At 67.9% G+C, this 48,966-nt stretch carries 40 protein-coding genes (2 of these 40 only partly in view); 20 read left to right on the top strand and 20 right to left on the bottom strand.

Features of this window, described 5'->3' with window-relative positions; all coding sequences use genetic code 11:
• Positions 1–206 precede the first annotated feature (206 nt).
• From AB0O15_RS13860 to AB0O15_RS13830, 7 genes are all read right to left on the bottom strand, one after another.
• Positions 207–659 (bottom strand): SRPBCC family protein, encoded by a 453-nt coding sequence (locus AB0O15_RS13860; RefSeq protein WP_364318106.1) that lies wholly within the window; start codon positions 657–659, stop codon positions 207–209.
• 1 nt (position 660) lies between these two features.
• Positions 661–1,140, bottom strand: a complete 480-nt coding sequence (locus AB0O15_RS13855; RefSeq protein ID WP_364318104.1) for an SRPBCC family protein — start codon at positions 1,138–1,140, stop codon at positions 661–663.
• Positions 1,137–1,460: a metalloregulator ArsR/SmtB family transcription factor gene (locus AB0O15_RS13850; protein ID WP_364318102.1), complete on the bottom strand. Its 324-nt coding sequence runs from the start codon at positions 1,458–1,460 to the stop codon at positions 1,137–1,139. The genes AB0O15_RS13855 and AB0O15_RS13850 overlap by 4 nt, the downstream gene beginning before the upstream one ends.
• 164 nt (positions 1,461–1,624) lie before the next feature.
• On the bottom strand, positions 1,625–2,650 hold the full coding sequence (locus AB0O15_RS13845; protein ID WP_364318101.1) for a zinc-dependent alcohol dehydrogenase family protein: 1,026 nt from the start codon (positions 2,648–2,650) through the stop codon (positions 1,625–1,627).
• A complete protein-coding gene (locus AB0O15_RS13840; protein WP_364318099.1) occupies positions 2,647–3,072 on the bottom strand; it encodes a transaldolase family protein in 426 nt (141 codons plus the stop codon). The genes AB0O15_RS13845 and AB0O15_RS13840 overlap by 4 nt, the downstream gene beginning before the upstream one ends.
• 137 nt (positions 3,073–3,209) lie before the next feature.
• Complete coding sequence (locus AB0O15_RS13835; protein ID WP_364318097.1) at positions 3,210–4,235, bottom strand: zinc-dependent alcohol dehydrogenase family protein; 1,026 nt, start codon at positions 4,233–4,235, stop codon at positions 3,210–3,212.
• Complete coding sequence (locus AB0O15_RS13830; protein WP_364318095.1) at positions 4,232–4,885, bottom strand: ribulose-phosphate 3-epimerase; 654 nt, start codon at positions 4,883–4,885, stop codon at positions 4,232–4,234. The genes AB0O15_RS13835 and AB0O15_RS13830 overlap by 4 nt, the downstream gene beginning before the upstream one ends.
• A 154-nt stretch (positions 4,886–5,039) precedes the next feature.
• Between AB0O15_RS13830 and AB0O15_RS13825 the strand changes: the two genes are divergently transcribed.
• The 8 genes from AB0O15_RS13825 (at position 5,040) to AB0O15_RS13790 (ending at position 13,577) form a co-directional block, all read left to right on the top strand.
• Positions 5,040–5,963 (top strand): ROK family protein, encoded by a 924-nt coding sequence (locus AB0O15_RS13825; protein WP_364318093.1) that lies wholly within the window; start codon positions 5,040–5,042, stop codon positions 5,961–5,963.
• A gap of 14 nt (positions 5,964–5,977) precedes the next feature.
• Positions 5,978–7,018 (top strand): Gfo/Idh/MocA family oxidoreductase, encoded by a 1,041-nt coding sequence (locus AB0O15_RS13820; RefSeq protein ID WP_364318092.1) that lies wholly within the window; start codon positions 5,978–5,980, stop codon positions 7,016–7,018.
• A complete protein-coding gene (locus tag AB0O15_RS13815) occupies positions 7,015–7,845 on the top strand; it encodes a sugar phosphate isomerase/epimerase (RefSeq protein WP_364318090.1) in 831 nt (276 codons plus the stop codon). Before AB0O15_RS13820 ends, AB0O15_RS13815 begins: the two co-directional genes overlap by 4 nt.
• On the top strand, positions 7,842–8,636 hold the full coding sequence (locus AB0O15_RS13810; RefSeq protein WP_364318088.1) for an alpha/beta hydrolase: 795 nt from the start codon (positions 7,842–7,844) through the stop codon (positions 8,634–8,636). The genes AB0O15_RS13815 and AB0O15_RS13810 overlap by 4 nt, the downstream gene beginning before the upstream one ends.
• Before the next feature lie 32 nt (positions 8,637–8,668).
• Positions 8,669–9,499, top strand: a complete 831-nt coding sequence (locus tag AB0O15_RS13805) for a DeoR/GlpR family DNA-binding transcription regulator (protein WP_364318086.1) — start codon at positions 8,669–8,671, stop codon at positions 9,497–9,499.
• Between the two features lie 1,922 nt (positions 9,500–11,421).
• The gene (locus AB0O15_RS13800) at positions 11,422–11,913 is read left to right on the top strand and encodes a hypothetical protein (RefSeq protein ID WP_364318084.1); all 492 of its coding nucleotides are present in this window, start codon (positions 11,422–11,424) and stop codon (positions 11,911–11,913) included.
• Between the two features lie 135 nt (positions 11,914–12,048).
• Complete coding sequence (locus AB0O15_RS13795) at positions 12,049–12,987, top strand: site-specific integrase (protein WP_364318082.1); 939 nt, start codon at positions 12,049–12,051, stop codon at positions 12,985–12,987.
• A 248-nt stretch (positions 12,988–13,235) separates the two neighbouring features.
• Positions 13,236–13,577, top strand: a complete 342-nt coding sequence (locus tag AB0O15_RS13790; RefSeq protein ID WP_364318080.1) for an Lsr2 family protein — start codon at positions 13,236–13,238, stop codon at positions 13,575–13,577.
• Here the strand turns inward: AB0O15_RS13790 and AB0O15_RS13785 are convergent.
• From AB0O15_RS13785 to AB0O15_RS13775, 3 genes are all read right to left on the bottom strand, one after another.
• Positions 13,559–14,524, bottom strand: a complete 966-nt coding sequence (locus tag AB0O15_RS13785) for a DUF6082 family protein (RefSeq protein ID WP_364318079.1) — start codon at positions 14,522–14,524, stop codon at positions 13,559–13,561. The two genes, AB0O15_RS13790 and AB0O15_RS13785, sit on opposite strands and share 19 nt — an antisense overlap.
• A 312-nt stretch (positions 14,525–14,836) precedes the next feature.
• On the bottom strand, positions 14,837–15,871 hold the full coding sequence (locus AB0O15_RS13780) for a tyrosine-type recombinase/integrase (protein ID WP_364318077.1): 1,035 nt from the start codon (positions 15,869–15,871) through the stop codon (positions 14,837–14,839).
• Positions 15,868–16,254: a hypothetical protein gene (locus AB0O15_RS13775; protein ID WP_364318075.1), complete on the bottom strand. Its 387-nt coding sequence runs from the start codon at positions 16,252–16,254 to the stop codon at positions 15,868–15,870. The genes AB0O15_RS13780 and AB0O15_RS13775 overlap by 4 nt, the downstream gene beginning before the upstream one ends.
• A 465-nt stretch (positions 16,255–16,719) precedes the next feature.
• On the opposite strand from AB0O15_RS13775, the gene AB0O15_RS13770 reads away from it, so the two are divergent.
• On the top strand, positions 16,720–18,792 hold the full coding sequence (locus tag AB0O15_RS13770; protein WP_364318073.1) for a hypothetical protein: 2,073 nt from the start codon (positions 16,720–16,722) through the stop codon (positions 18,790–18,792).
• A gap of 147 nt (positions 18,793–18,939) precedes the next feature.
• On the top strand, positions 18,940–19,188 hold the full coding sequence (locus AB0O15_RS13765) for a hypothetical protein (RefSeq protein ID WP_364318071.1): 249 nt from the start codon (positions 18,940–18,942) through the stop codon (positions 19,186–19,188).
• A 234-nt stretch (positions 19,189–19,422) separates the two neighbouring features.
• On the opposite strand, the gene AB0O15_RS13760 is transcribed toward AB0O15_RS13765, so the two are convergent.
• Together AB0O15_RS13760 and AB0O15_RS13755 are read right to left on the bottom strand one after the other, a co-directional pair.
• The gene (locus AB0O15_RS13760) at positions 19,423–21,276 is read right to left on the bottom strand and encodes a DUF1524 domain-containing protein (RefSeq protein ID WP_364318069.1); all 1,854 of its coding nucleotides are present in this window, start codon (positions 21,274–21,276) and stop codon (positions 19,423–19,425) included.
• Positions 21,277–21,290: 14 nt separating this feature from the next.
• Positions 21,291–21,635 (bottom strand): DUF262 domain-containing protein, encoded by a 345-nt coding sequence (locus tag AB0O15_RS13755; protein ID WP_364318067.1) that lies wholly within the window; start codon positions 21,633–21,635, stop codon positions 21,291–21,293.
• A gap of 685 nt (positions 21,636–22,320) precedes the next feature.
• Between AB0O15_RS13755 and AB0O15_RS13750 the strand changes: the two genes are divergently transcribed.
• From AB0O15_RS13750 to AB0O15_RS13740, 3 genes are all read left to right on the top strand, one after another.
• Positions 22,321–22,869, top strand: a complete 549-nt coding sequence (locus AB0O15_RS13750; protein WP_364318066.1) for a hypothetical protein — start codon at positions 22,321–22,323, stop codon at positions 22,867–22,869.
• On the top strand, positions 22,866–26,300 hold the full coding sequence (locus AB0O15_RS13745) for a tetratricopeptide repeat protein (RefSeq protein ID WP_364318064.1): 3,435 nt from the start codon (positions 22,866–22,868) through the stop codon (positions 26,298–26,300). Before AB0O15_RS13750 ends, AB0O15_RS13745 begins: the two co-directional genes overlap by 4 nt.
• Positions 26,301–26,659: 359 nt before the next feature.
• Positions 26,660–27,298 carry a hypothetical protein gene (locus tag AB0O15_RS13740; protein WP_364318062.1) on the top strand — a complete coding sequence of 213 codons (639 nt, stop codon included), beginning with the start codon at positions 26,660–26,662 and terminating at the stop codon, positions 27,296–27,298.
• Between the two features lie 635 nt (positions 27,299–27,933).
• On the opposite strand, the gene AB0O15_RS13735 is transcribed toward AB0O15_RS13740, so the two are convergent.
• From AB0O15_RS13735 to AB0O15_RS13715, 5 genes are all read right to left on the bottom strand, one after another.
• Positions 27,934–30,279, bottom strand: a complete 2,346-nt coding sequence (locus AB0O15_RS13735; RefSeq protein ID WP_364318060.1) for a hypothetical protein — start codon at positions 30,277–30,279, stop codon at positions 27,934–27,936.
• On the bottom strand, positions 30,279–31,097 hold the full coding sequence (locus AB0O15_RS13730) for a hypothetical protein (RefSeq protein WP_364318058.1): 819 nt from the start codon (positions 31,095–31,097) through the stop codon (positions 30,279–30,281). The genes AB0O15_RS13735 and AB0O15_RS13730 overlap by 1 nt, the downstream gene beginning before the upstream one ends.
• A gap of 231 nt (positions 31,098–31,328) precedes the next feature.
• Complete coding sequence (locus AB0O15_RS13725) at positions 31,329–32,606, bottom strand: hypothetical protein (RefSeq protein WP_364318056.1); 1,278 nt, start codon at positions 32,604–32,606, stop codon at positions 31,329–31,331.
• A gap of 34 nt (positions 32,607–32,640) precedes the next feature.
• A complete protein-coding gene (locus tag AB0O15_RS13720; protein ID WP_364318055.1) occupies positions 32,641–33,177 on the bottom strand; it encodes a hypothetical protein in 537 nt (178 codons plus the stop codon).
• 84 nt (positions 33,178–33,261) lie between these two features.
• Positions 33,262–35,763, bottom strand: coding sequence for a CHAT domain-containing protein (locus AB0O15_RS13715; protein ID WP_364318053.1), 2,502 nt, complete (start codon positions 35,761–35,763; stop codon positions 33,262–33,264).
• Positions 35,764–35,941: 178 nt separating this feature from the next.
• On the opposite strand from AB0O15_RS13715, the gene AB0O15_RS13710 reads away from it, so the two are divergent.
• On the top strand, positions 35,942–37,297 hold the full coding sequence (locus AB0O15_RS13710) for an NB-ARC domain-containing protein (RefSeq protein ID WP_364318051.1): 1,356 nt from the start codon (positions 35,942–35,944) through the stop codon (positions 37,295–37,297).
• Between the two features lie 3 nt (positions 37,298–37,300).
• A complete protein-coding gene (locus AB0O15_RS13705; RefSeq protein WP_364318049.1) occupies positions 37,301–39,775 on the top strand; it encodes a hypothetical protein in 2,475 nt (824 codons plus the stop codon).
• 226 nt (positions 39,776–40,001) lie between these two features.
• Here the strand turns inward: AB0O15_RS13705 and AB0O15_RS13700 are convergent, their stop codons facing one another.
• From AB0O15_RS13700 to AB0O15_RS13690, 3 genes are all read right to left on the bottom strand, one after another.
• Entirely contained in the window at positions 40,002–41,483 is a 1,482-nt protein-coding gene (locus AB0O15_RS13700; RefSeq protein WP_364318048.1) for a hypothetical protein, read from the bottom strand.
• Positions 41,484–42,040: 557 nt separating this feature from the next.
• Positions 42,041–43,495 (bottom strand): IS1380 family transposase, encoded by a 1,455-nt coding sequence (locus AB0O15_RS13695; RefSeq protein ID WP_364318153.1) that lies wholly within the window; start codon positions 43,493–43,495, stop codon positions 42,041–42,043.
• Positions 43,496–43,900: 405 nt separating this feature from the next.
• Entirely contained in the window at positions 43,901–44,275 is a 375-nt protein-coding gene (locus tag AB0O15_RS13690; RefSeq protein WP_364318154.1) for a hypothetical protein, read from the bottom strand.
• 69 nt (positions 44,276–44,344) lie between these two features.
• Between AB0O15_RS13690 and AB0O15_RS13685 the strand changes: the two genes are divergently transcribed.
• Positions 44,345–44,974, top strand: a complete 630-nt coding sequence (locus tag AB0O15_RS13685; RefSeq protein WP_364318046.1) for a hypothetical protein — start codon at positions 44,345–44,347, stop codon at positions 44,972–44,974.
• 43 nt (positions 44,975–45,017) lie between these two features.
• Positions 45,018–45,560 carry a hypothetical protein gene (locus tag AB0O15_RS13680; RefSeq protein WP_364318044.1) on the top strand — a complete coding sequence of 181 codons (543 nt, stop codon included), beginning with the start codon at positions 45,018–45,020 and terminating at the stop codon, positions 45,558–45,560.
• Between the two features lies 1 nt (position 45,561).
• Complete coding sequence (locus AB0O15_RS13675; RefSeq protein WP_364318042.1) at positions 45,562–46,044, top strand: hypothetical protein; 483 nt, start codon at positions 45,562–45,564, stop codon at positions 46,042–46,044.
• Positions 46,045–46,096: 52 nt separating this feature from the next.
• A protein-coding gene (locus AB0O15_RS13670) for an AAA family ATPase (protein WP_364318040.1) crosses the window boundary here: on the top strand, positions 46,097–48,966 show its 5' portion. Its footprint extends 4 nt past the window's final position; only the first 2,870 of its 2,874 coding nucleotides appear in the window; the start codon lies at positions 46,097–46,099; its stop codon lies beyond the right edge, outside the window.
• On the top strand, positions 48,897–48,966 hold the start of the coding sequence (locus AB0O15_RS13665; protein ID WP_364318038.1) for a hypothetical protein. It continues 515 nt past the right edge of the window; the window shows 70 of its 585 coding nt (coding positions 1–70); its start codon is at positions 48,897–48,899; its stop codon lies off the right edge, out of view. Before AB0O15_RS13670 ends, AB0O15_RS13665 begins: the two co-directional genes overlap by 74 nt.

Genomic DNA, 48,966 nt, shown 5'->3' with positions numbered 1-48,966 from the left:
CGACAGGATCATGGCGTCAGCATGACCATGGGAGCGGGCCAGGGTGCCGGACAAACCGCACGTCAGACCCCGCGGCCGGGTTTCCGAACGGCACAGGGAGGGCACGCCGCCGGCCGGCTTCTGCCTGCTCGGCGTCGCCGTGATCATGTATGCGCCGCGCGGCGCCGCCGGTCCCTGACCCGTGGACGTCTGAGCCTTTTCGATAGCTACCGGGTTTCCATCTGCCGTTTGAGGGTGGCGAGGTTGGCGGGCATCTCGGCGCGGGCCTGCCGGCGTACGACCAGTGGTACCAGGAGTTTGCCGATGCCGTGGCCGGTGAAGTCGACCGAGATGGTCAGCCGGGACCGGCCCGCGGTCAGCGGTTCCACGGTGACGTCCACGGTGGCCCGGATCGGGCCGTCGATTCCTTCGACTCCCCAGGTGTGTGGTGGTTCAACGTGGGTGACGGTCGAGGTGCTTGCCCGGTCGGCACCGCCGATGCGCCGGGTGGTCAGACAGCGGGCGCCGACCTGTGGTGGCCCGGTGTGTTCCATGCGGCCGTCGACGACGCCTTGCTGCCATTGGTGGAAGCGGGTCGGGTCGGTGGCGTGGGCGAAGACGTCCGCGGCCGGCCGATTGATGTCGACGCTGGTAACGGTGGCGGTGCTGGCGGCCGGCATGTCAGCTCGTCTCGGTGAACAGGGCGGTGTAGCGGGCCAGGTACAACGGCCAGCCCTGGTCTTGGCCGATGCCGTCGCGGACCGATTCCCAGCCGGGGCCGTGCCGGTCGAGGTTGCGGTGTTCGAGCTCGACCCGGGTCCGCTCCGGTGTCTCAGCGATGAACCGGACCTCGACCTCGCTGGTGTTGTCCGGATCCTGCTCCACCTGCCAGGTCGGCCCGATGTCCCAGGAGAACACGACCCGGTCTGGTGGGTCGAAGGCGAGGATCCGCGCCCACCGGCACTCGGTGCCGTCCTCGCCGCGGTCGTAGATGTGCCCGCCGACCTTCGGCTCGAACACCGTCTCGACGATCGGCGTACCCATGATGTTGTGCTCACGCGGTTTGAAGTCACCGAACCGCTGCGTGAACACGTCGAAGGCCCGTTCGATCGGGGCGTCGACGACGACCTGTCGGCGCACCACCAACTCGGTCTCGGTCATGACCTCTCCTCGTCCGGACGTTCTGTCACGTCCTGAAAACCGTCCAGCGCGCGGGCCCAGTAGGTGTCGAGCTGGTCGCGCAGCGCGGCCACCCCGGCCGGGTTGAGCCGGTAGACCCGGCGGGTGCCCGCCGCCCGGTCGGTCACCAGCCCGGCCTCCTTCAACACCTTCAAGTGCTGCGACACCGCGGGACGGCTGATCGGCAACGCGTCCGCCAGCTCGCCGACCGCCTGGGGCCGCTCGGCGAGGCACGCGACGATGGCACGCCGGGTCGGATCGCCCAGCGCGTCCCACCCGTCACCCGCTCGGTAAGTAGCCACGAACGGTAAGTTACGACTAACGTACCGGTCCGTCAACCCACCTCGCGGTGTCCCACGGCTCTGTACGGCTGCCACGGGCCGAGGAGGTGAGCCTTGATCACAAGAACCGGCTGTCCGGTGACAGGCGTTCTTCCACGCTCGGCTTTCTCCACGAGCTTGCTATGTCATCGGACGTCGATCACGACTTTGTGGGCCGTCGGGTCGTTGGTGAGTGCGGCGAGGACCTGGCCGTAGTAGTCGAGTGGGAACCGGTGGGTGATGATTTCGTTCGTTCGTGCCCGGCCGGTGCGCAGTGCTGCGACGGCCGCGCCGAACGTGGTCATTTCGGCGTAGGAGCCTTTGATGGTGATCCCGCGTCGGAGGATGTCGTAGGGGCTGGCGGACAGTGTTTCGTCGGCGCGGGTGACGCCGTAGATCAGGACGGTCCCGCCGTTGCGGGTGAGCGGGACGCAGATGTCGCCGATGGCGGTGAGGCCGGTTGCCTCGACGACGATGTCATAGCCGTCTCCGGACGGTGCCGCCTCGAGCAGGGTCTCGGCGCTCTTTGCGGTGTCCCGGGTCAGGGCGATCGTGAGATCGGCTCCGAGGCGGGAGGCCGTCTGCAGTTTGGCGGGCGCGATGTCGGCGACGGTGACGGATGCCGCGCCGCCTGACCCGATCAGTTGGGACAGCAGGATGCCGGTCGGGCCGGCGCCGATGACCAGGGCGTGTGAGCCGGGGCGTACGCCGAGGGTTTCGACGCCGTGCATCGCGCAGGCGGTGGGTTCGGTGAACACGGCGACGTCCGGGTCCAGGCCCTCGACGGAAAAGACCTGTCGCTGATCGACGGTGACGGACTCGGCGAAGAACCCGGGCAGGCTGCTGCCCATCCCGCGGGAGTTGCCGCACAGGCCGAGTCGGCCGGCCAGGCAGTAGTCGCAGCTGCCGCAGTAGATGTTCGGGTTGACGGTGACGAGTTCGCCGGGATGTACGCCGGCGACGTTGCTACCGATCTCCTCGACCTGGCCGACCATCTCGTGGCCGGGAATGAACGGGAAGACGGCGTTGAAGTGGCCGTGGTGCAGGTGGAGGTCCGTGCCGCAGACACCGACGGTCTGAACCGCGATCCTGACATCGCCCGGGCCGACTGGCGGCGTCGGTACGTCCGTGACGGTGAAGCTGCGCGGACCGTCGTATCGGACCGCCCTCATGAGGGTGTGACCGTGATGACGAGAGTGGCCCGGCTGCGGGTGGCGACGACGGCCGCGTTGTCCTGATCCGTGGTGCCGGCCGAGCGTGCGGCCCGCTCGAGACTCCGGACCGCTTCGGCGGCGAGTTCGGCGCATGCCTGGGTGCCGGCCCGGGACGCTGCGAGCTTGACGACGACCTCGGTGCCGCGGCTACGCAGTTCGCGCCCACGTCTGACAAGTGTGGCCGGGTCTTCACCCCACGCCTGGGAGAAGACCTCTTTGGATCCGGCTCGGGTGGCCCAGCGGTAGATGTCGGGAATGGCGGAGCCGCCGAGCTCCGCGCGTTGAGGAATCGTCGGGTTGGTGGCGACGCCGGTGAAGAGCGCGGTCGCGAGGAGGTTCTCGGCGGCCGTGCGGTCCGCGGTGTCCAGGTACAGGCGCACGAGGTTCCTCTCTGGCCGGGGCCGCGGGAGCGGAGTTCTCGTCCGGGCGCGGCATCTTGTTCGGTTGATTCGCAAGGGGGCCGGCTGCTCGACGGTCAGCGATGGAGGGCCGGCCGTCGGGGTTGTGGCGCGTCCGCTCAGGGAGCGATGACGACCTTGTGGACGGCGGGGTCGGACGCCAGCGCCTCAAGACCTTCGGCGTAGTCGTCGAGGGAGTATCGGTGGGTGATGATGCCGTCGGTCCTGGCACGGCCGGAGCGCAGCGCCGCGATGGCGGCGCCGAACGAGGTCATCTCGGCGAAGGACCCTTTGATGGTGATCTCGCGGCGGAAGACGTCGAACGGGTGGAAGCGGACGGTCTCGTCGGCGCGGGTGACGCCGTAAACGAGGACCGTGCCGCCGTTGCGCGTGACCGGGACACAGAGCTCCCCGATCGCGGTGGATCCGGTTGCTTCGACGACGAGGTCGTATCCGTCCCCCTGTGGCGAGGCGGCCTGTACCTTGGAGATCGTGTCGCCGGCATCGCCACGGTTGATCTGCACGGTGTGGTCGACGCCGAGGGCGGCGGCGGTGTCGAGTTTGAATCGGGTCGGCGCCGCGACGGTCACGGACGAGGCGCCGCCGGTGGCGAGCAGTTGGGCCAGCAGCAGTCCGGTGGGTCCTGCGCCGAAGACCAGGGCGCTGGAGCCCGGGCGTACGGCGGCGGTCTCGAGGCCGTGCATGGCGCAGGCGGCCGGTTCGGTGAACACGGCGACGTCCCGGGGCAGGCCTTCCACGGAGAACACGAGGCTTTGCGGGGCGGTCGCGAACTCGGAGAAGAAACCGGTGACGTTGGCGCCGAAGCCCTTGGCGTTCGTACAGGAGATCAGCCGGCCGGCGCGGCAGTAGTCGCAGTAACCGCAGTGCAGGTTGGGGTTGACAGTCACCTGTTCGCCGACGCTGAACCGGGTGACGCCCTCGCCCAACTGGTCGACTACGCCGACGACCTCGTGTCCGGGGGTGAGGGGGAAGACCGCGTCGAAGCCGCCTTCGTGGAGGTGTAGATCGGTTCCGCAGAGGCCGACCTGGTCGACCCGGATCCGTACCTCGCCCGGACCCGCGGAGGGCTTCGCGATCTCTTTGACGGTGAAGCTGCGGGCGGCGTCGTAGACCACGGCCTTCATTTCGGCCCTCCGAGGACGTGCAAGGCCCGGATCGCGGCGGCCGGGTCCGGTGCCCCGTAGACCAGAGATCCCGGGATGACGCCGTCGGCGCCGGCGTCTGCGATCGGGCCGACCGTCTCGGCGCGGATACCGCCGTCGACGAAGACCGGCTGACCCGACCCGAGTGTGCTGATGCCGGTCTTGAGCCGTCGTACCCGGTCCGGTGCGTCCGGGACCTGACCCGCGCCCTTGACGCCGATGGCCGTGCCCATGAGCAGGAAGCGGTCGATGTGTCCGGTCCATCGCAGAGCGTCGGCGACCTCCTCGTGCACCTCGACGCCCAGGGACGGCCGGGCGCCGGCCTGGCGGATCAGGCCCAGGGTGGCGGCGATGTCGGGGCAGGCCGATGCCTGCACGGTCACCATGTCGGCGCCGACGTCGATGAACCGCCTGGCCCAGAGGCCGGGATCGCTGACGTTCAGGTGCACGTCGAGCGGCAGCGCGGTCCGCTTCCGGACGGCGGCCACGAAGTCCGGCCCGAAGAGCAGCTCGGCCACGTTGTGGCCGTCGAAGACGTCGATGTGGAAACCGTCGGCGATGTCGGCGACCCGGTCGATGTCGCGGCCGACGTCGAGTAGATCCGCCGACCACAGCGAGACGTAGGCCTGCACAGGACCTCCCCCATGACCGAGTCGAGCAATGCGTCTGTACGGCACTGTGCCGTACCGATACTGAGCTGTAAAGAGTCAAATCGAAAGTATCCGTGGGAGTATACAGACTCGGATCGTTTCGTTTAGGCTCGGATGGAGTCGACTGGAGGTGGCAATGCGGGCGATCGGGGTGGACATCGGAGGCACGAAGCTGGCCATCGGTTCGGTGGGCCACAGCGGGCAGCTCCGCGACTTCGAGCTCACGCCGTTGCCCACCAAGCACTACGACCGGCTGATCGCACACATCACCGCGCGCATCGCCGAGCTGACCGATGGCAGCGCGAACCGGCCGGCGGTGGGGATCGCGATGGCCGCCTGGCTCAGCCCCGACCGAGGCGACGTGGTGTCCGCGGTCAGCCTCGGCTGGGAGCGCCGGCAACTGCGGCAGGATCTAGCCCGCAGCACCGGTCTGCACACGGTCCTGCACAACGATGCCAACGCCGCAGCTTGGGGCGAGTACGTCCTCGCGGGTGCGCCGTCCGAGGGTGCCTTCGTCATGCTGACGCTCGGCACCGACGTGGGTGGCGGGGTGATCTGTGACGGCCGGCTGATCACCGGGGCCTCCGGGCTGGCCGGCGAACTCGGGCACCTGCAGGTCGACTCGACCGGACCGGCCTGCGTCTGCGGGCGCCGCGGATGCCTGGCCGTCTATGCCAGCGGCAAGGCGATCCTCGCCGGGGCCGTCGAGCGGGGCCGCGCCGCCGGTCTCGACACGTCCGCCTGGACCGGGCCGGACGTCGCCGCGCGGGCGAACGCCGGCGACACGGCCGTGCTGACCGTCATTGACGACGCCGCCCGGGCCATCGCGCTGGCGTGCGGGCAGCTCGCCTGCGTCATCGACCCGCACACCGTGGTGCTCGGCGGCGGCGCGAGCGCCATCGGCGATGTCCTGCTCGACGCCGTACGCAAAGCCGTCGCCCGGATCGAACCGATCGGACCGGTCCATCCCCGCCCGCATATCTCCCTGGCCCGCGCCGGCAACCGCGCCGGCGTCCTCGGGGCCGCCGAACTCGCCGTTCAGCCTCAGCCGGGCCTTTGACGCAAGGAGCACCCATGTCCAACCTCCGCATCGGCGTCGTCGGCGCCGGGCGTATCGCCCAAGCTGCTCACCTGCCCGCACTGGCGCGCGCCGAAGGGGCCGAACTCGTCGCTCTCTGCGACCCGTCGCCGCTGCTCGCCGGGCCGCTGAGCAGCCGGTACGGCGTACCCGGATATCAGTCTGTCGACGAGTTGCTCGACGACGACAACGTCGAGGCGGTGATCGTCGCGGTGCCGGACCGGCTGCACCTGCCGCTCGGCGTGAAAGCCCTGCGCGCCGGGAAGCACGTGCTGGTGGAGAAGCCGCTTGCCGGCACCGTCGAGGACGCCGAGGAACTGGCCGCCGTCGCGCGGGAGAGCGGCCTGACACTCCAGGTCGGCGCGATGAAGCGGTACGACCCGGGCGTGCAGCACGCCGCGGAAGCCGTGCGTGACCGCATCGGGAAGGTGCTGTCGGCCACCGTCTGGTACCGGGTGATGTCGGCACTGCGGCCGGCGACCGAGGCGACCCTGTTCCCCGCCCTGGTCGTCGACGAGACGGTCCGGCAGCAGGAGGCGGCCTTCAAGGCCGACCGGTCCAGTTACCTGCTCACCACCCACGGCGCCCACGTCCTCGACGGGGTGCGGTACCTGCTCGGCGACCCGGCCCGGGTGTCGGCCCAGCTGGCCCACTCCGGCAAGGACTACACCTGGCACGGTCTGGCGGGACTGGCTGAAGGCGGTCTCGCGCACTTCGAGATCACCGCGAACGTCCACGCGGAGTGGTCCGAGGGCGCCGACATCTACGGCGAGAAGGGCCACGTCAGACTGCGTACCCACTTCCCGTTCGTCCTGCGTGCGAGTGACGTCGAGGTCTACGACGAGGCGAACGGCACGAGCGAACGAGCGGTCTTCCCCGACTCCAACGCCTACGAACGTCAGATCGAGGCGTTCGCGGCCGCGATCGCCTCGGGCACTCCGGCCAGCCCGGACGCCCAGGACGGGGTGGCCGCGGTCAGGCTTATCGACGCCGTCGCCGAGTCGGTGGCCAACGACGGTTCGTGGGTGAAGCCGTGACCGAGCTCGGAGTGTTCGCGCGGGTCTTCCCGCCCGGCCCGGCGGCCGAGGTCGCGCGAGCCATCCGAGCCGCCGGCTTCACCGCCACTCAGCTCAACCTGTCGGCGCTCGGGCGTACCACCCTGGACACCACCCTCACCGTTGAGGACGCGGCCGGCATCGGCCGCGAATTCACCGACGCGGGCGTACGGATCTGGGGTCTGTCAGGAACCTTCAACGCGATTCACCCGGACCGCGCGGTACGCGAGACCAACACCGAAGCCTGCCGTCAGGTCATCGCCAGGGCACCCGCCATCGGCGCCGAGGTCGTCACGCTCTGCACCGGCACTCGCGACGCGGACAACATGTGGCGGGCCCACCCCGGCAACAACACCGCCACCGCCTGGAATGACCTGCGCGCCACCCTGGACCGGCTGCTACCTGCGGCCCGCGACGCGGGGGTCCGGCTCGGCATCGAACCAGAACCCGGCAACGTGATCCGCGACGCTGACGCCGCACACCGGCTGCTCACCGAACTGGGCGACGACGCCCGGCACCTCGCCGTCGTTCTGGACCCGGCGAACCTCCTTGAGCCGGCCACCCTCTCCCGGCAACGGCTGATCCTCGAGTACGCGTTCGGCCTGCTCGGCGAGCACGTGATGGCCGTGCACGCCAAGGACGTCGTCAGCCAGGGGTACGCCGCACCCGGGGCCGGTGGCATGGACTACGACCTGGTGATGCGACTCCACGCCGGGCTTCCGCACACGGTGCCGATCATCGCGCAGGACCTCGCCGCCGACGACGCCGTACGCGTCAGCCGGTTCCTGGCCGACCACGCACCCGCATGACCGGACTCAGCTTCTCCGTTACCGGCCAGGGCACCGAACCGCTGCTCCTGCTGCACGGGCTCGGAGGCACCAGGCGGCAACCACTCGGCATCGTCGACGAACGGGCGCGGCGCCACTGCCGGATCCTCGCCCCGGACCTGCGAGCCCATGGCGCCACCGACCTCGACGAGCAGCCCGGCCTGCTGAGCTTCGGTCAGTTCGCGGCCGACGTCGAACGCTTGGTGACCGACCAGGAGATGGCGAACGGGGTCACCGTCGTGGGTATCTCGATGGGGGCCGGGATCGCCGCCGAACTGGCCGCCCGAGCCCGCCTCACCATCAAGGCGATGCTGCTCATCAGACCCGCCTGGAGGTGGACGCCGGAACCACCCAACCTGGCGCCGCTGACCGCGATCGGGCGGCTCCTGCGCGACCACCCGGCGGCACAGGCCCGGCGGCTCTTCGCCGGGTCGATCGAGTACGCCGCGGTCGCGGGCACGTCAGAAGCCGCCGCGCGCGCACTGCTGGGCCAGTTCGCCGACCCCGGCGCGACCCGGCGCTGGCAGCGGCTGGTGGCCCTCCCCGGTGACGCGCCCACGCCACCACGAACGCCCGTCATCACGCACGTGCTCGGCGCCGGCCGAGACCCCGTCCATCCCCTCGACGTCGCCGAGTCGGTGGCGGCCGATTTCGGGGCCGACCTGACCATCGGTCCGGCCCGCTACGACCAGCCCGCCGAGCACAACGCCGCTGCCGCCGCGGCCGTCCACCGCCTGCTGCGGGCGGCCGACACGGGGGAGAGGCGCGCGTGAGCCGCGAGATGCGGGTACGCGAGACTCGGGGTATGTCACAGTCCGACGCGCCCGCCTTCGCCGTCGAGCGTCATGCCCACATCCTTCAACTGCTGCACGAACGCGGCCGGGTCCGCAACACCGAACTGGCCGACCTGCTCGGCGTCACCGAGCCGACGATCCGCAAGGACATCGCCGACCTCGCCCGGCAGCAACAGCTGCGCCGAACCCACGGCGGCGCCATCGCCCTGCGTACGGCGATCGAACCCGACATGCCCGCCCGGATGGGCCGCAACATCGACGCGAAGTCCCGCATCGCCCACGCCTGCCTGGCATTGGTCAAGACCGGCGACGCCATCTTCCTCGACAGCGGCAGCACGACCCTCGCCATCGCCGAACAACTCGTCCCGGCGGCCGCCGCCGGCTCCCCGGCCAACGTCAACGTGCTCACCAACGCGCTGGCCGTGGCCCAGACCCTCGCCGACAAGGCCGGCATCCGGCACACCGTACTGGGCGGCAACTACCGTCCCACCGGCGGTTGCTTCGTCGGACCACTCACCCAGCAGGACCTCAACAGCTTCACCGTCAACCTCGCCTTCCTCGGGGTCACCGGCGTCACCGACCAGGGGTTCACCGTGGCCGACCTGAGCGAGGCGCAGGTCAAACGCGCCGCCATGGACAGGGCTCGCCGAGTCGTCGTCGTCATGGACAGCACGAAGGTCGGAGCAACCGACTTCGCCACCGTCTGTGAACTCGACGCGGTCGCCACCATCGTCACCGACGAATCGAACGACCACCTCGCCGCACTTTGCACCGCTGCAGGCGTGGAGCTAATCGTCGCTGCCGCCGACGTTATCCCGACTGATCAACCCCGGGCTCGCTGACACGACCGGGAGGTACCTGATGTCCACCAGCCAACCTCCGCGACGCTCCGCGATGGTGACCGGCGCCGCTCGCGGCATCGGGCGGGCATCGCTCGCCGGCTCGAAGCGGACGGTCTCATGGTCTCCGTCTCGGACCTTGCGTCCGCGGCCGCCGAGCTCGAGGAACTCAGCGCGGCCTCACCCGGCAAGGGACAGGAGCCATCGCGCTGTCACTCAATGTCGCCGACCCGACGCGGTCGACGCCGCAGTACAGACACACGTCAGACACTTCGGCGGCCTCGATGTGATGATCGCCAACGCGGCATCGCCGCTACCGCTCCACTGGTCGACTCCGGTCACCGGACACGCGTCATCTTGCTGATACGACGCGTTGCCGCTAACGGCCCGCAACAGGGCCTGCGACAGGTCACCAACGGCGACGAACCGCCGTAACCGGAACGTCTGGGCCCTGAGCTGCGATGATGCGGTTCTTATTGTTGTAAGTATGGTCCACCGCGGTTCGATCCATCCGTATTATCATGTTTGCGACGGGAGAAGTTGGGATCTCGGCGACCTCTTGTGAGGGTGCAGCGATTCTGATCCGCCCCCGGCTTTACTCACCGAAAACAACGCCAACTCATGGCAAGCGATGACAAGTCACGAGGGATCCTCCAGCCACATTCTGGCTGATCAGTGCGGGTTTCTGACAAGCAATGCCAAGCCCTCCAAAGTGGAGATTCAGAACAAGGGGTCGCAGGTTCAAATCCTGTCAGCCTGCAGCAAACTTGCTTCTGCGTCCTTCACCCGATTCTGATGTTTAGATATCCCTCCGGAGCTGTAACACGTCGCCTGTAGGCCACGCGAACGGTTGCCAGGAGGGGTGATGGCAGCGTTTGTGACCGCGGCGTCAGGGACGGCGACTTCTGGCGCAGCGTCTTGCGCGTTGACGCCAGCGTGCAGTCGAGACTGTGTCGTCATGATTTTTGGGGGTCGCGACAAGGTGGCACTCTAGGTGTAGCGCTTGATGCCTGGAATCGCGTCAGACGTCACGTGGCTGTGACCTGGTCGCTGATCGTGTCGTCGGTGACCGTCAGACGGCGCCCTGTCGCAGCCTGGAGCAGGCGACAGGAAGACGATGTCGCGGCGGGCTGCCAACCTGGCGTGCTGGGGTATTGCCCGAAGTGGGCGGAATGCCAAGCAATGCCGCGCGACTGGCGTGTTCGCCATTAGCGAAGCATCGCGTTGATCCGCAGCCGTTGGCGATTTCGGCGCCCAACACTCACTGACCACGCCACCGATGTTCGTCTTCGGGCGCGTGCCCAACAGGGGTGAGAGGGCAACGCGTGCCGGTCGACCTCGGCGTATCGGTGTGCTTGTCGGCAAGCCGAGACGACAGCCTTACTCCCTCCGGCTGTCGTCGCCCTGACGCTCCCAACAGCCGGTCCCGCCTGCGCTGTTGGTCAGAGCGATGAACGACATCGGGGACAGCTGGAGAAGGGGCATTGCTGTTGGTCGCTGTGGCCTAGCCCAACAGCCACATCGGGGGTTTGGGTGCCGGCGGCTTGTGTTGGCTTGCTCTGGCCTAATTGCTGGACACGCTCGCTGACCCCGGTGGAGCAACGCCGAGAGGGGAGTCCACACGAGGTTTCTCAAGCCGCACGACCGCATCAGCATCCATCGGATGACTCACCAATGGAGAACAACGATGTTAAGCGTAATCATGGCCCAACGAGACTTTGCCGTCATTGCCGTGGCGTCGATCGCCCTAGGAGCTGAGACGGGTGGCGGCGCCCTATCGCAGCAGCGGTCGAGACGTCGCTGTCCGTCTGCAACTGGCCGCCGCCCCATTACGTACGGACAGGGCCGATGTCGCACGGCGTCACGCCTCGCCGGCAACGATCAAGCCGAGCCGCCGCGACCGGTGACGCGTCCGGAGAGCGGCCATGACCGCCAGCACCGATCGGCAATTAGCCGGTCCGGGTCTACCGCGCCCCCGGCATCCGAAGATTTCGCCGACGAAGCTGTCTGACGCCACGTCGCCACCGACAGGTCCGGGACTGCCCGTACCCGTCCTGCCCGACAAGGTCTGTCGCTCGGCCCCTCGTCTGGTGGTCACCACCGTCGACCGTGACGGACGCCTCGCTGACCGAACACCTGTCACCGATGTCGGCTGGTCGCCGGGCGACACGCTGGAACTGCACACCAGAGCCGGCCCGGTCATCGTCGCCCGCATCGGACAAGGGCGGGCCGGCACCCGGACAAGCATCACCGGCCGCGGTCATCTGCGGTTGCCGCTGCAGCTCCGGCGACATTGCGACCTGGTGACCGGCGATCGTGTGGCGGTCGCCGGGCACCGGCAGGCCGGTGAGCTGATCATCATGGCGGCGTCGATCGTCGCGGATTTCATCACCGCTCACCGTGGGGAGGACCCATGACCAGGACACCCTCACCTACAGGCGATCAGATCGCCATGCTGCGGGCGTTGCTCGATCAGCTCGGCGTACGCCCCGAACAGCTGCTCGCCGCAGCAGGCTCCCCGGCACGAGGGGGTACCGACGTTCGACGAGTACGTGCCCCAGGTCACGGCCGCGGTGTCGGCCGGCAGCCGGCGCGTCTACGGACCCTACTGGCGCAAGATCTGCCAACGCTGGGGCGGACGACGTATCACCGACCCGACAGCGTCGGAGATCAAGCGTCTCGCCGAGGACATCCGCGACGAGGCTGTCATCCGGCGTAACACCCGCGGTGGCCGTACCGCTGCGGAACACCTCATCTCCGCGATGCGATGCGTCTACCGGCACGCGGTGATGGACGGCCTGATCGACGAGGCCGGCAACCCGGCGGCCAGGGTCGCCAAGCCGCGGCGGCTGGCCAACGCCCGCCACGCTCTGTCGGAGGAGCAACTCGCGGCTGTCGTCCACGCCGCGACGACCACCGGCAATGATCCCGGCCTGGACGGGCTGCTGATCCGGCTGCACCTCGAGACGGCCTGCCGCCGCGCCGGCGCGCTGGGGCTACGACCACGCGACCTCGACCCCGACCAATGCCTGGTCCGACTCCGGGAGAAAGGCGGCACCGCACGCTGGCAGCCGGTCTCGCCGACACTCATGCACTACCTGCAGAATCATCATGCCGAACGCGGCGACACCGACCAACACGGGTCCCTGCTTCGTTACCGCGACGGCAGCCGGTTGACCTACCGCCGCTACGACCACCTCTGGGGACGGCTCGGCATCCATCTGCGCTGGGTCGCGACCCAGCAGATCACCACCCATTGGCTGCGCTACACCACGTTGACCTGGGTCGAACGCAACTTCAGCTATGCCGTCGCGCGAGCCTTCGCCGGGCACAGCGGGCAACGCGACGTCGGCACCACGATCACCTACGTACACGCACAGATCGAGGAGGTCGCCGCGGCGGTCGCCGTGCTCACCGGGGAACCTCACCCGCTCGCCCCGCCCCGCCCGTCCGCCGCGCAGCATCCGCACCCCGCCACCTTCGCCGCCTGAACGGTGCCGACATGTATCGCTGACGGCGGCCGGCGCCGTGGCGGTCTTGACGCGCCCGCGATACGCGCGGAGCTGATCCGTACGCCGGTCCTGTTCCCTGGGGCGGCCGCCCACGATAACGAGGGAAGACGTCGCGCCGGCGTTCTCTCAGGTCAATTTATCTCACGCAGGACATCACCACCTCAAATGCTGAGGTATTGTTCACGCGACCGATCCCTTATCACTATTCGATGGACTCAGGAGTACCTGTGGCTAAGCAAGTCATCACCGTTCTGACCGACGACCTCGACGGCAGCGACGCCGACCGCACCGTCGAATTCGGGCTCGACGGAGTCAATTACACCATCGACCTTTCCGAGAAGAACGCCGGCAAACTCCGCAAAGTACTCGACCCCTACCTCGGCGTGGCCACCCGCACAGGGCGCGCCGGTGGCGGTGGACGGATCGGGTCGCGCGCGACGGCGCCGGCACGGTCGAACCGGGACCAGAACCAGGCCATCCGGGAATGGGCCGTCAAGAACGGCTACGAGGTGTCCGAGCGTGGCCGCATTCCGAGCGCAGTGGTCGACGCCTACCACAAAAGCAGGTGATCAGCGTCCCGACCCAGGAGTAGACGCCCGTGCGCCAGCCATTCGGCGCGATAGGCGGAAAATAGCTTCTGGCCGTGCCCGGCTGCCGGCGCGATGACTGTTCCCGGTAACTCCGCCAGCAGCCGGCAAGTGCCTCGGACACCACGGGAACAGTCGTCGCCCACGCCGGGCGTGCGGGCAGATGCCGGCGACGGCCCGGGCGGCACGGATGCTTCTTGCCGGCCCGGCGGGTGCTGAGCCGGCAGCGCGGGAGATCTGAGCGCCTCGGTCACGACCGGCCTGGTCATCCGTTCAGGGGCCATTGCGCTGTTCACTGTTGGCGGTTGTCTTCCCGAGGAACCGTGCAGTATCCGCCGGCGGGTCCGCGGGCCGGCCACTGCCGGAGGCGGCGGAGCCACCACCGGAGCGCGGCCGGGTGCGGCGTGAGAGGCCTTCAGCTGTTCCTGAGACACCAGATCGATGAAGCGTTGCCGGCCCCGGCGGGTCTGTGTGCCGATCCACGAGGTCCCGGACCGGCGCCACCATTCCCGTGCCACAGGGTTCTTGAACATCATCGCGGCGAGCGCACGGAGTTCGTCGTCGTCGACCTCGCCGAGTTCCCATGCCGCCAGCCAGTAGTGCATCCCGAGATTCGCGTAGACCTCGAGCCGTCCGGTCGGGCTCGCGGCCATCTCGGGCTCCAGGATCTGCAGGAACTCGGGGTGGTCCAATGCGATCTTGATCAGATCGTGGTGTCGATGCCGGTCGATGCCGGTCAGCTCCTGCCTGAGTTGCTTCTGCTGGTAGATCAGCGACACGCCGATGCCGCACAGGGCGGCGGCGCTGAGCAGAGCCGATGCCCCGCCGTAGGCGTCGCCGATGTCCGCGAGCTGGCTCCACGGCAACGGTGCCCGGGCGAACTGGGCCAGGAAGACGGGTGCCCACACGACGGCCGCTGCCGCGGTCATGCAGACCGCCGCGGTAAGCGCGAGCCGGGCCGTCCGGCGAGAGATCCATACCCTTGACGCGGACCTGTTCATGAACGCCCCAATACCGCAAGTCGTCGTGAAGTTACCCTCTGTGTCTAATGTGTCATGGTCGGTCCACTGTGCAGAGAGCGGCGATCTAGCACCGCCCCGATCGGAAAAAGCGCCGGTGCGGCCCGCTTCCGGCGCAATCGCTTCGCGGACGTCACCCGCGTCCGCCGCACCGGGCTCGGGAGACCCGGCACCCGGTGCGGTTCATGACATGTGTGCCGGCCACGGCGTCGTCCTACCTGATCAGCCCTCCCCGGCGGCGGGATGGGGTTCACCGGTCAGGGCAGCCAGTGCCATAGCCACCTCCGGCACGGTTGCCCGCACATAGCCTGCCGTCGAGCTGCTGCTGCCGCCCCGTTCATCGGTGTGCCCGGCGTAGGCGCGGGCGATGGCCTGTCCGAACCGGCGCTCCACCCAGGTCAGGGTGGTGTGCCGCAACCAGTGGGTGCTGATCTGCTGTGCCCGGACCCAGGGCAGTTCCAGGCCGATGCGCACCCACAGGTGGTCGTAGCGCCGGTAGGTCAGCGGATGGCCGTCGCGGTAGCGCAGCAGCAGCTTCTCCCGGTCGCCGTCACCACGCTCGGTGTGGTGCTGCTGCAGGTGCCGCATCAGCGTCGGTGACACCGGCTGCCACCGCGTGGTACCGGCCTTCTCCCGCAGGAAGATCAGGCACTGGTCCGGGTCCAGATCCCGCGGGCGCAGATTCAGCGCCCCGCCGCGCCGGCACGCCGTCTCGGTGTGCAGCCGGATCAGCAGGGTGTCCAGCTGCGGGTCGTCGCCCGAGCGGGCGGCCACCGCGTTGATCTCGGCCAGCCGGGTGTCGGCGATCGCCCGGCGGGTGCTGGGCACCCGGCGCGGCTTGGCCACCTTCGCCGCCGGATTGGCCGCCTGCTCGACGAACCCGTCGGCCACCGCCCGCTTGTACAGGCACCGCAACGCCGCGACCAGATGCTCGGCGGCCGACCGCCCGCCGCGGGCGTTACGGCGGGGCACCACGTCGGCCTGCACCTGACGGCACAGCCGCTCGATCTCCGAGGGCACCGGTTCGTCGATGTGTCGGTCGCCCCACACGGCGAGGACCTTGTTCCAGTACGACCCGTACGCGCGCCGAGTCCCCGCCGACACCGCGGCCGCGACCACCGGCACGTACTGCGCGAAGGTCGGCGCCGCCGGCCGCGCCGCCGGTGTCCGCAGCAGATCCTCGGCCGTGATGCCCATCCGCTGCAGCAGCAGCCGGGCCGCCTGCAACTCGGCCCGGTCCGGTGGTGCCTGGCTCATGCCGCACCTCCCGCCGGGGTGGCGGCGGCCAGCAGCTGCCCGAGCACCGGCAGGGGATAGCCGGTCAGCAGCCCGGCATCCAGGTCGGCGGCCAGCAGCAGCCGGTCACCGGCGCCGAGCCCGCACCGGCGGCGTACCGGCAGCGGCAGCTGCAAGAAGCCCCGGCGGTCGACACGACCGGCGGCGCCTGCCACGGCCCGGGCCACGACCATGCCGCGGTGCACGCCGATCTGGAGGATCTGCCCGGGCCTCCAGCCGAGAGCGCGGATGACGCTGCGGTCGGCGACCCGGCCGCTGCGGTCCACCGCGCTCAGCGCGCAGGCGACCTGTGCCAGGGGGAGGACGGCGTCGAGGGTGGGGAGCGGCAGCGGTCCGCGAGTCACCTGTGCCGGGGCGTCCGTTGGACGCGCGGCCGGATCACTCGCCGGGATGACAGGTGCGACGAGGGGGGTGTTCACGTGGACCGCCCCCGCCGACCGGCCGCGCAAAGCGGCACTGTGCGAAGGGAAGAAGGGTGTTCAGATACCTCTGAACACGAACACGGGTTTCTACGCACCCGTGCGGATTTTGAGTGTCCGAGGCCCAACACTCAGGATGCGCCCACGGTGATTGCCTCTCGCGAGTTCACGTGTCTGACCTGAGCGATGGGCGCGAGCCCGCCCCCTGCATGGCCACTCCTCCAACCATCCGATTAGGCGTTGTTGATCCCCGAGTGGAGCGGGACAAGAGGCAATCAGGGGTTGCGTACCAACACCAGTTTCCAGTGCCCGCGTTGCCACGTTGATCCATCCGAGCAGGCGCATGTGAGCGCCTCGGGAGGACCAGCGGACGGCGGGAGGAGCGACAGCATGAGTGCCGTGCGCCGACGAGCGACGAGAGGCCTGCTCATCACCATCGGCATTTGCGTCCTTTTGGTGGCCCTGATCGCATGGGTCGTGGTTCTAGCGAGAGGCGCGCCGGAGCGCGCGGACCAATGGGACAAGCTCGGAGGTGCGGCCGGGCTGGTGATCGCGCCCTTCACGATCATCTCAGTGGTGTTCGGATTCTTCTTCGGCTGGCGGTCGCTATCGCCGGGCACCACGGATCGAGATAGTGCAGTGGCCGCGGACGACCTCGCCCGACAGGTCCGCAAGCAGTGGGTGGAAGAGACCCGCAAGCTGGGCTTGCGCAGCCATTCGCTAATGCTGGTGCCGCGGTCGGTCGAATACCCTTCGCGTGACGCCGTCGGCACACCACGATCACCGGCCGGCAGGCCCGTCGAGCACCCCGGCGACGCGGTGCCGACGAGGCTGGCGTCGCTGCTCAACGCGGCGGACCTCAGTCGCCTGCTCGTGCTCGGCAGTGCCGGCTCGGGGAAGACCATCCTCGCCGTCCAGCTTCTCCTCGAGCTTCTCGATGCCAGGCAGGCCGGAACGGGCGTGCCGGTGCTGCTCAACATCTCCTCGTGGGATCCGACGGCCGTCCATCTGCATGCCTGGATGCGCCGCGAACTGACGGCGCTCTACCCGGCCTTCCCGGGCGGCGCCAAAACCGTGCAGAATCTCATCGACGACGGGCTTATCGTTCCGTTCCTCGACGGGCTGGACGAGATGCCCGCGCAGACTCGCCCCAACGCCCTCACAGAACTGAGTGCGGTCATGGGCACCAGCTCCCCAGTCGTGCTCGTCAGCCGCAGCCGCGAGTTCGAGAAGGCGGTCCGCACCTCGGGCGCCACCATCGAGAACGTCGTGACGATTCGCATGAAACCCGTTCGGGCGCCCGACATCGCCGCCTACCTGCTTGCGGGTACGTTCGACAACGGCAAGCTGTGGGAGCCGGTGACCGCGCGCCTGGGCGGCGATCAGAGGAGCGTCATCGCCAAGGCCCTGTCCACCCCCTTGATGGCCTATCTGGCACGGGTCGTCTACCAGAGGCCTCCCCGGATGCCGGAGGAGCTCCTCCGCTTCCGCACAGCGAGCCAGATCGAGCAACACCTCCTAAAGGAGTACGCACCGTCGCTCTACAAACACCATGTCGGCATGCCGGACGCCGAGCTCCTGCCCGGGTCTCGCTGGCGTCGCTATGAGGCCGAGAAGGCCACGGCGTGGCTGGCCTATCTGGCGGCCGTGGTCGAGCACCAGCAGTCGCCGGACATCGCATGGTGGAAGATACCGATCTTGGCGCTCGGATCCGATCACCCGGTCCCTGGGGCGAAACGCAAATACGCGAACCTGTGCGGCTTGCTGGCCGGGCTCCCCGCAGGCGGGACCCTCGCCGCCACGTGGGTGGGACCACCATACGGCATCATCAAGGCCCTCTCGATATTCCCCCTCGGAACACTGTTCTACGGCGCAATCGCCGCGTTTGTTGGCCGCAAGCAGTTCGACGTCAGCAACGACCCGCAATACGTCCGGACGAAATGGTCGTCACTGCTGAAAGCCGTGGTCACCGGCGCCGCAGTGGTAGGCGCCGCGACGGCCCTCGGCGTGCAGCTCGGCAATCCCCACGTCACCGGGGCCGGCATCTTCGCAGGATCGATCGTCGTGCTGGCGCAACTGTGCACCACCGCGGGGGGATCCGAGGACTTCGTCACGCCGCTCAAGACGCTCCGACGCGACAGGATGATCGCCCTAACCCTGGCCGCCATCACCACCACGACGGCAGGCTACTTCCTCTTGCTGGTCGGCAGGCAGGACGAGGGCTATGCGTCCGTCGTGTTCGTCGCCTTGTTCAGCGTGGTGTGTGCCGGGTTCGTGACCGCATGGCCCCGGTTCCTGACCCTCCAAATCCTGTTGGCCATCCGCGGGGAGGGGCCCGTACTCCTTCTCCGTTTCCTGGAGGACGCAAGAGCCCGGGGGATCCTGCGCCACAACGGTGCTTCGTACCAGTTCCGGCACGCCAGCCTGCAGAAGTTGCTGGCGGTCTCCCGCAAGCCACGCTGACTCCGCGCGGTGTAGGTCGCCACGGCGATACAGCCCGGACTCAAGCGAACGCCTATCGCGGCTGCTGATCTTCCCCAAGCGTCCTTGCTGGGCCTTGTTCGAACTGCCCGTCCGCCAATCTACGCCGGTGGCGGGTAGGTAGAGGCGATGGTCTGCGGTCCTACCTATTACCGTGGCTACCCAGCCGCTCTCGGGGCCGGAGGCGACCCGACGCTGATCGCCGGGTGGATCTCGGAGGCTTCGGCGGTCAAGAAGAACGCTCAGGCGCGACTCGGCATGACCGATTCACCGCCGCAGCGGACGACCGCCGACCAGCTCGACACCATCCCGGAGGCGTTCAACGACCAGCTCAAATTTCTCCGAGGCGCCGACCCGCGGGACAAGGCAGAGTTGTAAAGCCGCATCGGCCTGCGGATGACCTACCGATCAGGCCAGGAAACAATAATCGCCGAGGTCGTAACCTCGGCGACTCGTGTCTGTGATTGGTGCCCGAGAGGAAGTAGCACCCCACAATTCACATCCGCCCGTATAAGCTTATTAATACGTTTATACTACCAGTTCATGCACCGTTTCACGCCTCGGCGTCTACTACTGAAAGTTACATGCGATCCGGCGTCGGCGCATTCTTCTTCAGGCTCTCGGTGCGGCGCGACGTCGGCGGGCCTCGTCCCGCAGTCGTCGTAGCGACACCCGCGATCCGTCCGGCATGATCACGTGCCAGAATGGCATTCCTTCGGTCTTCTTACCCACTACCGCGCGGGCCGCGTCATCGGGTTTGCGAAAGACGTCACCAGTGTGGAGCCTGAGTTGGCCGTCCGGCTGAATCTCAGCCGTCGTATCGTCGCCGTCGACGCAGCCTACGATTGCGGTTCCTGGCACCAACACTCCTTTACGGATCATCATTTGAATATCGGTGGGCCTGGTGCGTCGGCCCACCTGAAGCGGGATCTGGGGCGGCGACTGGACGGCAGCTGGCGCAGGTGTGCCTTCGTCTGCGTCGATAGGTGCGGACGGAAAGCCCAGGCGTTCTCGCTTCCAAATCGCCACGCAGAGCCGACGGTAAAGCTCGCCACGTGCGATGACTGCGGCTTGCAAGTCGGTCGTGCTTGCGAGCGGACGAAGGTGCTCCTTGACGTCGTGCCGCTCCATAAACATGCGAATGGGCTTGACGTTCAGGTGGTAGTCGGAGTGCAGGCACCGCAATACCAGGTTTTCGCTGCGATAAACTCGGATCTTTTCTGAGAGCACCTTATCCTGCAGGCTCATATTGACGGTTCCTTTGAGAAGGCCGAGCACGCCAATGCGGTTTCGCAATAACCGAAAGTCGACAGGATTAGGTATCTCCGGGTGCCGTTCGTGTTTGTCCGCGAAAAGGTGCTCGATGTGCCAGGCCCGCTCCGGTTGAAGATATTCCTCGGTAAGGTCAGGCTCGTTCCATCCTGTTTGCGCGAACGCTGTGATCCTGGCGAGCAGGTAGCGTACTCGGGCGGTGTTGGTGCCTCGCAGTTGATAGGTCAGAATGCCACTGAACTCATCGTCTTCGGAAAGCTGAGTGGCGAGAAACTCTCGAACGTCGTCAGGGGTTTTGCAGTCACGCAATCCAGGCACCAAGGCGGGAACGAGCTTTTCGAGGTCGGCCGGCTGCGCCGGTTCATCCCTGACGATCTGCACGACGAACCAGCGATCGATGAAGTTCGCCACCACTGCGGCCTTCTCCTTGGCGATCACTGGGATGTCGCCGTGGTCGACCGCAGCAAGCACGAAGATCATCTGGTTGGTCAGCCCGTTGATCTCGTTGTAGTAGAGTGCCTGCAGGTCGTGGTAGGAATCGAGCTTTCGGGACGCGCTGAGGTAGGTCCGGTAGAGGTTCGCCAGGTCGATCAGTTGGTCGACGAATTCGAAGTATTCGTTTGCCTCTGAGAGGTGCAACACTTCGGCAGCATGCTGGCGAACCCACAGGTGGAGCTCGTTATTGATGCCTTCGACATCGCCGCTTCGGAGGATCCGTGCATGTTTAGCGATGAGAGCTGCTTTGAGGAAGCGGTTGGGTGCGCCGTCCTCATCGCGTGAGACGGTCAGCTCGGAGAGCATCTTCCGCCAGCGTACATTGAGATCTTCTTCGCCCTCGCGAACGCGCGACAACAAAAAGCTCTTGAGTAGATCCACTGGTGTGAGGCGGGTGCCGCGGTCGTTCATCGACTCAAAGATGCGGAAACTGCTGTCTCGGTCGGGGGCACGTATGCCCACCAGCGTCACCCTGGACAGAAGCCATTCGACGAAGGTCGTCAAATCCGCCGCGTCCAGCCGGCTGTCGAGAAGTTCGCGAAGCTCGTCGCTGCGGGCGGCGAGGTTGCGGAGCGATATGGAGTCTCCCGCGTCGGGCTGGAAGTCGTTGCCGTCGTACCAGCGTTGCAGCGCGGGGCGGCGTTCTGCAATGTCGATCCGGAACCGCCATCCGCCTTCGCGGCCGGCAAACCGAATCACTCGGTTGAGTTTGTCTACGGCGTCGTGTTTCCGAGCGCGCGCGCCTGGTTGCGTAGGTGAATGAAGACCAGGTGTAGGACGGTGAAGCGTTGCTGCCCGTCGACCAGGAAGCGCACTCCACGTCGCACGTCGTGGAAGACGAACGGCCCGAGGAAGTACTGCGCGGCGCGGCTAATGCTTCGTCGTGTGCGGGGGTCCTTCTTGGCTTGGCCGAACTGAGTGACGAGATCGTCGACCAGGGTTCGGACGTCTTCTGCGGACCAGGCAAACTCGCGCTGGTAGTAGTCGATGTCGTAGGACCATCGCTCGAACAGATCCTGGAGTGTGAACGCTTCGCCCTCGATGTCCTTGTCGCTCATCCAGACAGCTCCATTCCCCGCGCCAGCCATGTACGCGGCGCGATGGGCGGACGTACTGACTGTTGCCTACCACGTTGGCGCGCGGATTGCGACGGGCTGCGGCCGTAGCGACCACGTCCTGCTGAGCGGAGTGCCGCGCGGTGGGCGCTCGGACACGATCGAGGCTCTTGGTCGCGTGCTGAGCCTCGAGGTGTTTCGGCGCGGGGTGATTCCGTCCGACCTGTGGCAGGACCTAGCGGATGACTGTGGGAGCTCGACGCCCTCGGCCCACGCCGCGGTCGTCGGGTCGGCGAGGCCACGGCGCGCTCCGGAACCAGGACCGCAGGGATCCCCAAGGGCCCGCGGTGCTCTTGTCAGTGCGCAATGCGTGGGCGGATGAGCAGTGTCGGAGTGGGACTTGAACTACCACGGCAGCGACCTGCGCGCTCGCCCGGAAACTGGCCGACATCCCACGAAGAAAACGCAGGTCATGCCTTGATCATTTGTGTCCGAGGGCGAACACAGGCGGTACGCACACCATGATCGCTTCCGCGGAGCTGGACATGTCGAGATAGACCCGTGGGTTGCCCCGCGTCGACTCATGCGACGGACTAATTTGAGCGCCGCCCCGCCGCAAACGTGCCATGACTAGGTAACGGATAGCAACGTATTGATTGCGCCGAGTCTTCGCCGGGAAGATGGTCGCATGTCGGAATCAGACGTCACCGCATCCCGTCTACTCCTGGCCGAGTACGAACGCCTGAAGGAGGAGCAGAAGGTCAGGATCGGCTTCCGGGACAGTTTGATTTACGCGTCGCTGGCCTCGATGGCCGCCGTGATCACCGCGGCTCTGACCTCGAGGGGACACGCCAACCTGCTTCTCCTGCTCCCACCGGTCACTACTCTGCTCGGCTGGACCTACCTGACCAACGACGAAAAGGTGTCCGCCATCGGCCGGTACATCAGAGAAGATCTCGGCCGGCGACTGGCCGCCGAGGTTGAGGCCGAGGTCTTCGGCTGGGAGGCCGCCCATCGCAGCGACCCTCACCGCCGCAGCCGCAAGATGCTCCAACTCATTGTGGATCTTGGTGGATTCTGCGCCCCGGCGCTGGTGGCGATTGTCATCTTCTGGATCAACGGACCGTTGCGCTCGCCGTTCGTGGTGGTCTCGATCGCGGAGGCGGTATTCGTCTGCGGGCTGGCCGTTTCGATCGTCCGATACGCCGATCTGGATGCCGACCCGGCGGGAACATGACTGTGCCGATCGATGCCCTCATCATCACCGCCCTCGACCTGGAGGGGGACGCCGTCCGGTACGCCGGTCAGACCCTGGACGGTCCTAACCTGGGCGTCGCGCTTTGGCAACCACGCAATGAGTTCAACACCATGCCGTACTCGATCGGCGAGTATCGCTTGGCGGGCGGCTCGTCGCTCACCTTCGCCCTGGCTGTCCTCACCACAATGGGGGGCAACGAGGCCAGCGCCGTTGCGGCGACGCTGGCCGAGCGACTTGAGCCGCGCTGCCTGGCCATGGCTGGCGTCTGTGCTGGTCATCCGCAGCGGGTCTCGTTCGGCGACGTCGTCGTGGCCAGCCACGTCTTCCAGTACGACGAGGGCAAGCGATACCCCAATAGCTTCCAGGCCGACCACCGACAAACCCCGTTGTTGCGGTCCTGGGAGCAATATGCCAAGCGGCTCGATCCGACCAAACTGCCGAGCTTTGCACCGCCTACCGATGAGCTGATCCATGCGTGGATCCTTGAGCGGCTCGTCCTAGGCATCGACCCGTTCTTGCACGACTCCCGATCGTCCTACGTGCCGACGGACACCTGGCGCCACCACACCACGGACCTAGAGCTCGCTGGTCACCTGCAGCGGACAGGTCAACTCCTGGAAATGACCGACGACGGACGAGCATGGCTAGAGGAATTCCGCTACCAGACGGCGGAAGGCCCGAAGACGCTGCCGTTCCGGGTAGTAGTCGGTCCGATGGCCAGCGGCAACGCGGTTGTTGAGGATAAAGCAGTGTGGGACCAGCTGGCCGACACTGGATCGCGATCGATTGTGGCACTGGAGATGGAGGCTGCCGCGATCGGCAACGCGGCCGCCAGCCGGGAGATGCCGATCTGGCTCGTGGCCAAGGGTGTGATGGACCATGCGAGCCCTCCCAAGTCCGACCGGTACAAACGATTCGCTGCGCGCGCATCGGCCGAGGTTTTGGTACGCTTGCTGTCCCAGCTCTTGCCGGTCGCGCGGCAGAGCGCGGACCCCACACCACGGCCGCCGAAAACGGTGGTCTCAAGGCCACCGGCTCTCGCCGCGACCGAGTTCCAGGATCGTCAGCCGCTCGTCGAGCGGATTGAGGGCCGGCTCGCCGTCACGCCGGGACCTGTCGTGCTGGTGGGCAATGCCGGTGAGGGAAAGACGGCCGTCGCATCCCGACTGTTCGAGCGACTCGACCGTGGCGAGGCCGCGCTCAGTGTGGACGCGTACTCCTATCTTTCCACCTATGGGGACTCGCTGATCAACGCCCCGACGATCATCGGGACGCTGGTGGCGACTCATCCCGACGAGGCGAAGCAGGCAGAGCTCGACGCTCTGACGTATGAGCCGGAGACGAGTTGGCTGGAACGTCTCGACGCCGTCCGGGCGGCGCTCGGAACGACTCGTGTGCTGGTCGTTGTCGACCACGTGGAAGAACTGCTCGATGCGGACGGCCGGCTTCTCGACGCCGGACTGCGCGACGTCTTCGACGACCTGGCAGAGCGCGACGATCACAGCATTCGCTTCCTGCTCATCACTGGGCGGCCGATCACCGGCGGGGGCTGGGGCCGCCCCGAGGACACATTCGATCTGGCCGGCGGTCTGCCGGGTCCTGAGGCGGCCGAGGTCTTCCGGCGACTTGTCCACTCGACACCGCCGTTGCGCAACCTCGATGCGAGTGATGTCGCGGAGTTAGGCATCATCAGTCACGGACATCCGCGCGTGCTCGAACTCGTTGCGGCGCTGCTGCTCGATGCGGCCGAACCGGCTGCGCTGGGCCGGTTGCTTGCCGCATTGCCCCGGACTGACTCCGAAAACCTTATTAGAAAGCTGATCGACGTTCTGTTCGCCACCCTGTCGCCGGCCGAAGGGCGCACCCTGCAAGTGCTGGCTGTCCTTCGGCGCCCGGTGCGGCCCGAGGTTGTCAATCACGTGCTTCGCCGATACGGCGGGGAGGTCGACAGCCGGGATGTGCTCGTCGGACTACATGCTCGGCGTGTCGTCCGCCGTGATGGCGAGCGCTTCTATGTTCCGCCGCGTCCCGACGGAGAGCACATTCTGCAGTCGTTCCCCGCAGGTGTCTCGCCGCGTGCCTTCGCTGCAGTTGGCGCCGACTACTTCCGGAACGCTCGGCGGCACGACGTCCACACCGTCGTCGACCTGGATGCCCATTTCGCCGAGATCGATCTGCGAATCTCCGCCGCGCAGCACGACGACGCCCTGGACATCATGGAGGAGATTGACGAGGCATACCTGCGCCGCTGGGGTCAGAGCGATGTCCTGAGTCAGTGGCGGCTGAAGCTCATCGACGATCTCGACGGACACGATCTGGTGCACAACCTGTCCACGTTAGCCGACGCGAAGACTCAGCAGAGCCAATATGAGGAGGCGCGGAAGCTGCTGGACCGAGCGATCGAATACAACGCGCATCACGGTTATGTCGACAACGGGCCGTTCTTGATGAATCAGCTGGCCGGAACCGCGTACCGGGCGGGACGCCTCGACCAGGCCGCCGAGAGTTACGAGGAGGCGTGGCGGCTGGCACGGGAGGCCGACGATCCGCTCCGGGCCGCAACGGCCCATAACGGCCTCGGGCTGTGCCGGGCGGAGAAAGGGACGCTGCGGGGGGCGATCGACGAATTCGATCTCGCACTTCGGGATCTGCAGGACGTCACCGACGACGATGAACAGCGCGACGCGTTGAGCTGCCGAATTCATCTCAACCTTGGTGCCGTGTTCGAGGACTTGGGGGAGCCACAGCCCATGTTCAAAGAAATCGGCGTCGCAAAGCGTTTAGCCGAAACTATTGGGAGCAATCTCGTGCTCCGAGCCGAATGCCGGATCGCCGAAGCCTATGCACACCTGGTCACGGGCGACAACGTAGGTGCGTATCGGCTCGCGCGTGAGGCAGCCGAGATCGGCGGGCGCAACGAACACAACGTGTCGTCCCGGCGCGCGCGGACGATCGTGGCGCAGGTTCACCTCAGGAATGAGCAATTTGAGGAAGCCTTGGCAGCAGCCACCGCCGCGGCCCGCCTCGACCGCAGTCGGCATGCACCCTTAGCTCATGTCCTACAGGGCATAGCCGCGCTTCGGCTCAACCGGCCCGGCCCGGCCAAGGAAGCGTTTCTCCTTGCCGAGCGGCAGGCTCGCGATCTACGCGTCGACGACAGCTCCTATCTGACATGCGACATTCACGGACTTGCCATCACCGGCCTTTACCTCCGCAGGGTTGCAACAACGCTGGGAGAAGCCGAAAGGGCGTTTCGGCGCGCACGCATCATTGCTGACGATCCCGGCGTCGTCGCCCGCACGAGAAGCCTGCTCGAGGTACTGCTTCAGGGCCGGTCTCCGGCCGACTACGCGGGTCTCTGGCAGGCGGCCACCGTCCGGGAGCGAAAGCCTAGACGGCAGCGCGGCTGATCAGCGGCCGAACAGCCAGGCGAGGAGACCCCTTCGCTTGCGCGATCGGGTCCGGACCCTCCGGAGCTTGATCGTCACCCTCTTCCGCCGTTTGCGGGGCTTACGTGGAACGGGCTGGTCACCCGGGCTGAAGCGGTAGAACACCATCGAGCACCGCCTTTGGCCTGAACGGGGTCGTCTTCATTGGGACTCCACCCGACGCTAAGCAGTGCGATTCGCGCCGGTCCACGACCGATCGCCGCTCACACGCGTCAATTTCTTGGCGGACACCTGTCTGCCACCCGGCCGTGATTGTGGAAATCGAAGCGGACGTTCGACAGGATCGATCCACTACCAGACCAAATCGGAGGCGCTCATCGATGCCATTCCGCGTCGCTGTCAAAGATCCGCTGCCTGTGTTCCGGCGGGGCGTGGTTGCCGTCCTGTCTCACGCCGGATTCGACACGGATGAGCCACGCGATCTCATGGCGTGGGTGGACGATCAGCCACGCGGCACCGTCGCGCTGGTCGTGCTTACGGTTCTCGATACGGACGACTGGGATCTGCTCAAGGAGCTCAGCCATGCTCGCGACCGGATGTTCGTCGTCGCGGTGCTTGAAGAGGTCAGCGCCGACGCATACGTCCGGGCTCTGACCGCCGGTGCCGTATCGGCGATGCCCCGCAACGCCACCGCGGCCATCGTCCTGGACACTTTCCACGCCGCGATCCGTGGGACGAGCCTGGTGCCCCTCGACGTCATTCGATCGCTGCTACCTCCGTCCCCAGCCGTTCCGCCGCCGGACGGCAATCCGTCCGAGGGCAAGCCGTATGGGCTGTCCGAGACCGAGCGACGTTGGCTCCGAGAACTCAGTACCGGGCTCACGGTCGGCCGGCTCGCCGAACAAGAGCACTACTCCGAGCGGGTAATGTTCCGGTTGTTGCGCGAGCTCTACAACCGCCTCGGCGCGCGCACCCGCACCGAGGCGCTCATGCACGCACAGGAGCGAGGGCTGTTGTAGTGGCGGCTGCCGTGGTGGGGCGCCTACAGGATTCACACAGGTCGACAGTGGTGCGTTCAGTCTACGTATCTGTACACGTCGATGGGTGCCGCCTGTGCCCATAGACACGACAATGGTGGTGTTCGTCGACTTGAACACCACTGACCATGTCAGCCTCGGAAGCCCAACTGGTTCAAGGAGGTCGCCATTGGGTGGAGATGCCTTGCGCGGCGACCCACGGCAGTCGACGGCCGATGCGGGTCCAGAGGTGGTCATAGCGACGTGAGGTGAGTGGCTTTCCGTCGCGGTAGCGCAGGAACGCATCGTCGGGTGACCGGGCGCCGCGCAGGTCGGCGTGGTTGACCAGGTGGGTGGCGAAGTCCCGGGTGATGGGCCGCGCCGGCCTCTACACCGCGCCGGTCACCGCCGCCGCGCTCGCCCGCGACGAAGCCGGGCTGGTCACCGTCACCGGCGACCGCGGGGGGACGCTGGTGATCGGACGGCCCGTCGCCGCGCCACGAGGTGAGCCTGGGGTCGCGGGTCCTGGCCATCGCGCCGGTGGCGCCCGCCCGGGTGATCGTCTGGTGCCGTCGCGGAGCGCTGGTCATTTCGTGGCGTCATGCGGCCTCGGTAGAAACGGAAGGGTTACGGGCGGCTCAGGGGTGGGAGCTAAGCGCATCACCCAACACCTTCGTGGCTCTGCGGCGAACGGAATTCGCCGGGTGGTCGAGGATGGAGAGGAGGCGGTACGGCAACAAGGAGTTCTTGATCGCCGGCGAGGGTGTTTGCTCCAGCTCGTTCAACAGGGTCCGGGCGACCAACGTTCCGTCCTGCTTCACGATCTCGTGTAGTTCGTCCAGGATCAACGACTGCCATTGGCTTGGATACTGAGCCAGTTGGACCAACGCGGCCGCCGCCGTCGCGCGAACTGGTGCGTTCTCGTCCCGGGTGAACGGCAACACCAGTGGCAGCAGACCCTCGGTGTGTCGGCGCCGTGCCAGCATAGCCACCGTGCGGGCGCCTTCGCGGCGGGAGGAAGCATCCGGCTCACCCAGTAGCCGAGCGGTGAACGTGTACGTGTCCGCCTCACTGATCAGGCCGTGCACCGAGGCAAACCGTAGTGCGGCGGGAAAGACCACCATATCGGCGTGGAATCCGAAGAACGCCGTGTTCAGAATTCTTTGCCTAATGCCTTTGGCGAAGGCGTCAGCGACCTTCTCGGGCAACGCTATGTCGGCACCGGACAGCCGGTCGAAGGCCAAGGCCGTGTCGTCGGCGCTGACCGCAGGATCAAGCAGGAACTCAGTGAGTTCCTGCCAGAGCGAGGTGTCGTCAGAAGCGATCAACACTGCTGCTGCGACAGCGGCAACGTCGACTCCACCGAATGAATGCTGACCGTCGGCAGCCTCGGCCCGGATCCGACCCAGCTCCTGGATGAGGGGAGCCAAAGCCTTCTCCGAGACCTCGGGCCTCCGCTTCTGTACGAGTGCCGCGTTGAGATCGTCCACCAGAAGTTCGATGGGAGAATCGTGGGAGGAGCGGGGGGCTCGCTGTCCGCAACGAAGCGCGACAAGTTCCATGGTGCCGGGAAGCCGATCGGCAAGAAGAGAGAGCGCTTCTTCTTCCCACCGCTGGCGGGTTTCTGCGTCAATCGATGTCCAGTCGAGCAGGGCGACGGCTCGCCGCAATTCTTCGTCGAAGGTCTGGTCGTCCTCCGGGGCGTTGACTGCCTCCGCAAGCAGCATCTCGGCGGCAGCAGTGGTTTGCTGACAAACGTTGCCCAAGGCGGCGGCTGCCGCCCAGGCCACTGAACGGCGCAGTACCGGCAGCTGCCATTTGCCCGGCAGGTCTTGTGGCCCGCCAGCGGCCAGGGCTGCCATCGTCGCATCGAATCCGCGTCGCGAGTCCTCCGAGCTCAGCACGTCCGCTGCTGCCCGCAGAACCTGAAGCTCGACGACACGCAGGAGATGGGGGGCAGTGCGTGAGTGCAGGATCTGCTGGGCGTCACGGGCGAGCGCAGCCAGTGGGCCGGCATCGACCAGCGTTCGAAGCGCAATCGTAAGCTCGTCCTTCGCGGTGCTGTGGCGGAGAAGGCGCAAGGCGTCCGCCACGTCGGCCTCGTCACGCTCTCTCTGCACCAGTCGTAGCAAAGCCAGCTCGCGGCGGGCCGCATAGACGTTGCCATGCCCGGACAGCTCTAGGGACAGGGCGCTGGCGAAGAGGTCGGCGGTTCTGCTTCCACCGAGGACCCGGCCGCGCTGCCCGAAGTCGTCCTTGTACATCTGCCGGACGAAGGACGCGTACTCGGAGGCCCGCATGGAGATCGACCGCCGGACGATCTCCGCCTGGAGACGCGAGCCTGTCTCACGCAGCTCGACGAGGGCCTCGCCGTCTGGGCCGGCGATGTCGTCGATGGAGATCAGGCTTCCGGAGGCCGCGCGCAGGTTCTCTTTGGCCGTCTCGATGATCTCCCTGTAGCCCTTGGTGCTGTTCGGCCCGGGAGCGAATGGGGTGCATCGATCAGGATCCACCCGGTCGGTTGCCTCAGCCGCAGACCGCAACGTGGGAAGGTGCGGCAGGCCCGCGTCCCGTAGGCGCAGGGCCTTCTGTTGCAGCAGGGCTCCTCGGACCAGCTCCGAATCGGCTGACACCTTGTCAAGGCCGTCTATCACGTAGTCGATGGTGGCGAAGCAGGTCTCGTAGTCGTCGAGCTCCGCGGCCGCGCTACAGAGGACGAGGGTGTAGGCGCCGGTCCGGGCGAGGTCGTCGCTCGGCTCTCGGATCAGCGAGGCGAGCTTCGGTACGGCATCGCGGACGGTGTCATTGCGCATCGTCTGCTGCAACAGGCGCAGCGAGTAGCTGGACTTGCCCGAGCCGGTTCCCAGGATCAAGTTGGCGAGCCGAATCGGCTCCTGAGAATCGGCCGGGGCATCGTCGGGCACGTAAGGATGGGAGGCGATGTCGCGCGGGGCCAGGACGGCCGCGATCCAGGAAAGGTTCATCAGTAGCCACCTACATCAGGGTCGCGCGGGTCTTGGGTTCGCGTCCGCAGGCTCCGGCGAGTCCGGCGGCCGACCAATTGCTCTACAAGCTTGGAGATCAGCTGGCGCATCTCTTCATGGTCTTCCACGCCTTGTAGATAGAAATGGGGTGGGGTCCCCGACCCGAGCCTTTTATCGATCACCCTCATAGCATCCTCTCGTTCGCCGACCGGTCCGATGAGGATGATCGTCGCTCTGGCGGATGTACCCGACGCACATGCCTTGACAGCTCGGTCGATGGCGCCGCTCGCACAGCCCACATCGAGGAGCAGGTCCGCCCGATGCGCGACGAAGTGGAAGTCGGCCCGGCCGTGCAGCCCGTCTTCGACCTCAATGGTTCCGCTGCCCAGCCCTTCGAGGATGTCGTCATAGACCTCACGCAGATTGGTCTCGCGGGGACCGGACTCAAAGCGAGTGATCACGACGTACGGACTTGTCCGTCCCGGGCCGAACTCCTCGGCGAGGTCGGCGCGATCCGCCTCGCGAAGTGCCGATGGGAGGTCGCCGAGGCGATTTCTGTCCTCCAGCCAGTCCCAAATCCTCCGCGGCTCCTCACCCCGCGCGAACGTCCGTCGAGTGTCCAGAGGAATCGACAAAACGTCCGCTACATCGGACCAGTCATCGCCAAGGCGACTGAGAAACGCGCGTTTTGCGGCATGTTCCTGCCGGGTGTTCGAGAAGCTCAAATTCGGCTCGGCCAGGTGCAGCGACTTGTGGGCCCGATGACCCTGAGCTCGCCCGTCAGTACGGCCGCGAGGATCCCTCGAGGCGTCACTCATCCTCCCGCTCGGCGTTGAGACGGTGTCGACCCACCGAAGCGGCTAAGGCCGTAACCACTATAACGGAACGTAACGGCCATATCGGTGACGACCCCCTGCAGGGTCGACTACGCGCGGTGCTCCCGGGCCGGCTAACAGGGCGTCCCGGTTGCGGTCTGCGGCAGCACGCCGCCGCGGTCGGCTCGGGGAGATCGGACTAGCGAGGTCGTGGGCGAGGTTGTGGCTCAGCTGTCAGCTGTCAGCCGACAGTTGACCGGCGTCCCGGAGCCGGTCGCCCAGGTCGGCCCGGCCGACCAGGTCGAGAGCAGCCGGCAGTTCGGCGAGCCGGCCGCGGGCCTCCAGCCATTCCCACACCCCTCGGGGTTCTTGGCCCGGGGCGAAGCGGGCCCGTTGGAAGACCGGTACGCCGACCAGGTCGGCCAGATCTTGCCAGTCGAAATGGAGCTGCTGGAGCACCTCGACCTTCACCGCGCCGGGGATCGCTCCGGCCGCCGCCCCCTCCCGGGTATGCCGGGGTGATCGCGGACGCGGGTCGATCAAACTCCGGAGCAGGGCGTACAGAACCTCGGCCGAGGCACGGGCGGCGAACTCCTTGAACCGGTCGTCCTTGTCGAGGTTCGCGTTGTCCATCACGCCCTTGGCGACCAGCCAATGCGGGACCGCCCGCTGGTGGGCCACCGTCGCGATGGTCGCGGCCTCCATTTCCAGAGCCAAAACCTTCCGTACGCCCATGCGCTTGAGTCTGGTCCAGATCTCCGGATCCTCGATCACCGCACTTCCGCTGGCCATCGGCCCGGGCCGGACAGCGAACGGCAGCTGGTCGGGACCATCTACGTCGTTCGCGAGGTACTTGACGATCTGAGCCGAGCCGGCCGGGGTCAGCGCCCAGGCACTGTCCTGCCAGGCGATCAGACCGTCGCTCTCCAGCCGGCTCAGCCGGATCGACCACGTGTTCTTCGGGAAATACCGGGACCGGGCCGGATGGGTACGGGGATCCTGGTGCATGTGGAGACGCTCCAGCAACCAGGTGGCGGCCTCGTGCTCGTCGGCGACTCCGTAGCTCGGCATCGTGGTGACATCGAAGTTCTGGATGGCCCGCAGCCACTGATCATTCAATGGGTACTGCTGGTGCGATCCCTCGAACGTGGAGCCTGAGAGTTTCCCCTCGTCCCACTCGTACGCCGGGGACGCCACGACCACGTCGCCGTGGGCGGTGTCGTCGGGATTGCCCGCGCACACGCCGGACATGGCCAGGCAGGTCGGCTGCAGCTGGTCGGTCAGCGTGGTCACCAGCGGAGCGGCCAGGCGCCCGCCCATGTCGGTGGGCCGGGCGAGTGCCACCGTCAGGCGGCCGCCGTCCGGTCTGCCGTATTCGCCGATCAGGTGCGGTGTCGCGCTGTCCTTGCCGTGCTCCTGCCAGTTGCCGGCGCCGACCCCGGTGACAGCCGCGCGGGCGGCATCGTGCTCCTCCTGCAGAGCGGTGATGATCAGGACGTCCACGGTGCTCACAGGTCCTCCGGGTCCGGTGCTCAGCTCGAAGTTCTCAGGTTTCTGACTGCGGGCGACCTTGCGTCCCCACTTCCCGGCGACCGGGGGCAATCGTCAGCTTGGCGCTCAGTGCCCCGCGTAACCCGGTGGCGCCGGCCGGGATGTCGAGGACGACCTGCATCACCCGGCTGCGGGCGCGCAGGCCGGCCGCCGGCTCGCCGGCGAGCAGGTCCCAAGCGACCTCGGTCCGGCCGATCCCGCGGATGTCCAGGTGGACCTGCTCGTCTCCGTGCGGCGCGATGGGCGTGATGTCGAGGGCGGCCACATCGTCCTCGAAGCTGATTCCGATCGTCGCCGACTCGTACCGCCGGCCGGCCCGCGGTGGTTCCAGGTCGAACGGGAAGTGCAGCAGGACGTACTTTCGCTGGCCGTGGTCGGGGCGCCGGGCCAGCAGCGGGTCGAGCTCGTCCGGGTGGACCGGATAGATCATCGGGCGGCCGAAGCTCACCCGGCCCCCCTTCACCAGACGTTCGTCGCCACCGAGGATTGCTTCCGTGGTGAAGAGATCGAGCACCAACACGGCATCGGTCACCGCGCCACTTTAGCGAATTCGGCCTGGTGGCAGGCGAGACTACACCGGACCGGCGTTCCACCCTGGCGATGCGCTCGAGCAACATCAGAGCGTACCGATCGCGGCCAGCACCGCCCATGAGAAGAGCGGCTCGTCCACGGTGCCGTCTTCCGTCAGCAACTTGCGCGTGGCCAGGTGCAACGCTTCCGGTAGCGTGGCGCCAGCCATACCGGTGAGGATGTCGTCCGCATATTGGGTGGCGGGCCACGAGTCGGCCAGCTCACCGAGCGTCGCCAGCACCTCGTCGGAGCCGGCGGCCAGCGCCAGCGTGGCGAGGCTGACCGGGTCGCTCGGTCGAGGTCCGGTGGTCGATGCCGCCTCGCAGACCAGCAATGCCAGCCGGCGGGGTGTGGACACCCCCAGCAGGTCGGCGGGAACCAGCCACTCGTTCCGGTCGAGCTCAAGGTAGTGGCCCAGGCCGGGGGCGGGGCGGCCATGGCCGACCACGATCATCATGTCGCTGCCGTCGCGCAGCCGCTTCCGGGCCGCGGCCGGTGTCGCCAACGGGCGCAGGGTGAGGCGGGCCGGGTCCACGCCGCTGAGGTCGTGCCCGCTGACCAGGGGGCTGCGCCAGACGTCAGCCGTCGCGACAACTGCCGATGTCTCCTTCTTGCGCTCGGCCAGCAGCCGCTGGACGGTCAGCGACGGGCATATCGCGTAGCGGACGCGCTCGCCGAGCACGGTGTCGTCGCTCAGTGGGAGTCCGCTCCACGGCACCATCCAGAAGTCGCCGACCGGAACGATGAGCAGGGCCGCCGCATCGTCGGCCCGCAGCGACCGCAGAAGTTCTGGAGGTAGGACCTTGGAGACCGGTTGCAGGTCACCGGTCCGCAGATGAATCCTGTCCGGACCGCCGAGCGTGGTGAGGACGTCGCGGGCGGTGTCACCCAGGGGGGACGAGCCGAGGCGTGGCCGGCCACCGGGCGCTCGCCACATCCAGCGGACCAGATCCGGCACGGCCGGGTCGATCAGCACCTCGAGCAGGTACGCGATCGCCGGTATCGCGGCCAGCAGGGGCTCGCCATCGCGTTCGGGTGGTAGATAGACCGCGGCCAGTTGGTCGTCGAGCGAGGTCTCGGCCCGCTCCGCCAGCCCGTGGCGGATCCCGAACGCGCCGAGCAGGCGGATTCGCTGCTCGCGGGTGCCCGGTTCGGCCGTACGTGCCCGGCGGCGCTGGACGAAGCGCTGGTCAGCCTGTGCCAGCAGACCCTGCAGCAGAGCGGCGTCCGAGGCCGGGATTGGGCCGCCGTTCCCGATGAGACCGGCCAGGCGCCGTCCCGCCAAACAGTCCGCCACGACCGCGAACGCCGCGGCGTCGTCGGCGTCCGTCGCGGCGGCGAGCGCCCGGGAATACGCCGGGCCGAACCGGTCGCGGTACTCCCGCTGGGACCGCTCGTCGTCGTGACCGGCGCGGAATTCCTCGATGGAGTAGACCGACTCCAGGCGGGTCCGGGCCACGTTGGAGGTCCCGCCGAGTTCGGCCTGGGCCTCGGCGATCTTGTCGAGCGCGTGCCAGACGCCGCCAAGGTCGTCGATCTCCCGGTACGCCGCAAGCGCCCGGCCGAACTCCTCGACCGCCTGTGACCAGGCGCCTCGGCCGCGGGACACCCGGGCGACGTCTTGCAGAGCGTGGGCTCGGGCACGGGGGAGTTGAGTGGCCTCGGCCTGGCGCAGGCCCTCCGCGTACCACCGCTCGGAGAGGTCGAACTCCTGCCGATCCAGGAACAGGTCGCCCAGGCCGCTGAGGGTGTTGGTCAGGCCGACCGGGTCGCCGATCGTGGTGTACCAGCCGTAGGCCTGTTCGAGTAGCGGTGCGGCCTCGTCGAGCCGGCCCACCCGGTGCAGCAACGCCCCGGCCCGGTGCGCCGCGTTGGCCTGGCCGATCAGCGAACCGACCTGCCCGAAGGCGGCGAACGCGGTCCGGGCCAGGGCGATGGCTCCGTCGAGGTCATCTGCCCGTTCGAGGCACTCGGCAAGGCCGAGGGCGGTGTTCGCGCCGTACAGGGGATCGCCCAGCTCTTCGGCCAGCGTTGCGGCCCGGCGGAACAACTCCGTGGCCCTGTTCCCGCTGGAGTAAGCCAGGGCGAGGTAGCCGAGGGCGACGCTCGCCCGCAACTCCCCGAACCGGTAACGATCGCTGCCGGCGATCGACACCGCCTCTTCGTACGCGGCGATCGCCTCGTCGAAGCGGTCGCGGGCCCGGGCAACGTCCCCGGCGCCGATCCGGGCGTGGACCAGCACCACACGGTGGCCGGTCGTCGGCTCGAGCTTGGCCAGCTGCGCGAACACCGCCGTGGCCCGTTCGAGCTCGCCGGACTGCACGGCCAGGTCGCCCTCGGTCTCGAGGTCCAGGATCCGCTGCCAAGCCGCGGTGGTGAGCTCGGGGGCCAGCGGGCCCGCCGGGGCCTGGGCATCGTGCAAGTGCCGGTAACGGCTGCGCAGGGCGATCGGGCCGGGCGTGTCGATCCCGGCCAGGGCGTGCCTGCGGCTGTCCGGGCCGACCGCGGTCCAGGCCTGGTAAAGGGGGAGTACGGCGGGATGATCCACGAAGGCTCCTCAGGTGGCTGGTCGGAAGCTGACGGACAGCGGGACCGGCCAGTGTGTCTCGCGAACCTGCCGGTTATCTACCCGGACGACGGGGGTCGTGGCCGCCATCCGGTCGTTGGTGTTTGGCAAGACGGTCGGCCCAGTGCCGCGGCGGCGGTCATGCTCCACGATGGTCGTCATGGACCGTGACCGCGGAGCCGTGAAGTACGAGTTCATCCAACGCCTCGCCGACGGCTGGTCCGACCTCGCAGATCTGACCGGGACGTCCGCGGCTGAGCGGGCGCGCTGGCGTCCCGGTTACGAGGCCGGCGAGATCTGGGACTGGCTCGAAGTCCGCCGCCGGCTCCGGGAACTGCCCGAGCTGTGCGTCAGGGCCGGTCGGCCGGACTTGGCGGCGATACTCACCGGCGCGCTGACCGGCGCCGGATCACGGCCGATGATGGTGCCGGCGGCCAATCGGGTTCGGATCGCCCGTTCTGGCCTGCACCAGCAGGTGCTTGACGCATTCCGCGGTGACGCGGGGTCCACCGTGGGGGTGACCGCCGGGGTCCGGGGCACCGGCGGCTTCGGCAAGACGACCTTGGCTGAGATGGTCACTGCCGATCCCCGGGTACGGGATACGTTTCCGGGTGGCATCCTCTGGGTCGAGGTCGGCAACGCGCCGGAGGGCCGGATCCCGATCAAGATCCACGAGCTGGTGCAGGAGCTGACCGGACCGGCCGCGGTCGCCGTGGACCCGCGCCGGGCCGGCGGGCAGCTGGCCGAGGCGCTCGGCGGCGAACGGACGCTGCTGGTGATCGACGACGTTTGGACGCCGGGGCAGCTCGCGCCGTTCCAGGTCGGGGCACCTTCCTGCGTACGGTTGGTCACCACCCGCAACGCGGCCAGCCTGCCACGCGGGTCCCGGTCGGTACCGGTCGAGGAGATGCAGCCGGACGAGGCACGTGACCTGCTGCTCTACGGTGTCGATCGGCCTGGTTCCGACGAGGTCGTGGCCCGGCTGTTGACCATGTCGGGCCGGTGGCCGCTGCTGCTCGGTCTGATCAACGGTGCGCTCGTCCGGCTCGTCGAGCAGGGCAACTCCACCGACGACTCGCTGGCCGAGGTCGAGACCCGGTTGCGCGCGGACGGACCGTCCAGCTTCGACGCCGACCGCCCGCAGAGCCGTAGGGACGCCGTCGACACGACACTCGCGGCCAGCCTGCACTTCCTGCGCCCGGACCATCGCGAACGCTACCTGGAGCTGGCGATCTTCCCTGAGACCGCGCCGGTGCCGTTGACCGCGCTGCGCCGCTGGTGGGGTTCGACCGGAGGGCTTGACGACGCCGCCGTACGCAAGCTGTGCCTGCTGCTCGCCGAGCAGTCGCTGATCCTGCGGTACCAGCTCAACCCGCCGCAGATCCACCTCCACGACGTGGTCGTGCAGTCGTTGCGCGGGCTGCTCGGCCCGCAGCGGCTCACCCGGATGCGCGGGCAGTGGCTCGACCTGCAACGACCCCTGACCCCGCAACAGCTCGACGACGACGAGGACTGAACCGTGAATCACGAGGTGCGTTTCCAGCTCGAACACGGGGCAGCCGAGCTGGCGCAAGCCGGCCGGACGGGGGAGTTGCGGGCGCTGCTGCTGAACCTGGACTGGCTGCGGCGCAAACTGGCCGAGTTCGGCCTCGCCGGGCTTGACGCGGACCTGGCCCTGCTCGACGACGACCCCGACGTACGTGGTGTCCGGGTGGCCCTACGGTCGTCAGCCCACGACCTCCAACCGCTACGGCCGGCCGCCGCACTCAAGGCGACCATCCTGTCACGGCTCCCCGCCGGCGGCCCTCGCGAAGCCGTCATGGCCGGCACGGCGCCGGAGAGCCTAGTGCCCCGGCTGGAATCACGCTGGGCCGCCGCGCCGGGCGGCACGCTGATAGCCCGAACCATCCCCGGCCAGGGCGAAGTCACGGCGCTGCTCAGCTTCCCGGACAGCCGACGGCTGCTGCGTTGCGACGAGCACGGGGTGGCGCAGATCTTCGATGTCGGGCTGGGCGAGCTGATCACCACGCTGCCCGGCAGCCGCCGAGCGATCATCTCCGCGTCGATCAGCCCGGACGGTCACACCGTGGCGCTCGGGAACGTCGCCTCCGAGCTGCACCTGTGGTCGCTCGATCCGGTCGAGGGCCTGCCGACGGGCGAGGTCCACGACGTCGTCAAGGGCGGTGCGGTCCGGTGCGCCTTCCTCCCGTCCGGGCAGCGGGTCGCCACGGCGACCGTGGACGGGACCATCCTGCTCTGGGACCTGCGCCTCGGCCTGATCGGCACCCTGGACGCGCCACCGGCGTACGGGCAACGCGACGTCGAGTCCCTGGTGGCCGATCCGGCCGGGCGCTGGCTGGCGGCGCAGTTCAACGGCGACGGCAACGGCGTACACGTTTGGGATCTGGCCTCCCGGCGGCTGATCCAAGCCCGCCGCGACATAGGCCTGCTCGCTGTCGGCGGCCAGGGCCGGCTGATCGTGGCGCACCGCGACGATGTCGTCGGCTGGGACCCGGTCAGCGGCCGGATCACCGAGGTGATCCGGCCTGACTGGCTGTCGCTCGGCGTGCTGGAACGGCTCCGGCGGCACGTGGGCCGGGGCGGACGTTCCACGTGGATCTCACACGCCCTGGCCGATCCCGGCGGCTCGTGGCTGGCCCGGGTCGAGCAGCTGGAGACGACCAGCGGCGACGCGGTGCAACGGGGTGCCACGCTCCGGATCCACCCTCGTCATGGCGGCACGGACCAGCAGTGCCATATACCCGGTGAGGTCGCCGCGACGATCTGCGGGCCCGCGGGTTCCTGGCTGGCGGTCGGTTCCGACCGCGGATACGCCGAGGGCGGGGTCTATCTGTGGATGCCCGGCGACCAGATCCGCCCGATCGGTGCGCACGCCGGCCCGGTGACCATCGGGACGGCCGGCAGCCGCGGTGACTGGCTCGCCACCGCGGACCGGCACGGCACGACCCGGTTGTGGCCGATCGGCTCCGGCGCTCCGGCGGCCCGCCCGGAGGCGTTCCGCCGTTCGACGGTGAGCTGCCGGGCACCGGCCGGGGCGAGCTGGTTCGCGGTCATCGACACCGACCGGACGGCGACGATTGCCGACGCCACCAGTGGGGCCGTCCGCTACGAATTGAACAGCCGCGAGCGGATCACCTTCATCAACGGCTACGTCTTCACCTGCGTGGTCTCTCCGGACGGCCGGTGGCTGGCCACCGCGGACGACGACGGCACCGTGTACTTCTGGAACCCGGCCACCGGTGCGCGCGTGGCCACCGGCCAGGGTCACTCGGACCAGGTGATCGCCTCCGCCGCCACACCGGGCTGGCTCGCCACCGTTGAACACGGCGGCACCGTCCTGGTGTGGTCGCCGACGACCGGCCGGGCCGGTGCCAAGTTCGAGCTCGGGCCGGGGCAACACCGGTTCTGCCGGGCGGACGCCGGGGCTGGCTGGCTGGCCGTGGGCGGAGCCGACACCGGCCTGCACATCCTCTTCCCGTACGCCCCGGCCGAACGCCGCCGGGTGACGTTGCCCGCCGCGCTGACCGCTCTGGACGTACGCGACGGCCAGCTTCTCGCCGGGGACGCGTCCGGCGCCGTCCATCTGATCGACCCGGCAACCGGGCAGTCGGTCCTGATCCACCGGATGCCCGCCCCGGTCACCCAGCTGATCGTCAGCGCGGCGTGGACCGGATACGTCGCCCGGCCCGACGATGGCGACCAGGCGCAGATCCACATCGCCGGGGCGGGGCCGCTCATCGTCATCGACCGCAACGTTGAGCCGATCAGCGCCGCTGCGGCGAGCCCTGGCGGCCGCTACCTGGCCACCGTCAGCGACCGCCGCACGTTGCGGATCTGGAATCCGCAGATTGGGAAGGCGGTCGCCGGGCTGCGGCTCGACGGCGCTCTGGCGGATGTGGCCTGGCTCGCACCGGACGGCCCGGTAGTGGCGGTAGGAAACCGGGGTGTCGAGCTGCTGCGGCTGGTGCTCTAACGGTCGCCGTGGCCGCAGATGAGGGGAGCGGAGGACCAGCAACTACCTGCTGCGTATGAGGAACGGCGTTCCCGCAGGTGCCGAGATCTTCTGGATGCCGGAGCAAGCCGCGACCAGGAAGTCGCAGCTGTCTCGAGTGACGTCATAGTCTTCGTCCGGCTCGAGAAAGTGGTTGGCCAGGCCGCTGGAGGCTAAACAGACACTTCGACACACACGCTGTTGCGGCTCACCCGGCGTCGTCCTGGTCATCCTCGTCGAACAACTCGACAAGGTCGGGGCGACCAATGGCTCGCAGCGCGTCGCGGAGTTCGGCCAGTCGGCCGCGGGCCTCCAGCCATTCCCAGATCGGTCGCGCCTCGCCGCCCATAGCGAACCTGGCCTGGCTGTAGACAGGAATACCGAGTAAATCGGCGATATCGCGCCAGTCGTCGCCGAGCCGCTGGGAGAACGCCACCTTGACCCGACCGCTGAACGTCTCTCGGGTGGGCCGGTGCGGCGACATCTCCACCGGCGGCTCCGGCGGGATGGTGGCCACCGCTGCGGACTGGCCTTGCGGCACCTCATCGAGCAACGGGTGCAACGCCAACGCCGCCACTTCGAGGTGCCACAGGCGGTCGTCGATGGACTGGTCGGCACGGGCGACCGTGCGCATCGCCGCCGCGGCGAGCACCAGGCGTTGTTGCTGAGCCCAGTCCCATACCACCAAACGGCGGGTGCTCGCCCACATCGCAGCCGCTCTCCAGATCGGCTCGACAACCGACAGGCAGCCTGCGAGGGCCGGGGCCGGCCGGTACTCGTCGGGCGCGACGACCAACTCGGCCAGACCGGACCGGATCGCCGACCCGGGCACTAGTGATCGCAGCCAGTGAGCGCAAATAGATAGCAGCAATTTCGACGGGTCGCGCGACACCGCCATAGTGGTCGAGAACCGGCCGTAGTCGATGAGCTGGAACCGGTCCGCCTGCACCACGCCACGTGACACTGGCACAAGGATGTTGCCCAGGTTCAGGTCACCGTGTCCCCGGCCACGAAACAACATCAACTCCGGTCCGCCCTCAACGCCGTCGGTCAACAGCCGGAAAGGGTTGGGCAGGTCGCTGCGCCGAGCCGGCAGAGTGACAGTAGTGGCGCCGGCGCTCAACCCGATCTGTGCGGCGAACGCTCCCAACGCGTCTTTCTTGCCAGCCAGGTCCGTGCGCAGATATGCGCCCGGAGTCACCGTGTCCATGGGTGGATCGTCACGGTCCGGGTTCCACCCGGTCGTCATCGCGCGAATGATCGTCTCGCAGTAAGCGGAAAATTCGGCATCGTCAATGAGCAGGTTCAGCGGCGCCAGTGTCGCGACGTCGACCTGCGCGAAGTCCTGCAAGTGCAACCAGTACCCGGTCGCGCCAGGCAGCGGCTCGGCCCGCGACGTTTGGACCAGGTGTGCCTCGACAAACTCTGTCGGTCCTGCGTGCTGGGCAAGCTGCACTGCACTCGACTCGGCCTTGGCCAGTTCGGGCGGGACGAGCTTCACCACACCGCCGCGCAGCCGATTGGGGTGCTGCATAAGCACTACCGCGACGTACGAGCCGCTCGCGCCGCCGACTAGCCACCGACGGTGCCGCAAGTCGAACGGCTGCCCCTCAACCCACTCCGTCAAAGCGGCAAGGAGCTTCTCAGGGAGCCTGTCTTCCCATGCCGCGGGATTGACCAGTTTGCCCACCACATGCCTCCCTGCGAAGACTTGTGCTAACGGAGCAACCTTACTGACGCGCGGACCGGGGAGCCAGGTGTTGAGCGAACACCTGGCCACGCAGAGTCAGGATGAACCTGAACGAGTGATTTCCGACTTGCCCCCTACAGGGTTTACAGCATAGGGCCGCGACGGAACCTGTACTGCTCGTCGGGCCGCATACCGAGCAGATCGGCGAACTCGGGCAAGCTGCCGTGCAGGTGTCGGCAGAAGGTCACCATGACGCGGCCAGGGTACGGAGGGATGTTGGTCGCAGTGGGACCGTCCGGCCGTGGCGGTGACGCACGCATCGTATGCTGCACGGTCAGTGGACCGCGTAGTCGAGAGGCACCAGCAGCGCGCCGCCTAGGTGGCTGGTGTTAACCTCCGTCTTTCATTAAGCCGTGCGGGTTGGTCGGGTGTGCTGATCGTGGTGGTTTCGGTTCTGGTGATGTGGCTGCGGGCAGGCGGTGTCGCCCGGTCGTAGGCCGGGTTGCTCCGTGGTCCTTGTTGTCGGTGCGGTGGAATTCGTTGTGCGGAATTCGTTGTCAGGTAACAGGTTCGGGTAGGGCGGCGAGGCGTTCGAAGGCTCGGACGAGGTCGGTGGTCCAAGGCCAGCCGGCGGCGATGCGCAGGGTGGTGGTGCGGGCGGTGCGGGTCAGTTTCGCGGCGACGTGCAGCAGCCGGTAGCGCAGTTTCTTCGGCTCGGCGGCGGCCATCGCGCCGTCCAGGAGCAGAGCTTGGGTCCAGCTGAGCAGGTCGATGCCGGTCAGGGCGAGTTCCAGCCACGCCTGGTTGATCGCGAACTGGCGGGACGGGAACCGGCCGAACCCGGTGGTCTTGCCGGTGCGGATCCGGTCCTCGACCCGGGCATGCGCGCGGTGCCGGACTTCCAGAAACTGGATCGAACCATGCCCGACTGGTGTGTCGGTGGCGAAGACCTGATGCCGTTTGCCGTTGATCGTGTCGAACAGCGACAATTGCGCGCCTGGGTGCGGGCGTTCGCGGCGGCAGATCAGCCGGGTGCCGGCCGGGAACGAGGCCAGCAGGCCGGCATCGGTCAGGTCGGTGAGCTCGACGATTTCGGCGCCGTCGCGGGGGCTGCCGTCACCATCGAGCGCCGCCACCCACTCTTGCGCGGCGGTGATCGCAGTCCGGACCGGTTCGGTGATCGCGACCCCGACGGAGAACTCAGTCTGCAAACCCTGTTCACGCAGGCCGCGGAGGTGGGCGAGGAACTCGTGGCTGCTGCCCGCCGAGTCGGACCGGATGAGGATCGGGTTGCCGTAGCGGTGGCGTTCGGGGATCTGCTGCAGGGCCTGGCCCAGGACGGTGATGTGGTCAGCGGCGGTATTGCTGCCGGCGTTGCCGGGACGCAGCATCCCGGCCAGTGCTTCGCCGGTGGCGTCGAGGAAACACAGCAGCGGGTGGAACCCGAAGCTGTGTTTCCAGGTCGCCGCAGCCGATTCCTTCTCCGAATGGGCCAGGACGATCGTCGCGTCGAGGTCCAGCACGAACCCCGGCAGCCTGCGGCCCAGGATCGTGGTCGCGGGCAAGCTGCGGCGGGTCTCGAGCAGCTGAGTCCAGGCCAGTTCCCGGGCGGCGGCGCGAGCGGCCCGTAACCGGGCCAGCGCCGGGGTGTCGATCCCGTCGAGGACCCGCCACGCGGTCGGGTCCGAGGCCACCGGCCCGAATAAGCTCGGCTGCTGCCGCAACACCGCGAGATCGCTGATGGCTTCGCCGCCGTCGGCCAGCAGCACCGCCAGATCGACCGCGACACGGCCCGGCTCATAAGCCGACCGGCGCACCCGCCCCAGCCCGAGCGCTTCAACGAAACCGCTGGTCAAGCCTGCCTTCTCGGCCAGATCGGTGAGCAGGCGGGTGCCGGCATGACCGACCACCCCGCGAGCACCACCGGCGACGACAATCCGCGGACGCGTACGAGTACCCTGCACTCTGAAGGTGCCTTCCGTGCGGGACGATCTTGACTCTAGACAAGGCAGATCATCCCAGATCAGAAGGCACTTTCGCGTTCCAGGACCCCGCCACCCGCCACCCTTACTGAACGGCCGAGGTTAAACGATGGCTTGCCACGGTGTGGCAGTCATCGTTTTCTATCTATATAGATAGTTTCTGGTGATCGCGTTGGGTAGGGCGTCGCAGCAGCTCGATCTCCCGATCCGATCGGCCGGTTTCTGTAGCGAGACACTGCCGCCGAACCCGATCTTCGTGTTCCTGCACGCTCACCGTGACCGGCTGTCCCGTTGGCCGATCACTGAACTGTTCGCGCAGGTCGGGCGGCGCTCGGTCCCGGCGTGGGTGGCGGCGGTCGTGATGGTGTTGCAGCGGTTGGATGGGTTGTCGGACCGCGAAGCGGTCGACCGGTTTACCTTCGACGCCTGCTGGCGCTATGCCGCCGGGGAGGTGGCTGGGCAGCGGGCGGGCAGGGTGCGCCCACATCGTGCTGGTCGACATGCGCGAACGGCTAGGCTGCCAGAACTCCCTTGGAGTGAACTCTTGGCCCGCTGGACGCCGAGCGTCTCGGCCTCGGCGATGTTCGGCGGTAGCAGCATGAGCACGACATGGCCCAAACGGCCGTGGTCGGCGTTGAGGCGGACGATCGCGACGTAGGACCCTGTGCGGCGGGCCGTCAGCCGGCGTACGTGCTTGATGCGGAACGGCTGCGCAGTGGACAAGGCCAGGGAGCCGGCGAAGAACTCCCTCCGCAGCGCGGCCTCCCAGATCTCCGGCTCCAGCAGTCGGTCACCGGCACTGGTTGTCATCCCAGTCTTCTTTCCGCACGATGGTTGGCGAGACCGGAAGGCGTACTACAACGTAGCACCGGAGGCCGGATGACACCCTTTCTCGCACGGGCGAAACGGGCGACCGCGGAACGTAATAATGATCTCGGCCAACCCTCTGACGCGGACCGGCTCGCCATGCTCAAGTGGCACCTGGATCGTTATGATCGACTGCGGTCGTCGACCGTCACCAGAGCCTCCGTCGTGTTGAGTGCCGGCGCGATTTTGTCAGCGGGAAACGCGCTGCTCGTCGGCCAGGTGCTGGGGTCGACTTCGCCGTGGATCACCGAATGGGGGTGGCGCCTTGCAATCACGATCGCGATTCTCGCCAGCTCCGTTCTCGTCGTCTCCTCGTTGATCAAGGCGGCCGGCGTGCTGCTCACTCGGCGTGCCAGCCGAGAGTTCTTTCCGATTCTCCGCGAGATCCCGGTCGGACCGATCTTCAACAGCTCGGACACTGTGGAAAAGATCAGGACCTTTGCCGCTTTTCGGGTGGCCACTCGCGCCAGCTTCGAAGCGATGGGCGACGCCGCGGAAGTGGATCTGTGGGTTTGTATCCACCAGCACCGGTATCGGTATGCGCGGTTACGTACTGCGGTCCGCCTGCTCCGCTACGCGGCATTGGCTTTCTTGGCGATCCTGATCAGCGTGCTGGCCGCCAACCTCGCGTACACGATGTGACAAAGGGAGCGACATCGTGTCCGAACCAGTCACCTTCAGCGGGATGGCCAAGTTTCAGATCTGCAAGCGACTGGGCAGCAATTGGCACGACCTGGCCGATGTGCTCGAGATACCCCTGTACGAGCGCGGGTTCACGCCCGGGCGTGAACCGCAAGGGGTCTGGGAGTGGCTGGAGCAGCGCGAAGGGCTGGCCATCCTGCCGGAGAAGCTCATCGAGATCGGCCGGCCCGAGCTGGCCAAGCGGTTGGGGGCGGAGCGCGCCATGCGCCCGGCCGAGGACCAGCCAGCGGAACCGATCGTCACCGCTTTCGCCCGGAACGACCTGCTGGCCGAGCTGAGCGCGCTCGACCTCGAGCCGACCGACTGGTGCCTGCTCGCCTCGCGGGTCGCCACCGTGCGGGAGCATCTGGCAGCGTACGCAGAGGAGTCCGCCAACGACGGGAGTTCGGCGGCTCTCGCCGTCGAACTCGACGAGGTCCTCGGGCACTTGGCAACCGAACCCGCCGGCGTCGACGACTGGCGCGTCGCACGCGAGGTGCGGGACGCCCTCAGGGATCGGCTCGCCGCAGCGTGGCGGCCGGACTGACGTGCCGGCCTCCGGCGACTACCGCGCTCATCTCGATGCCATCAACGGCAAGGTAGCCGGCCTTCGCGCGGTCACGCACGACGCCGAGGCGTTGGGCGCCACGTCGCCCACCGTGCTGTCTGCACGCATCGACGCGGTGGAGGAGGAGCTTGCGGCATTGCTGAAGGGCGCGGATCGGTCGGTAGCGCCGGCCTGGGCGAAGCCGGCGAAGGACTTCCACGACGAGGCCGGCCTAGTCCGTCCCGTCCGCCGGTCCCGTCCGTCGCGGCACGGCAGCCTCATCGCGTACATGAAGGCCCTTCGAGACGTGGCTCGGCTGTTGTCGGACGTGCTCGAGCGGATCGAGCAGATGGTCGCCTCGGAGCAGGTCCGGCTGGCCCGACGCCGTTCTGAGCTGCGACGCCGGGCAACGCGGACCGTCGTGAGCCTCGACATCAGCTTGGCCGACCAGGAGGAGCTCCGACGTGCCGCGGACGGGTCCTGAGCCGTACCGGCGGTGTGGTGCACTGCCGGTGGCGACGGGCCATGATTGATCCATGTATTCCGGGGCGGTCAAGGTCCAGATCGGGCAGCGGCTTGGGAACAGTTGGGGCGATCTGGCTGACTGGCTGGAAATCCCGCAGTCCGATCGTGCGCAGTTCCGGCCCGGATACGAGCCGCAGGAGATCTGGGAGTGGTTGGAGCTTCGCGAACGGCTGAGCGAGTTGCGTCCAGCGTTGCTCGCCATCGAACGGGACGATCTCGCGTGGCTGCTCCAGCCGGATGAATCCGAGCAGTGGCGACAGGTCCTCACGCTGCCCACCGACGGCACGCAGCCGGACGGGTTCTTCGCCGGACGGGAAAACGCGCTCAATCACATCATGGACTGGCTGACCCGCCCTCGAAGCAAGCCGGTCTGCATCGTCACCGGTGACCCAGGCTCCGGCAAATCGGCGGTCCTGGCCTGGTTCGCGTTGCGGGGGCGGCGACCCGATCCGGTCGGTGCCCGCATCACCGAGCCGCCGACCGAGCCGATCGTGGCGGCGGTGGACGCCCGCGGTCTGGCGGCCGAGGACGTACTCAAGAGGCTGGCCGACCAGGTGGGTTCGGCCGCCGCGAGCTTTCGCGAGCTCTGGGACACGCTGGCCACGCGCCCCGGCCCGGCCGGGGTGGTGCTGGACAGCGTCGACGAGAGCAGCGATCCGGGCCGCCTGCTGCGCCAGGCACAAACCGCACTGCGATCCGGTACCCACCCGCGCGTCCGGCTGCTCATCGGCGTCCGCCGGCCGCTGACACCGCGTCACCCCACCGCAACGGTCGACCTGGTCGATCTCGACGAGGAGTTCGCCGACCCGGCCGCGGTGCTGGCCTGTGCTTCCCGCATTCTCCGACGGCATCCGACATTCCAGGTGTCCGAGACCCGGGTCAACCGGGTCGCCGCCGCGATCGCGGACGCCGCGAACAGATCCTTCCTGGTCGCCGGGCTTAGCGCCGCCGCACTGGTTGAGCGAGGAGTGCTGCCGGAGCCGGAGACGCGGTTCCCGCAGGAAGTCGGTGAGGCCATGCAGGGATACCTCGACGCCGTGCGGGTCGACCGGCGCCAGACGGAAGATCTGCTGCGGCCCTTGGCGTATGCGAAGGGTCTGGGTCTTCCGATGGACCAGTGGATCCAGCTGGCCGGCGAGCTGGCCGGCGCTCCTGGCGGCTACACCCGGGATAACATCAGGGAGTTGCTCACCGGCCCCGTCGCTGCCTTCGTAGTCGTCGCCCGCACCCAACCGACCGACGAAGCGGGCAGCCGGGCCGCCTACCGGCTGTTCCACGAAGCGCTCGACGAGCACCTGCACGCGCTCGAACCGGCCTTCCCAGAGGCACCGCGCCCGGGAGCGGAGGCGCGCGAGACGATCGCGCTGGTGCTCTGGCCCGCCCGGTGGGACCACATGGCGGATTACGTACGGGATCATCTCGCCGACCACGCGGTCGGGACGACCGTCCTCACCCAGCTGATCCACTCATCTGCCTTCCTGGTTCGCGCCGACCCGGCGTCGGTTCTGCGGGCGCTGCCCCGGATCGTCGAGGGCGACCTCACGGCCGCGCAGGCGTATGAGAGCGTTGTCCACCACCTCCACGCCGGGGTCTCCACCGAGGAGCGGTACGCCTACCTGGTGCTGGCCGCCCATCGAGTCGCCGACACTGCGCTGGCCGTCGAGTGGGAGCGAGACGCCCCGCGCGCCTCCTGGTGGCCACTGGCGGCGCTCTGGAGACGTACGGCTCGCAGCCGGATCATCCGCCGGCACGAGGGCGCAGTGGTATGTGTCGCTGCGGCCCGGCCGCTCGGCGAAAATGTCGTGGCGAGCACAGACTCGGCGGGAGCGGTAGCGATCAGCGGCGTCGCGGACTCGATCGGTAAGTCGCCAGACCCGATCGTCGTCTCCGATCAGCCGATCGAGGCGGCCGCCGTCGCCGTGATCGACGGCCTGCCCCTGCTGGTCGTCGGCGACGAAGGCGGGGCCTTGCACACGATCGACCTGCCGGGCACCGCGGTGGACCCGCTCGGTCCGGCCGACGGAGCGGGAGTCAGCGCGCTCGCCTGGGACACGAGCAGCTCCGACCAGGTTGTGCTCGGCCGCCGGGACGGCACGCTCGCCACCCGCACGCTCTTCCGGTCCGTCGAGCCCGCCGCCGGCCGAGCCGGGACTGCCGAGGTGTTCGCCCTGGCACCGATCGGACAGCAGCGGTTCCTGGGGGCTACGGGTGACGGCCGCTTGTTCCTCTGGGACATCCCAGGCGAAGCGATCACCCCGGTGGGGGAGGCACTCCCGCGGACGACCGCGCTGGCCGCCGCAGAGGATGCGGTGGTGACCGGGCACGACGACGGCAGCGTCCGGTACTGGCCGGCCGAGACGGGACGGCTCGGGGAACCGCTGGCGCTCGGGCCGGACCAGGTGCGTCCTCCGCAGCGACGCACGGGCGAGGCGCCGGCCGTCGTCGCGGTGGGTGCCGCACGGCCGAGCGGCCGGCTGGTGGTCCTGGCCGCCGACGAGGAGGACGAGATCGCGGTGGTCGACGTGGCTACCGGCAGGTGCTGGGAGGATGGGCTCAGCGGGCACGAGGGGCCGGTCTGGGCCTTGGCCACCTTCACCGCGGGCGACCGCACCATAGTCGCGGCGGGCGGCGAGGACGAGACGGTACGACTTTGGCAGCTCGACGATCTCGCGGTTCCGGCTGCCGGGCGTACGTTTCTGGCCCGCCCCTGGTCGCCGATGCGCCTGATCGAGCATCGCGACCGACTGCCTGCTCTGCCTGGCCATCGGTGGCACCGCCGACTTCGCGGTTCTGGACGCGCTGACCGGAGAGATGGTCGACGGTCCGCACCGCACTTCCGGCGATCAGGACCTGACCGCGGCCTGCTTCGCGATGCTGTCCG

Source organism: Actinoplanes sp. NPDC089786, assembly GCF_040684855.1.
Taxonomy (GTDB): domain Bacteria; phylum Actinomycetota; class Actinomycetes; order Mycobacteriales; family Micromonosporaceae; genus Actinoplanes.
This window is presented reverse-complemented; position numbering and strand designations above follow the sequence as displayed.

Bases quoted from the DNA above. Each gene is read 5' to 3' on its own strand.
- AB0O15_RS13750 (WP_364318066.1), top strand. From the start codon at position 22,321: ATGTCGGAATCAGACGTCACCGCATCCCGTCTACTCCTGGCCGAGTAC.
- AB0O15_RS13690 (WP_364318154.1), bottom strand. From the start codon at position 44,275: ATGACAACCAGTGCCGGTGACCGACTGCTGGAGCCGGAGATCTGGGAG.
- AB0O15_RS13785 (WP_364318079.1), bottom strand. From the start codon at position 14,524: ATGACCGCGGCAGCGGCCGTCGTGTGGGCACCCGTCTTCCTGGCCCAG.
- AB0O15_RS13800 (WP_364318084.1), top strand. From the start codon at position 11,422: ATGACCGCCAGCACCGATCGGCAATTAGCCGGTCCGGGTCTACCGCGC.
- AB0O15_RS13765 (WP_364318071.1), top strand. From the start codon at position 18,940: ATGGTCTGCGGTCCTACCTATTACCGTGGCTACCCAGCCGCTCTCGGG.
- AB0O15_RS13825 (WP_364318093.1), top strand. From the start codon at position 5,040: ATGCGGGCGATCGGGGTGGACATCGGAGGCACGAAGCTGGCCATCGGT.
- AB0O15_RS13680 (WP_364318044.1), top strand. From the start codon at position 45,018: ATGGCCAAGTTTCAGATCTGCAAGCGACTGGGCAGCAATTGGCACGAC.
- AB0O15_RS13835 (WP_364318097.1), bottom strand. From the start codon at position 4,235: ATGAAGGCCGTGGTCTACGACGCCGCCCGCAGCTTCACCGTCAAAGAG.
- AB0O15_RS13685 (WP_364318046.1), top strand. From the start codon at position 44,345: ATGACACCCTTTCTCGCACGGGCGAAACGGGCGACCGCGGAACGTAAT.
- AB0O15_RS13820 (WP_364318092.1), top strand. From the start codon at position 5,978: ATGTCCAACCTCCGCATCGGCGTCGTCGGCGCCGGGCGTATCGCCCAA.
- AB0O15_RS13810 (WP_364318088.1), top strand. From the start codon at position 7,842: ATGACCGGACTCAGCTTCTCCGTTACCGGCCAGGGCACCGAACCGCTG.
- AB0O15_RS13740 (WP_364318062.1), top strand. From the start codon at position 26,660: ATGCCATTCCGCGTCGCTGTCAAAGATCCGCTGCCTGTGTTCCGGCGG.
- AB0O15_RS13780 (WP_364318077.1), bottom strand. From the start codon at position 15,871: ATGAGCCAGGCACCACCGGACCGGGCCGAGTTGCAGGCGGCCCGGCTG.
- AB0O15_RS13755 (WP_364318067.1), bottom strand. From the start codon at position 21,635: ATGAGCGACAAGGACATCGAGGGCGAAGCGTTCACACTCCAGGATCTG.
- AB0O15_RS13710 (WP_364318051.1), top strand. From the start codon at position 35,942: ATGGACCGTGACCGCGGAGCCGTGAAGTACGAGTTCATCCAACGCCTC.
- AB0O15_RS13745 (WP_364318064.1), top strand. From the start codon at position 22,866: ATGACTGTGCCGATCGATGCCCTCATCATCACCGCCCTCGACCTGGAG.
- AB0O15_RS13735 (WP_364318060.1), bottom strand. From the start codon at position 30,279: ATGAACCTTTCCTGGATCGCGGCCGTCCTGGCCCCGCGCGACATCGCC.
- AB0O15_RS13855 (WP_364318104.1), bottom strand. From the start codon at position 1,140: ATGACCGAGACCGAGTTGGTGGTGCGCCGACAGGTCGTCGTCGACGCC.
- AB0O15_RS13770 (WP_364318073.1), top strand. From the start codon at position 16,720: ATGAGTGCCGTGCGCCGACGAGCGACGAGAGGCCTGCTCATCACCATC.
- AB0O15_RS13730 (WP_364318058.1), bottom strand. From the start codon at position 31,097: ATGAGTGACGCCTCGAGGGATCCTCGCGGCCGTACTGACGGGCGAGCT.
- AB0O15_RS13805 (WP_364318086.1), top strand. From the start codon at position 8,669: ATGTCACAGTCCGACGCGCCCGCCTTCGCCGTCGAGCGTCATGCCCAC.
- AB0O15_RS13845 (WP_364318101.1), bottom strand. From the start codon at position 2,650: ATGAGGGCGGTCCGATACGACGGTCCGCGCAGCTTCACCGTCACGGAC.
- AB0O15_RS13860 (WP_364318106.1), bottom strand. From the start codon at position 659: ATGCCGGCCGCCAGCACCGCCACCGTTACCAGCGTCGACATCAATCGG.